The organism is Brevundimonas sp. 357, from assembly GCF_003938605.1.
In the GTDB taxonomy this organism is placed as follows: domain Bacteria; phylum Pseudomonadota; class Alphaproteobacteria; order Caulobacterales; family Caulobacteraceae; genus Brevundimonas.
On record NZ_RHWX01000002.1, the window covers coordinates 166809 to 222141 of the forward strand.

52 protein-coding genes (2 of these 52 only partly in view) are annotated in these 55333 nt (G+C 67.3%); 23 read left to right on the forward strand and 29 right to left on the reverse strand.

What is annotated here, in order from left to right; translation table 11 throughout:
* The 4 genes in view from mltG to EGK63_RS02545 are tightly spaced (at most 17 nt apart) and all read left to right on the forward strand, a layout consistent with a single transcriptional unit that may run on beyond the window.
* Positions 1 to 161, forward strand: partial view of an endolytic transglycosylase MltG gene (gene mltG, locus EGK63_RS02530; protein ID WP_125899768.1) — the 3' portion only. The gene continues 1036 nt to the left of window position 1, outside the view; only the last 161 of its 1197 coding nucleotides appear in the window; its start codon lies beyond the left edge, outside the window; it ends in the stop codon at positions 159 to 161.
* 17 nt (positions 162 to 178) lie between these two features.
* Entirely contained in the window at positions 179 to 1045 is an 867-nt protein-coding gene (locus tag EGK63_RS02535) for a YicC/YloC family endoribonuclease (RefSeq protein WP_125899914.1), read from the forward strand.
* The gene (gmk, locus tag EGK63_RS02540; RefSeq protein WP_040345659.1) at positions 1035 to 1676 is read left to right on the forward strand and encodes a guanylate kinase; all 642 of its coding nucleotides are present in this window, start codon (positions 1035 to 1037) and stop codon (positions 1674 to 1676) included. Before EGK63_RS02535 ends, gmk begins: the two co-directional genes overlap by 11 nt.
* Before the next feature lie 5 nt (positions 1677 to 1681).
* Positions 1682 to 2134, forward strand: a complete 453-nt coding sequence (locus tag EGK63_RS02545; protein ID WP_125899769.1) for a nucleoside deaminase — start codon at positions 1682 to 1684, stop codon at positions 2132 to 2134.
* On the opposite strand, the gene EGK63_RS02550 is transcribed toward EGK63_RS02545, so the two are convergent.
* The 8 genes from EGK63_RS02550 to EGK63_RS02585 form a co-directional block, all read right to left on the reverse strand.
* Complete coding sequence (locus tag EGK63_RS02550; RefSeq protein ID WP_125899770.1) at positions 2131 to 3171, reverse strand: L,D-transpeptidase; 1041 nt, start codon at positions 3169 to 3171, stop codon at positions 2131 to 2133. The two genes, EGK63_RS02545 and EGK63_RS02550, sit on opposite strands and share 4 nt — an antisense overlap.
* 36 nt (positions 3172 to 3207) lie before the next feature.
* Positions 3208 to 4365 carry a pyridoxal phosphate-dependent aminotransferase gene (locus tag EGK63_RS02555; RefSeq protein WP_125899771.1) on the reverse strand — a complete coding sequence of 386 codons (1158 nt, stop codon included), beginning with the start codon at positions 4363 to 4365 and terminating at the stop codon, positions 3208 to 3210.
* Complete coding sequence (rsmA, locus tag EGK63_RS02560) at positions 4362 to 5174, reverse strand: 16S rRNA (adenine(1518)-N(6)/adenine(1519)-N(6))-dimethyltransferase RsmA (RefSeq protein WP_207896326.1); 813 nt, start codon at positions 5172 to 5174, stop codon at positions 4362 to 4364. The genes EGK63_RS02555 and rsmA overlap by 4 nt, the downstream gene beginning before the upstream one ends.
* Before the next feature lie 8 nt (positions 5175 to 5182).
* A complete protein-coding gene (gene pdxA, locus EGK63_RS02565) occupies positions 5183 to 6202 on the reverse strand; it encodes a 4-hydroxythreonine-4-phosphate dehydrogenase PdxA (protein ID WP_125899772.1) in 1020 nt (339 codons plus the stop codon).
* On the reverse strand, positions 6199 to 7575 hold the full coding sequence (locus tag EGK63_RS02570; RefSeq protein WP_207896327.1) for a peptidylprolyl isomerase: 1377 nt from the start codon (positions 7573 to 7575) through the stop codon (positions 6199 to 6201). The genes pdxA and EGK63_RS02570 overlap by 4 nt, the downstream gene beginning before the upstream one ends.
* A gap of 102 nt (positions 7576 to 7677) precedes the next feature.
* Positions 7678 to 10152: an LPS-assembly protein LptD gene (locus EGK63_RS02575; protein WP_243637537.1), complete on the reverse strand. Its 2475-nt coding sequence runs from the start codon at positions 10150 to 10152 to the stop codon at positions 7678 to 7680.
* 56 nt (positions 10153 to 10208) lie between these two features.
* Entirely contained in the window at positions 10209 to 11312 is a 1104-nt protein-coding gene (gene lptG, locus EGK63_RS02580) for an LPS export ABC transporter permease LptG (protein ID WP_125899773.1), read from the reverse strand.
* Positions 11309 to 12442, reverse strand: a complete 1134-nt coding sequence (locus EGK63_RS02585) for an LptF/LptG family permease (RefSeq protein ID WP_125899774.1) — start codon at positions 12440 to 12442, stop codon at positions 11309 to 11311. Before EGK63_RS02585 ends, lptG begins: the two co-directional genes overlap by 4 nt.
* 157 nt (positions 12443 to 12599) lie before the next feature.
* Between EGK63_RS02585 and EGK63_RS02590 the strand changes: the two genes are divergently transcribed.
* From EGK63_RS02590 to EGK63_RS02605, 4 genes are read left to right on the forward strand one after another with little or no spacing between them, the layout of a single operon-like run.
* Complete coding sequence (locus EGK63_RS02590) at positions 12600 to 14075, forward strand: leucyl aminopeptidase (protein WP_125899775.1); 1476 nt, start codon at positions 12600 to 12602, stop codon at positions 14073 to 14075.
* 27 nt (positions 14076 to 14102) lie between these two features.
* Positions 14103 to 14564, forward strand: a complete 462-nt coding sequence (locus tag EGK63_RS02595) for a DNA polymerase III subunit chi (protein ID WP_125899776.1) — start codon at positions 14103 to 14105, stop codon at positions 14562 to 14564.
* 8 nt (positions 14565 to 14572) lie between these two features.
* Positions 14573 to 14902, forward strand: a complete 330-nt coding sequence (locus tag EGK63_RS16685) for a hypothetical protein (RefSeq protein WP_243637538.1) — start codon at positions 14573 to 14575, stop codon at positions 14900 to 14902.
* 17 nt (positions 14903 to 14919) lie between these two features.
* On the forward strand, positions 14920 to 15222 hold the full coding sequence (locus tag EGK63_RS02605) for a hemolysin (protein WP_125899777.1): 303 nt from the start codon (positions 14920 to 14922) through the stop codon (positions 15220 to 15222).
* 168 nt (positions 15223 to 15390) lie between these two features.
* On the opposite strand, the gene EGK63_RS02610 is transcribed toward EGK63_RS02605, so the two are convergent.
* Together EGK63_RS02610 and EGK63_RS02615 are read right to left on the reverse strand one after the other, a co-directional pair.
* The gene (locus tag EGK63_RS02610) at positions 15391 to 15633 is read right to left on the reverse strand and encodes a DUF2164 family protein (protein WP_003165418.1); all 243 of its coding nucleotides are present in this window, start codon (positions 15631 to 15633) and stop codon (positions 15391 to 15393) included.
* Positions 15633 to 17519 (reverse strand): ABC-F family ATP-binding cassette domain-containing protein, encoded by a 1887-nt coding sequence (locus EGK63_RS02615; RefSeq protein WP_125899778.1) that lies wholly within the window; start codon positions 17517 to 17519, stop codon positions 15633 to 15635. The genes EGK63_RS02610 and EGK63_RS02615 overlap by 1 nt, the downstream gene beginning before the upstream one ends.
* A gap of 103 nt (positions 17520 to 17622) precedes the next feature.
* Here EGK63_RS02615 and ndk point away from each other — a divergent pair, with 103 nt between their 5' ends.
* Together ndk and EGK63_RS02625 are read left to right on the forward strand one after the other, a co-directional pair.
* Positions 17623 to 18042 (forward strand): nucleoside-diphosphate kinase, encoded by a 420-nt coding sequence (gene ndk, locus EGK63_RS02620; protein ID WP_087139197.1) that lies wholly within the window; start codon positions 17623 to 17625, stop codon positions 18040 to 18042.
* Positions 18043 to 18158: 116 nt separating this feature from the next.
* Positions 18159 to 18380: a hypothetical protein gene (locus EGK63_RS02625; protein ID WP_371412898.1), complete on the forward strand. Its 222-nt coding sequence runs from the start codon at positions 18159 to 18161 to the stop codon at positions 18378 to 18380.
* An 83-nt stretch (positions 18381 to 18463) separates the two neighbouring features.
* Here EGK63_RS02625 and EGK63_RS02630 read toward each other — a convergent pair whose 3' ends face one another.
* Together EGK63_RS02630 and purN are read right to left on the reverse strand one after the other, a co-directional pair.
* Positions 18464 to 20521 carry a M13 family metallopeptidase gene (locus EGK63_RS02630; RefSeq protein ID WP_125899779.1) on the reverse strand — a complete coding sequence of 686 codons (2058 nt, stop codon included), beginning with the start codon at positions 20519 to 20521 and terminating at the stop codon, positions 18464 to 18466.
* Between the two features lie 115 nt (positions 20522 to 20636).
* Entirely contained in the window at positions 20637 to 21221 is a 585-nt protein-coding gene (purN, locus tag EGK63_RS02635) for a phosphoribosylglycinamide formyltransferase (protein ID WP_125899780.1), read from the reverse strand.
* Positions 21222 to 21426: 205 nt separating this feature from the next.
* Between purN and EGK63_RS02640 the strand changes: the two genes are divergently transcribed.
* On the forward strand, positions 21427 to 23019 hold the full coding sequence (locus tag EGK63_RS02640) for a S10 family peptidase (protein WP_125899781.1): 1593 nt from the start codon (positions 21427 to 21429) through the stop codon (positions 23017 to 23019).
* A gap of 182 nt (positions 23020 to 23201) precedes the next feature.
* Here the strand turns inward: EGK63_RS02640 and purM are convergent, their stop codons facing one another.
* Positions 23202 to 24239 carry a phosphoribosylformylglycinamidine cyclo-ligase gene (purM, locus tag EGK63_RS02645; RefSeq protein WP_125899782.1) on the reverse strand — a complete coding sequence of 346 codons (1038 nt, stop codon included), beginning with the start codon at positions 24237 to 24239 and terminating at the stop codon, positions 23202 to 23204.
* A gap of 81 nt (positions 24240 to 24320) precedes the next feature.
* Here purM and rnd point away from each other — a divergent pair, with 81 nt between their 5' ends.
* On the forward strand, positions 24321 to 25475 hold the full coding sequence (gene rnd / locus EGK63_RS02650; RefSeq protein ID WP_125899783.1) for a ribonuclease D: 1155 nt from the start codon (positions 24321 to 24323) through the stop codon (positions 25473 to 25475).
* 27 nt (positions 25476 to 25502) lie between these two features.
* Here the strand turns inward: rnd and EGK63_RS02655 are convergent, their stop codons facing one another.
* The 3 genes from EGK63_RS02655 to EGK63_RS02665 form a co-directional block, all read right to left on the reverse strand.
* On the reverse strand, positions 25503 to 26993 hold the full coding sequence (locus EGK63_RS02655; protein ID WP_125899784.1) for a Ppx/GppA phosphatase family protein: 1491 nt from the start codon (positions 26991 to 26993) through the stop codon (positions 25503 to 25505).
* Positions 26993 to 29224, reverse strand: coding sequence for an RNA degradosome polyphosphate kinase (locus tag EGK63_RS02660; protein ID WP_125899785.1), 2232 nt, complete (start codon positions 29222 to 29224; stop codon positions 26993 to 26995). The genes EGK63_RS02655 and EGK63_RS02660 overlap by 1 nt, the downstream gene beginning before the upstream one ends.
* Positions 29225 to 29354: 130 nt before the next feature.
* A complete protein-coding gene (locus EGK63_RS02665; protein ID WP_125899786.1) occupies positions 29355 to 30014 on the reverse strand; it encodes a DnaA ATPase domain-containing protein in 660 nt (219 codons plus the stop codon).
* 196 nt (positions 30015 to 30210) lie between these two features.
* Here EGK63_RS02665 and aspS point away from each other — a divergent pair, with 196 nt between their 5' ends.
* Positions 30211 to 32043 (forward strand): aspartate--tRNA ligase, encoded by a 1833-nt coding sequence (aspS, locus tag EGK63_RS02670; protein ID WP_125899787.1) that lies wholly within the window; start codon positions 30211 to 30213, stop codon positions 32041 to 32043.
* A gap of 64 nt (positions 32044 to 32107) precedes the next feature.
* On the opposite strand, the gene EGK63_RS02675 is transcribed toward aspS, so the two are convergent.
* The 3 genes from EGK63_RS02675 to EGK63_RS02685 all read right to left on the reverse strand — a co-directional run bounded on the left by EGK63_RS02675 (position 32108) and on the right by EGK63_RS02685 (position 36262).
* Entirely contained in the window at positions 32108 to 33007 is a 900-nt protein-coding gene (locus tag EGK63_RS02675; RefSeq protein ID WP_125899788.1) for a pentapeptide repeat-containing protein, read from the reverse strand.
* A 65-nt stretch (positions 33008 to 33072) separates the two neighbouring features.
* Entirely contained in the window at positions 33073 to 33567 is a 495-nt protein-coding gene (locus tag EGK63_RS02680; RefSeq protein WP_125899789.1) for a pentapeptide repeat-containing protein, read from the reverse strand.
* 85 nt (positions 33568 to 33652) lie between these two features.
* On the reverse strand, positions 33653 to 36262 hold the full coding sequence (locus EGK63_RS02685; protein ID WP_125899790.1) for a TSCPD domain-containing protein: 2610 nt from the start codon (positions 36260 to 36262) through the stop codon (positions 33653 to 33655).
* A gap of 207 nt (positions 36263 to 36469) precedes the next feature.
* Here EGK63_RS02685 and EGK63_RS02690 point away from each other — a divergent pair, with 207 nt between their 5' ends.
* From EGK63_RS02690 to EGK63_RS02700, 3 genes are all read left to right on the forward strand, one after another.
* Complete coding sequence (locus tag EGK63_RS02690) at positions 36470 to 36862, forward strand: NADH:ubiquinone oxidoreductase subunit NDUFA12 (protein WP_040346802.1); 393 nt, start codon at positions 36470 to 36472, stop codon at positions 36860 to 36862.
* Complete coding sequence (locus EGK63_RS02695) at positions 36859 to 37557, forward strand: DUF2155 domain-containing protein (RefSeq protein WP_125899792.1); 699 nt, start codon at positions 36859 to 36861, stop codon at positions 37555 to 37557. Before EGK63_RS02690 ends, EGK63_RS02695 begins: the two co-directional genes overlap by 4 nt.
* A gap of 110 nt (positions 37558 to 37667) precedes the next feature.
* Positions 37668 to 37892, forward strand: a complete 225-nt coding sequence (locus tag EGK63_RS02700; protein ID WP_371412900.1) for an EF-hand domain-containing protein — start codon at positions 37668 to 37670, stop codon at positions 37890 to 37892.
* A 121-nt stretch (positions 37893 to 38013) separates the two neighbouring features.
* Here the strand turns inward: EGK63_RS02700 and lepB are convergent, their stop codons facing one another.
* The 5 genes from lepB to aroQ are packed head-to-tail and all read right to left on the reverse strand — an operon-like array spanning position 38014 to position 41876.
* Positions 38014 to 38781 carry a signal peptidase I gene (gene lepB / locus EGK63_RS02705; protein ID WP_125899794.1) on the reverse strand — a complete coding sequence of 256 codons (768 nt, stop codon included), beginning with the start codon at positions 38779 to 38781 and terminating at the stop codon, positions 38014 to 38016.
* Between the two features lie 19 nt (positions 38782 to 38800).
* Positions 38801 to 39526, reverse strand: a complete 726-nt coding sequence (gene aat, locus EGK63_RS02710; RefSeq protein WP_125899795.1) for a leucyl/phenylalanyl-tRNA--protein transferase — start codon at positions 39524 to 39526, stop codon at positions 38801 to 38803.
* 7 nt (positions 39527 to 39533) lie between these two features.
* Positions 39534 to 40886 carry an acetyl-CoA carboxylase biotin carboxylase subunit gene (gene accC, locus EGK63_RS02715; RefSeq protein WP_125899796.1) on the reverse strand — a complete coding sequence of 451 codons (1353 nt, stop codon included), beginning with the start codon at positions 40884 to 40886 and terminating at the stop codon, positions 39534 to 39536.
* A gap of 5 nt (positions 40887 to 40891) precedes the next feature.
* Complete coding sequence (gene accB, locus EGK63_RS02720; protein ID WP_125899797.1) at positions 40892 to 41380, reverse strand: acetyl-CoA carboxylase biotin carboxyl carrier protein; 489 nt, start codon at positions 41378 to 41380, stop codon at positions 40892 to 40894.
* 40 nt (positions 41381 to 41420) lie between these two features.
* Positions 41421 to 41876: a type II 3-dehydroquinate dehydratase gene (gene aroQ / locus EGK63_RS02725; protein WP_125899798.1), complete on the reverse strand. Its 456-nt coding sequence runs from the start codon at positions 41874 to 41876 to the stop codon at positions 41421 to 41423.
* A 188-nt stretch (positions 41877 to 42064) separates the two neighbouring features.
* Between aroQ and EGK63_RS02730 the strand changes: the two genes are divergently transcribed.
* The 3 genes from EGK63_RS02730 (at position 42065) to EGK63_RS02740 (ending at position 43985) form a co-directional block, all read left to right on the forward strand.
* On the forward strand, positions 42065 to 42637 hold the full coding sequence (locus tag EGK63_RS02730; RefSeq protein ID WP_125899799.1) for a hypothetical protein: 573 nt from the start codon (positions 42065 to 42067) through the stop codon (positions 42635 to 42637).
* A 127-nt stretch (positions 42638 to 42764) separates the two neighbouring features.
* Complete coding sequence (gene thiS / locus EGK63_RS02735; RefSeq protein WP_003165397.1) at positions 42765 to 42962, forward strand: sulfur carrier protein ThiS; 198 nt, start codon at positions 42765 to 42767, stop codon at positions 42960 to 42962.
* Positions 42963 to 43196: 234 nt separating this feature from the next.
* Complete coding sequence (locus EGK63_RS02740) at positions 43197 to 43985, forward strand: thiazole synthase (RefSeq protein ID WP_125899800.1); 789 nt, start codon at positions 43197 to 43199, stop codon at positions 43983 to 43985.
* Positions 43986 to 44010: 25 nt separating this feature from the next.
* On the opposite strand, the gene EGK63_RS02745 is transcribed toward EGK63_RS02740, so the two are convergent.
* The 3 genes from EGK63_RS02745 to EGK63_RS02755 are packed head-to-tail and all read right to left on the reverse strand — an operon-like array spanning position 44011 to position 49003.
* The gene (locus EGK63_RS02745; RefSeq protein ID WP_125899801.1) at positions 44011 to 44808 is read right to left on the reverse strand and encodes a DsbA family protein; all 798 of its coding nucleotides are present in this window, start codon (positions 44806 to 44808) and stop codon (positions 44011 to 44013) included.
* A gap of 43 nt (positions 44809 to 44851) precedes the next feature.
* The gene (locus EGK63_RS02750; RefSeq protein ID WP_125899802.1) at positions 44852 to 46276 is read right to left on the reverse strand and encodes a M48 family metalloprotease; all 1425 of its coding nucleotides are present in this window, start codon (positions 46274 to 46276) and stop codon (positions 44852 to 44854) included.
* Between the two features lie 54 nt (positions 46277 to 46330).
* Positions 46331 to 49003 carry a ribonuclease E/G gene (locus tag EGK63_RS02755; RefSeq protein WP_125899803.1) on the reverse strand — a complete coding sequence of 891 codons (2673 nt, stop codon included), beginning with the start codon at positions 49001 to 49003 and terminating at the stop codon, positions 46331 to 46333.
* 449 nt (positions 49004 to 49452) lie between these two features.
* Between EGK63_RS02755 and EGK63_RS02760 the strand changes: the two genes are divergently transcribed.
* Positions 49453 to 50664: an N-acetylmuramoyl-L-alanine amidase gene (locus EGK63_RS02760; RefSeq protein WP_125899804.1), complete on the forward strand. Its 1212-nt coding sequence runs from the start codon at positions 49453 to 49455 to the stop codon at positions 50662 to 50664.
* 136 nt (positions 50665 to 50800) lie between these two features.
* Here EGK63_RS02760 and EGK63_RS02765 read toward each other — a convergent pair whose 3' ends face one another.
* Both EGK63_RS02765 and EGK63_RS02770 read right to left on the reverse strand, forming a co-directional pair.
* A complete protein-coding gene (locus EGK63_RS02765; protein WP_125899805.1) occupies positions 50801 to 51445 on the reverse strand; it encodes a uracil-DNA glycosylase in 645 nt (214 codons plus the stop codon).
* Positions 51442 to 52023 carry an NYN domain-containing protein gene (locus tag EGK63_RS02770; RefSeq protein ID WP_125899806.1) on the reverse strand — a complete coding sequence of 194 codons (582 nt, stop codon included), beginning with the start codon at positions 52021 to 52023 and terminating at the stop codon, positions 51442 to 51444. Before EGK63_RS02770 ends, EGK63_RS02765 begins: the two co-directional genes overlap by 4 nt.
* A gap of 35 nt (positions 52024 to 52058) precedes the next feature.
* Here EGK63_RS02770 and folK point away from each other — a divergent pair, with 35 nt between their 5' ends.
* From folK to EGK63_RS02785, 3 genes are all read left to right on the forward strand, one after another.
* Positions 52059 to 52601, forward strand: coding sequence for a 2-amino-4-hydroxy-6-hydroxymethyldihydropteridine diphosphokinase (folK, locus tag EGK63_RS02775; protein WP_243637540.1), 543 nt, complete (start codon positions 52059 to 52061; stop codon positions 52599 to 52601).
* A gap of 128 nt (positions 52602 to 52729) precedes the next feature.
* The gene (gene rpoZ / locus EGK63_RS02780) at positions 52730 to 53089 is read left to right on the forward strand and encodes a DNA-directed RNA polymerase subunit omega (RefSeq protein WP_125899808.1); all 360 of its coding nucleotides are present in this window, start codon (positions 52730 to 52732) and stop codon (positions 53087 to 53089) included.
* A gap of 167 nt (positions 53090 to 53256) precedes the next feature.
* Positions 53257 to 55333: the 5' portion of a bifunctional (p)ppGpp synthetase/guanosine-3',5'-bis(diphosphate) 3'-pyrophosphohydrolase gene (locus tag EGK63_RS02785; protein WP_165906512.1), read on the forward strand. Its footprint extends 77 nt past the window's final position; the window shows 2077 of its 2154 coding nt (coding positions 1-2077); it begins with the start codon at positions 53257 to 53259; its stop codon lies beyond the right edge, outside the window.

The following is a 55333-nucleotide window of genomic DNA, read 5'->3' on the forward strand; positions in this document are numbered from 1 at the left end:
CCCGCTGGCGCGAGATCGAGCGCCGCAAGGCCGGTCTGGCGGCGGGGGAGACCGCGCCGGAGACCTCGCCTGCGCCGATGACGGACGAGGCCGCCGGCCCGGCCATCGCCATCCCGCCGGGCGCCAAGGTCATTCGCGTGCCGACGGAGGCCGGACGGTGAGCAACTTGATTTCAGGCATGACCGGCTTCGGCCGGGCGGACGGTGCGCTGGGCGGCTGGACTTGGACGGTCGAGGCGCGCTCGGTCAACGGGCGGTCGCTGGAGACGCGCTATCGCGGCCCGCACGGTTTCGACAATCTGGAACGGCTGGCCAAGGCGGCGGCTCAGGCGCGGCTGAACCGGGGGCAGGTGACGCTTGGCCTGCAGGCCAAGCGCGCCGAGGGGAGCGAGCCCGCGCCGCGCGTCAATGAGGCGGTGCTGGCGACCTATCTGCGGCTGGCGAACCAGTTGGCGGAGGAGGGGGCGACCCCGCCCTCGGCCGACGGCCTGCTGGCCCTGCGCGGCGTCATTGAAGTGGCGGAAGAGGACGAGGACGCCGAGGCCCGCGCCGCGCTGGAGGCCGCCATGGCCGCCACGGTCGAACAGGCGCTGGATGCGCTGAAGGCCTCACGTCAGTGCGAAGGCGAGCAGCTGACGCCGGTCATCCACGACTTTGTCGGGACCATTGAAGCTCTGGTCGCTCGCGCTGAGCTTGAGGCGTCGGCGCAGGTCGAGGCCATCCGCGAGCGCTTCACCCGCCGCATCAGCGAACTGGCGCCCGACGCGCCGGGTCTGGACGAGCGCGTCTTCCTGGAGGCCGCCGCCCTGGCGACCAAGGCCGACGTGCGCGAGGAGCTGGACCGGCTGACGGCCCACGTCGCCTCGGCCCGCGCACTGTTGCAGCAACCCCCCGCCGGTCGAAAACTCGACTTCCTGATGCAGGAATTCATGCGCGAGGCGAACACCCTCTGCTCGAAATCCGCTACGACCGCGCTCATCGGAATCGGCCTGGAGTTGAAGGCCGTCATCGAGCAGCTTCGAGAACAAGTTCAGAATGTCGAATAACCGCACCCCCCGCCGTGGCGTCCTGCTGATCGTGGCCAGTCCGTCGGGGGCCGGAAAGACCTCGCTGTGTCGCCGCCTGATGGCCGACCACAAGGGGTTGGAGCTGTCGGTCTCCATGACCACCCGCGATATCCGTCCGGGCGAGGTGGACGGCCGCGACTACAACTTCGTCAGCAAGGAGCAATTCCAGCGCCTGGTCGATGCCGACGCCTTCCTGGAATGGGCCGATGTGCACGGCAACCGTTACGGCAGTCCGGCCGCACCGGTCGAGCGCGCGCTGGCGGAAGGCCGCGACGTCCTGTTCGACATCGACTGGCAGGGCGCCCGCGACGTGGCCGCCAAATGCCCCGGCGACGCCGTGCGGGTCTTCATCCTGCCGCCCAGCCTTGAGGAACTGCGCCGCCGTCTGGTGACGCGCTCTCAGGACGCAGAGGACGTGATCGAGCGCCGCGTCGCCAACGCCAAGGGCGAGATCGAGCACTGCGACGACTTCGACTATGTGCTGGTCAACGAGGACTTCGACCGGTCCTACGCCGAACTGGCCCACATCTATCACGCCGAGCGCAGCCGCCGTCACCGCAACCTGTGGGTCGACGGCTACAAGCAGGCGCTGCTGAAGGAAGTGGTCTGACGCCCATGACCGAGGCCGAACACCGCCGCTGGCTGGCGCGCGCCGTCGATCTGGCGCTGGAGAACGTCAGGGCGGGCGGTCGGCCGTTCGGGGCGGTGCTGGTCAAGGACGGCGCCCTGGTCGCCAGCGGCGTCAACCGGATGCTGGCGACCAACGATCCCAGCTCTCACGCCGAGATGGAGGCCCTGCGTCAGGCCGGGCCGGCGCTGGGCGGCGTCGATCTGTCGGGCGCGATCCTCTACGCCAGCGGCCACCCGTGTCCCATGTGCTTGGCGGCGGCGGTGATGACGCGGGTCAGCGCCGTCTACTACGCCTTCAGCAATGCGGACGCAGAGCCTTACGGCTTCTCCAGCGCGGCGACCTATCAGGCCCTGGGCGTGACGCTGGACCCGCCGCCGCTGCCGCTGACGCAATTGGACGCGCCCGGTCGGACGGCGGCGGAGTTGTATGGCGGCTAGCGGAAGGTCACGCGCACGCCCGGCTTGACCTTGGACGCCAACTGTTCGGCGTCCCAGTTGGTCAGGCGCACGCAGCCGCTGGAGAAGGTCTTGCCGACCTTGGACGGGTCCGGCGTGCCGTGGATGCCGTAGGTGTCGCGCGATAGGTCGATCCATACCGAGCCGACTGGATTGTTCGGCCCCGGCGGCACGACGACCTTGCGGTCGCCTCGGTCATAGCTGACCCGGTCCGGGTCGTAGGTGTAGTTCGGCTCGGGCGCGACGCCGACGACGGTCAGATCGCCCGAAGGCGCCGGGCGCGCCGAACTGCCGATGGTGGCCGGATAGAAGGCCAGAAGCCTGTCCGCCGCGTCATAGACCCGCACCGACCGCTCGGCCTTGTCGACGACGATATGGGCCACGTCGCCCGTCAGCTCGGTCTGGGCCACGGCGGCGACGGCGATGCTCTGGCCCGCCTTGCCGAAGTCGATGCCGGGGTTGAGCGCTTGCAGCAGGCCCTCGGTCATGTGGAATTTCTCGGCCAGCATCTCCAGCGGCGTGGCGTAGCCGACGGTCTGGAGCTTGGCCATGTCGGCCAGATCGGCCGGAACCTGGCCGATGAAGGGACCGGCCAGGTCAGCGGCGGTGATCGTATAGTCGGTCAGGACACGGCCGTCGTCGCCGGCGGTCAGGCGGCGGAAGACCTCGGCGTCCAGCACCCCGTCCTGGGGCAGGCCGGCGGCCTTTTCGAAGGCGGCGATCGCCTGGCGGGTGTTGTCGCCGCCCAGGCCGTCGATCACGCCGGGCGAGAAGTTGGCGCGGTCCAGCAGGATTTGGGCGCGCGCCGTCGCCGCGTCGGGCCGCGCGGGTTGACCCTCGACGGGGGTGACGACGGTCTCGAATACGGCCGCCTCGACCGCCTGTCGGGTCAGGGGTGCGGCGGCGCCTTGGACGGCCGGGGGCTGTTCGGGCCTCGGCGTCTCGGCAGGCGATCCGCAGGCCGTGAGGACGGCCGCGACGAAGGGCAGGGCAGAGACGGCGAGGCGCGATTTCGACATGAAAGCTCCGAAGGTTCCGGGGCTTGTCGAACGCTTCTAGGCTGTCCGCTGTTCCTGTGCTTCCTCGGTGCGGGCGGCGAAGAAGGGCTTCAGACGGCTGAGGGCGTCCTCGATCTCGGGCGTCGAGACGGCGAAGCTGAAGCGGATGAAGCGGTGGCCGTTTACTGGATCGAAGTCGACGCCCGGCGCCGTCGCCACGCCGGTTTCGCGCACCAGCTTCTCACAGAAGGCCATGCTGTCGTTGGTCAGGTGGCCGATGTCCGCATAGATGTAGAAGGCGCCGTCCGGCGGGGCGATCGAGCGCAGGCCCATGGCGGGCAGGGCTTCAAGCATCAGCTCGCGGTTGGCGCGATAGACGTCGATGTTGGCTTCCAGCTCTTCTTCGCAGTCCATGGCGGCCAGGCCGGCGAACTGGCTGAGCGTCGGCGGCGTCAGGAACATGTTGCCCATGCGCGCGCGGGCCTGCTGGATTTCTTCTTCCGGCAGGATCAGCCAGCCCAGGCGCCAGCCCGCCATGCTCCAGTATTTGGAGAAGCTGTTCACCACCATGGCCTTGTCGTCGAACTGCAGCATGCAAGGCGTGTCGTGGCCGTAGGTGATGCCGTGATAGATCTCGTCCGAGATGATGCTGATGTTGCGCTCGCGGCAGACCTCGACGATGGCCTTCAGCTCATCCTCGGCGATGACGGTGCCGGTCGGGTTGGCGGGGCTGGCGATGATGACGCCTTGAGGCGCGGGGTCCAGTTCGCGCAGGGCCTTGGCCGTCAACTGGAAGCGTACGTCGGGGCCGCAGTCGATCTCCTGCGGGACGATGTGCAGGGCCTTCATCGTGTTGCGATAGGCGACATAGCCGGGGCGGGCGATAGCTACGCGGTCGCCGGGGGCGAATCGCATGTTCAGCGCCACCACCAGGGCGGGCGAGGCGCCCGCCGTCATGATGACGCGCTCGGGGTCGATGACGACGCCGTAGCGGTCCTTGTACAGCTTGGCCACGCGGGCGCGCAGGTTGGGGCTTTCCCAATAGCCGCCCGCCTCGGCGTCGACCACGCGGTGGGCCTCGGCGATGGCGCGGCTGGGGGCGCCGGTCGAGGGCTGGCCGAACTCCATATGGATGACCGTCTGGCCCTGCGCCTTCATCTCATGGGCGATGCGGCTGATGGCGATGGCGCGGAAGGGTTCGATTTCTACTGTCATGTCAAAGCGTCGGCCAATCTGAGGAAGCCCGCCACGTCGATGGTCTCGGCGCGGGCGTCGGGTTCGATTCCAGCGGCTTCGCACAGGGCGGCGCCGCCAAGTTGTTTCAGGCTGGAGCGCAGCATCTTGCGACGCTGGCCGAAGGCGGCCGCCGTGACCCGTTCCAGCCGCTTCAGGCGGTCGGGGGCGGGGCGCTCGGCGAAGGGTATCAGATGCACCACGGCCGAGGCCACCTTCGGCGGCGGGGTGAAGGCGGCTGCGGGCAGGTGCATGACGATGCGCGCCTCGGCCACGGCCTGACTGATGACGGCCAGACGGCCATAGGCGTCCTCGCCCGGCTGGGCCACCACGCGCTCGGCGACTTCCTTCTGGAACATCAGGGTCAGGGCGCACGGCGTCCACGGCCCCGTCAGCCACTTGATCAGCAGCGGCGTGCCGACGTTGTAGGGCAGGTTGGAGACCAGGTGCGCCGGTCCCTCGACCAGATCGGCTTCCTTCACCTTCAGGGCGTCGGCCTCGACGATGGTCAGGCGGCCCGAACCGTCGTCCAGTTCGGACAGCAGGGGGATGAAGCGCGGATCCTTCTCGACCAGCACCACCTTGCCCGCGTCACTCTCCAGCAGAGCGCGGGTCAGGCCGCCGGGGCCGGGACCGACCTCGATGACGGCGCGGCCGTCGAAGGGTCCGGCGTAGCGGACGATCTTCCGCGTGAGGTTGAGGTCCAGCAGGAAGTGCTGGCCGAAGCTCTTCTTGGCCGACAGGCCGTGGGCGTCGAGCGTTTCACGCAGGGAGGGCAGATGATCGTTCACGAGGCCTGTTAGCGCGCCGCGCGGGCGGACGCCATCTCGGAAGCCAGGCGGACGGCGGCGATGAAGCTGTCGGCGCGGGCGAGGCCCTTGCCGGCGATGTCGAAGCCGGTGCCGTGGTCGGGCGAGGTGCGGACGATGGGCAGGCCGAGCGTGGCGTTGACCCCGCCCCAGAAGTCCAGCGTCTTCACCGGGATCAGCGCCTGATCGTGATAGAGGCAGACCACGGCGTCGTAGCGCGCCCGCGCCTCTTCGTGGAACAGGGTGTCTGCGGGCAGGGGATCGGTGATGTTCAGCCCCTCGGCGCGCAGGGCCTCGGCGGCGGGACGCAGCACCGTCACCTCCTGCAGGCCGATGGCGCCGCCTTCGCCTGCGTGGGGGTTGAGGGCGGCCATGGCCAGGCGCGGAGCGCTGATGCCGAAATCGCGCTTCATCGATTCGTGGACGACGCGGGCGACGCGAGCGACGCGCTCGCCGGTCACCAGCTCGGGCAGCTGGTCGATCGGCACATGGATGGTGACGAGGCAGGCGCGCAGGTTCTGCGCCGTCAGCATCATCACCGGGCCGCGCGTGCCGCTGAACGGGACGTCGGCGGTCAGTTCGGCGATGAACTCGGTGTGGCCGGGAAAGCGGAAGCCCGAGGCGTACATGGGCGCCTTGGCGATAGGCGCCGTCACCAGACCGCAGCCTTCGCCCGACAGTACCAGATCGACGCCACGCTCGATCCAATCGGCCACGGCGACGGCGTTGGCGGGCTCAGGCTGGCCCGCCGTCACGGGCGCGGGCGCCGGATGGTGCAGGACAGGGATGGCGCGGCCGAAGACACTGGCCGCATCGGCAGGGCTGATGACGGCTTCCACCGGCGGGCCCTGCGCCTTCAGCACCTCAGCGTCGCCGACCACGACGAAGGGCACGACCGGCGGTAAAGGGCCAGGCGCGGAGCCCAGCACCGACCAGGCGCGCGCGATGATTTCCGGCCCCACGCCGGCGGGGTCGCCCATCGTGACGATGAGCGGCCGGACCATCGTCATTGCTTGATTTCGATCAGGGCGTCTTCGCGCAGATCGCGCAGATAACGCCGGCCCAGCATGGCGTAGTTCTGATTCTGCAGACGCGCCTCGACCTGTTGCGACGAAGGGGCTTCCGGACCCCCCAGGCGACGGTCGCAGACGGCCAGCAGGTGGACGCCCAGCGGGGTGCGGACGGGCGTGCTGATCGAGCCGAGTTCGGCAGAGCGGGCGACCTGTTGGAACTGCGGCGCCAGGTCATCGACGTCGCTTTCGCCCAGGTCCGCGCCCAGCAGGCCGGTTTCCGAACGGGCGCGGTCCAGAATGTTGTCGCAGGTCAGTTGGCCGCGCAGGGCCTCCAGGCGCTGGGTGGCGGCGGCTACCTGGGCGTCGTCAGCATTTTCCGGCACTTCGACCATGATCTGCTTCATCTTGACCATACTGGTCGAAGCGCCCGAACGCTTGTCGCGCATGTACAGGATGTAGACGCCGCCATCGACCGGGATGGGGTTCGACAGCTGGCCGACTTCCAGCGTGTCCATGACGGTTTGCAGCGCAGGCTGAACCGTGCCTTGAACCACCCAACCGGCGTCGCCGCCACGCGCGGCGGAAGGAGCCGCGGAGAATTGACGGGCGACGGCCATGAAGGGCGCGCCCTGGATCATCTGCTGCACCAGTTGGCGCGCGCCGTTCACGGCTTCCTGCATGCCGCCGACGCGAGCGGCCTCGATATAAATCTCACCAACCAGGTATTGGGGCTTGGTGGCGGATTCCGTCAGCTGACGCATGGCCTGATCGACCTGGCTCTTGCTGACCCGCGCGCGGTCGCGGAAACGGCCGCCGACCAGATCGCGCCAGCCGACCTCGGTGCGAATCTGTTCGCGGAAGGCCGGAATGGCGATGCCGCCTTGCTGAAGGAAGGAGACGAAGGCGTCGGGGCTGGCGCCGGTCTGGCGCGCCATGTCCGCGATTTCGCGGTCGACTTCTTCGTCAGTGATCTTCAGTTGATCGAATTTGGCGATTTCCTGGGCCTGCAGATGCTGCTCGATCAGATCGTTGAGCGCCTGCTGCTGGATGGCGGCGATGTTCTCTTCGGTCGGCTGCATCTGCGACATGGCCATGACGACCAGCATCCGCTGACGCAGGTCGAAGCCGGTGATGATGCGGTCATTGACCGTGGCGATGATGCCATCGGCCATGCGGAACTGAGGCGCGGCGGTCGCGCGCTGTGGCGCTTCTTCCGCCGCTGGGTTCAGGGCGCCTGCGGCCGGTTGCGCCTGGGCGCCTTGCTGTTGAGGCGCGGGTGTCGAGGTCGCCTGAGCCCATGAAGGCTCCACGGCCGCAACGACCATCAGGGCGGCCAGTGCGGCTCCCGTAGAGTAACGCTTCAAACGCATCGTCAGTCCTGATTCCCTAAAGCGGTCCCAACCCGATGTGCGACGCCGTCAGCGCCGCCACGCCAGGGCGCACGTCCCCGTAAGCCGCAATGCACGCCATGCCTACCGCATATTGTTGCGATCATAGCCTGAACCTCCAAAAGTGGCGAGGTTAAGACGAATATAGACGCCCTCGGTGGGGCCGGTGGGGCGCACCCGAGTGTTGTCGCGACGCCAGCCCAGTTCGATTCGGAAGCAGTCGTCATCGAACAGAAGTCCGACTTCCGAACGAGTGATGATGTCTCGCTCCAGATCGGCGATGCCGGTCACCGCCACGCCCCAGTTGCCATAGACGAACTGGTGTCCCGAGAGCTGAACAAACTCGTAGTTGCGGTTCTCCGGACCGTTCAGCGGGTTGGAGTTGTCCACGATATAGCTCAGACTGGCCAGGTTGCGACGACCCCAGCGGCCATCGACCGTCGCCTCGGCGCGACGAATCTCTCCGTTGCCGTCGATCGTGGCGTGGAACCAGCCGCGCATGCGATCCGAGGGATTGAACGTGCCTTGCACCACCCAGTCCGACGTCCGTCCGGCCAGGCCAGAGGGGTCGTAGAGACGCGTCGGATCGTCAGGAATGGGCGTCAGATATTCGTCCTGGTCATCGGCGCGCATGCTGCGGCCGATGAAGAAGCTGGCCGAACGCACATCGTCCCAGCGCAAGGTCGCGCGGGCGCCCGCCGTAAAGCGCAGACCGCCTTCCAGCAGATCGTAACCAGGGAAGCGGTCCATGCGGAAAAGGGACAGGTGATCCAGTTCCGTGATCTGACTGTCTTCGTTCGGAATGCGCGGATCCAGGTCGGCCTTGTTGGAGATCGACATCTGGGCCATCGGCTCCAGAATCAGGTCGGACGAGGCGCTGAGACGACGGTACAGGGGATAGCTGATATCGACACCGGCGCTCGCCCGGGCGCGAGTGTAGGTCTCGGTTCCCACGCCCATGGCGGGCGGCAGGTCACTCACTGAGTAGAAGTCGGTACGCAGGTCGACGAAGGGCTCCCAACGCACGCCGATGGGGGAAATCATCGTCCGGCGCCATTCCGCCTGGCCGGTGACGCGACGGCTGTCGACGCCGGGCAGGCCGTCGGTGGGGCCGCCGGGAATCAACTCGGGCGCCAGGGTCGGGAAGCCGACATAGGCATCGCGAGTCAACGCCACGGCTGAGCCGCGCAGGCGCAGACGGCCGCCGAAGACGGGGCCGTCCGGTTCCCACCGGGCCTCGATCAGAGGCGCCACCAGCGGCAGAGTGTTGTCGTCCTCGAACACCAGATAGCCGTCGGCGTCACGGAAATCCGTGTCGGCATAGGACGGATCAAGCCGTAAGCTCTGCATGGAGAAGGCGGCGACCGACAGATAGGATCGTTCGGTCTGACGCTCTGCGTAGATCTGGCTGATCAGACGTCGGCTGTCGCCATAGTAAAGGCCGTTGTCCTGATAGGCGTTGCGCACGTCGTAACGGTCGAACAGCGTCTTGTCCGACACGCGCTCGGCCGTGAAGCCCCAGCGCCAGGGGCCTGCGGGATCGAACGCGCCGTGGGCCAGCAGATAGCTGCGGCTGGTCTTGTCGCCGAAGCGGACGTTGCTCTCGGCGTCGCCGTCGCCATCCAGATCAAAGTCGCCGAAGCTGCGGCCATAGGTATAGCCGCCGCGGGCCACGATCATGCCGTCGGCGAATCGCTTGCGCCATTGCAGGTTCAGCAGCGGCGCGACTTTGGTGTTGAATTGCGGGCTGAACAGCACGTCCTCGGATGGGGAAATGACGTGCAGATAGGGAATCTCCAGCGAGACCCCCCGACCTGCCTGGTAATCGCCCCAGGGGACCAGGAAGCCCGAGGCGCGATCAACGGTCGGGTCCGGGTGAGAGAAGGCCGGCAGGTAGAAGATCGGCACCCCGCCCACGCGGAACACCACGTCGCGATACAGGATCGCGCGCAGTTCTTCGTTCTGGACCGCCTTGGAGGCCTGGATGGAGACGCTGGGCGTCTTGCCGCCATCCGCCGCGCAGACGGGACAGGGCGTGAAGATAACCCGGTTTAACTCGCTGACGGTTTCAGAGCGCCGTACGGCGGTCGCCGCCATCAGGCTGGAGCCGTCGGCGAGGCGGGTCGCCAGATCGACGGCCACGCCGGCCTTGAGGTCGGAATCAAGCTCGATGCGCTCGGCGTGCACGACCGATCCGTCAGGCGCGGTCAGTTCGGCGTCGCCGGACGCCGTGGCGATACGGCTTTTCAGGTCGTAGGTGACGTCCTGGGCGCGCAGGCTGTGATCCTGAAAGCGCGCCAGCACGCGATCCTCGGCTGACCCCTGGGCGGAGACGACTTCGCCTTCACGCTGGGTTGCATCCGCGTCGACATAGACGGCTTCAGGCGTCAGGCCGTCGGCGTTGCGGGTCTGCGAAGGCGTCGCCGACATCTGCGACGGGGCCTGAGCTTGCTGGGCTAAAACCGGGCTTGCGGCCAAGGGCGCGCCTATGACCAACGCCGCCCCGGTCAGCAACCGAAGGCGCAGGGCTCCCATGCGGGGGAGGCGGCGGTTGATCATGCACTATCCACTCTGTTGCCGGCTACTGTCATGCGAGGGCGGGCGAAACCGCTCGATTAGCCGTCTTCGGTATAGAACAGCAAGGTGAAGGCGGCGAGGGCCGTCAATACAGGCGGCAGCCAGGCGGCGATGATAGGCGGCACCACCTCAGCCGACCCCATGGCCGACGAGAACTGGTTCAGGAAGAAGAAGGCGAAGCCCAGCACCACGGCCGCGACCGTCATGCGCGCCAGATCGCCCAGGCGCATCAGTCGCAAGGAAAAAGCGGCGGCCAGGATCGACATGGCGCCGAACACCAGCGGCGTGGCCAGAAGTTGCTGCAGCCGCAGCCGATAGGCGGTGGAGGCGAACCCGGCGTCCTCGATCCGGCGAATCTGGTTGGGCAGGGACCAGAACGGCGTGGATTGCGGTCGGGCGAATCGCTGGAAGGCTTCCTTGTCGGCCAGGTTGGAGGGCAGATCCAGGGTGGCGTAGCGCACGGCCCGCTGTCCGGTCTGGGCGCCCCTGGCGTCGGTCAGGCGCCAGCGTCCGGCGTTCAGGGCGGCGGTGGCGGCGTCGATCCGTTCCGTGAAGACGCGCCGTCCCCCGGACGTCGTGGTGTAGATGAAGAAGGTCGCGTCCAGCAGACGGCCGGTGGCCTGTTCCTGGCGGCCGCCGCGAATGATCATCTGCCGGTTCTCGTCTCCTTCGCGAAGCCAGACCGACTCAGCGGTTTCTCCTCCGGGAACGGAACCGGAGATCCGACCGCGTTCGCGCTGCCAGATGCCGTCTCCGGCTGCGGCCATCGGGCCCAGAACCGTCACTGTGAGCGCGCCCATCAGCACGGCTGCGCCTGCCGCCGGAAGCACGAAGCGCCAGGCCGAGACGCCCGCCGCCCGCATGGCGATCAGCTCGCTGCGCCGGTTCAGGCTGACGAAGGCGCCCAGGGTGCCGAACAGGAAGACGAAGGGCAGAAGCTGGAGGATGACGGATGGTGATTTGACCAGCACCAGGCCGAGGATCCGCGCGCTGGACAACTCGCCGGAAGAGTTCAGCCCGCGCGAGACCTCGACGAAGTCGATCAACATGACCAGGGCGGCGATGACGGCCAGGGCCACGCCCAGCGACTTCATCTGTTGGATCAGCACATAGCGTTCGATGCGCCCGAGACGAAGCTTCATGCGGTCCTCGCCTTCACGCGGGCCAGCGGCGACAAGGCGCGGCGACGGCGCGGTTTGAGCGCGCGGAACAGGATGCGCAGGGCCAGGGCCGTGGCGGCCAAGGGCACGACGTATTGCAGGATGTTCAGTGCGCCGTTCCACGCGCTGGCCGCGACCAGGCCGTAGCCGATGACGCGCAGGATCAGGAAGGCGCCCGCCGCCTTGGCGATTCGCCCTGTGTAGCCGGTCCGGCTGAAGGCGCCGCCCAGGATGGCCGCCAGCGCAAAGGCCATGGCCGCCAGGGCGTAGAGCGGCGAGGCCAGGCGTGAATGCCCCTCGGCCGCCAGTTCGCCGCGCGTTCCTGCAGTCTCAAGCAGGGCGGGGGTGGGGTCGAACAGGTCCGTCAGCCACAGGTCCGACGGCTTGAAGCGGATTCTTTCGTTTGTCTGGGCATAGGGCGACAGGTCGAAAACCTGCTGGTCGAACGACAGCTGGTTCAGCACCTCGCGCGAGGAATAGCGCTGCATCGACCCGTTCTGCATGGTCAGCACCGGCAGGCCGTCGACGCGGCCGAAGCGGGCGGTCTCGGCGTCCCAGGTCGTGACCGTCTTGCCGTTGTCCAGGTAGACGAAGAGGTTCTTCATCAGACCGTTCTGCTCGATCTGCTGGACGTAGACGGTCAGGCCGTCCGGCCCCTGGACGAAGCGGCCTTCCTCGACCAGCAGGGCGGCCAGGTCGGTGCGGATGGCGAAGGCCTGGCGACGGCCCTCGCGCTGGGCCCAGGGCTGGACGAAGACGTTCACGAGCAGGGCGATGACCGTGACGATCAGGGCGATCTGCAGGGCGGGCCGGATCAGGGCCCAGCGGCTGACCCCGGCGGCATAGGCGGCGGTCAGCTCCTGCTCGCGCTGCAGCCGCGTCAGGGCGATCAGGGCGCCGACAAACAGGCCAATGGGCAGGATGACGGCGATCAGCTGCGGTAGGGCCAGCAGGGTCAATTTGACCATGACCCAGACGCTTTGGCCGCGCTCGACGATGACCTCCAATTGGTCAAGGCTCTGACTCAGCAGGCCTATCCCGGCCAGCGCCGCGACCGCCGCCACGATGGGCAGGCCGATCTGGCGGAAAAGATACCTCTGAATCAGGGTCATGCGGCGGGTAAGGTCGTATAATCGGCTGCGAACGTGTTGCAGCCCAGGGCGATGCGAGCCATGTAATACACATCCGGCCGCCCCGACGAAACCGTCGCCGCGACCATGGCAAATTCAAGCGTCACCGGGGCATGATTTCTCGGTCTGGAGTCAGTTTATGAAAATCGAATTCGTCGCTTCGTCGGGCGCAGCCGAAATTCTCGCCGTGCTGGCGCACGAAGGACGAGCCCTCGCGGGCGCCGGTTCGGCGCTGGATCAGGCCGCCTCGGGCGCCCTGGCCAAGGCGATGAAGAACAGCCGCTTCACCGGCGCGGCCAACAGCACCCTGAACGTGGCGGCTCCGGCTGGGATCGATGCGAACGCCGTCCTGCTGGTCGGTGCGGGCGCGGCGGACAAGCTGGACGATTTGGCGGTCGAAACCGCCGCGGCCGCCGCCTATCAGGCGACCAAGCTGTCGGGCGCCGAAGTCCTGACCATCGAGGCGTCGCACCTGTCGCCGGAACTGGCCGCCCGCGCCGGTTTCGCCGTGCGCCTGGCCGCCTATCGCTTCGCCAAATACCTGACCAAGCAGAAGGCCGATAAGATTCCGTCGGTGACGACCGTGCGCGTCGTGACCTCGGACGTGAAGGCCGCCGAGGCCGCCTTCCAGCCGCTGTCGGCCGTGGCCGACGCCGTGCTGTTCTCGCGCGATCTGGTGTCGGAGCCCGCCAACATCCTGTACCCGGCCGAGTTCGCGCGCCGCGTGAAGGAGCTGGAGGCCCTGGGCGCCAAGGTCGAGATCCTGGGCGAGGCCGAGATGCACAAGCTGGGCATGGGCTCGCTGCTCGGCGTCGGGCAGGGCTCGGTGCGTGAAAGCCAGCTGGCCGTCATCCAGTGGAACGGCGGCAAGGAAGGCGAGGCCCCCATCGCCTTCGTCGGCAAGGGCGTCTGCTTCGACACCGGCGGCATCAGCCTGAAGCCCGCCGACGGCATGGAAGAGATGAAGTGGGACATGGGCGGCGCCGCCGCCGTGGCCGGCCTCATGCACGCCCTGGTCGGCCGCAAGGCCAAGGTCAACGTCGTCGGCGTTCTGGGCCTGGTCGAGAACATGCCGGACGGAAACGCCCAGCGTCCGGGCGACGTCGTCACCTCCATGTCGGGTCAGACCATCGAGGTGCTGAACACCGACGCCGAGGGCCGCCTCGTGCTGGCCGACGCGCTCTGGTACACGCAGGATCGCTTCAAGCCGAAGTTCATGATCGACCTGGCCACCCTGACGGGCGCCATCATCATCTCACTGGGCCTGGAATATGCGGGCGTCTTCACCAACAGCGACGAACTGGCCGCCAACATCGCCGACGCCGGTCCGAAGGTGGGCGAGAAGTCCTGGCGGATGCCGATCCCGGCTGAATACGACCGCCACATCGACAGCCCGATCGCCGATGTGAAGAACATGGGCAACGGCCGGGCGGGGGGCTCGATCACCGCCGCCCTGTTCCTGCAACGCTTCACCAACGGCGTGCCGTGGGCGCACATCGATATCGCCTCGACCGCCTGGGTGAAGGACTCCAAGAACCCGACCGTGCCGGACGGCGCCGTGGGCTATGGCGTGCGTCTGCTGGACCGCATGGTCGCCGACCACTACGAAGGCTGAAACACGTCTTTGAAGGGGTAGGGCCGGGTGTCTGACGCCAAGCCGGAAATCTGGTTCTACCACCTGGAGCGCTCGACGCTGGATCAGGTGCTGCCGACCCTGCTGGAGCGCACGCTTCAGCGGGGCTGGCGCGCCTTGATCCGGGGCGCGACCTCGCACCGGCTCGACGACATCGACGAGCTGTTGTGGACTTACCGCGACGACAGCTTCCTGCCTCACGGACGGGCCGATGGCGACCATGCCGCGCGCCAGCCTGTGCTTCTGTCCGAATCGGGCGAGAATCTGAATGGCGCTCAGGCGCTGTTCATCGTCGATGATTCAGAGCTTGGGGCCACGCAGGAGTTCGCACGTTGCTTCATCATCTTCGACGGTCGGGACGAGCAGGCGCTGCACCATGCGCGCGGGCGCTGGCGGACGCTGAAGGCGGACGGCGCCGACCTGGCCTACTGGAAACAATCGGACGAGGGCCGCTGGGAAAAGGCGGCCTGATCCTGGGCGTGGGCCTGGTCGCCCTGTCGGCCTGCGCTTCGCCGCCCGCCCGGCCCGCCGGCCAGCCGACCGCGCCCGTCCGGACGCCGGTCTCCTCGACCGAGCGGCCCTATCTTTCCGAACCGGGCGTTCGCACCATCGACGGCGATATGTGCAAGGCCGGCGAGCTTCAGTGGCTGGTCGGGAAACCGCGCAGCCAGATTCCCGTTCCGGTGGATGTGGTGAACCGTCGCGTCGCTTGCACGACCTGTCCCGTAACCGAAGACTATTCGCCTTACCGCTTGAATATTTTCTATAATCAGCAGACGGGCCTGGTCGAGCAGGTTCGCTGCGGCTGATCGAAAAGGACGCCGCCATGAAGACGATTCTGACCCTGAGCGCCGCTGTGAGTTTCCTCGCCCTGGCTGCCTGCGCCCCGACCCAGGGCGGCGGCGCGACGCCGACGCCGGGCGGCGAGGCGACCCCCGTCGCCTGCAAGGCCAGCGACTATCAGGAGTATGTGGGCCGCAATCGCTCGACCATTCCGACCGCGCCGGAAGGCCGCATCTTCCGCGTCCTGTGCAGCAGCTGCGCGGCGACCATGGACTATCGCGAGAACCGCGTGACCTTCACCTATGACGACAAGACCAACGTCGTGACGCGCGTCAGCTGCGGCTGAGTTTGAGTGCTGAACCCATGATATTTTCCGTCATTCTCGGGCTTGTCCCGAGAATCCATAATCACGCCGCCGGGTATCAGGCGTGCGGTGTATGACGGGTTCGACCCGTGTGTCTGGATCCCCGGGACAAGCCCGGGGATGACGGATTAACGGGCCGGGTTGCTCTGCTCAGCGCTCCAGGCCGTAGAGGGCGTCGGCGACGTCCTCTACCTTCTGGCGCACCACGGTCTCCGCGTCGCGCAGGCCGCGGTTGTAGAACAGGCGGCCGATGTCGCGGCCGATGAACTCCACCAGCATCTCGGCGGGCAACTGGCCGACCTCCACCTCCATCTCGTCGCGCAGGTAGGCGCGCAGACGGGCGGACGCCTCCTGCATCTCGTCCTTGGTCAGCAGGGGCGGCGTCTTGCTCATCAGGAGACCTCGGCCAGGGCTTCTTCGGCGGCGATCCAGTCGATCTCGGCCTGATCCAGATCGGTCTGGGTCTTGGCCCGCGAGCGGGTTAGGCCTTCCAGCTTCTTCGGATCATTGACGGCGGCGTTGGCCAGATCGTCGTCCAGACGCGCCAGGTCGGCGGTCAACTGGGCCATCTTCTCTTCCGCCTTCTTCACCGCATGGCGCAGGGTCGAGGGCGAGGGGCCCTTCTTCTTCTCAGCCTTGGGGGCGGCGGCGGGCGCGGACGCCTCGGCCGCGACCTTCTCGTGCTTGACCTGGCTGGGCTTCATCCCCGCCTGTTTGGCGCGGTCTAGAACGAACTTCTGATAGTCGTCCATGTCGCCTTCGAACGGCTTCACCGAGCCGTCGGCGGCCAGCCACAGGCGGTCGGCCACCAGCTCCATCAGCGAGCGGTCGTGGGTGATCAGGATGACCGCGCCCGTATATTCGTTCAGCGCGTCCAGCAGGGCGCGGCGGCTGTCGATGTCCAGGTGGTTGGTCGGTTCGTCCAGGATCAGGATGTGCGGCGCATCCATCGCCACCAGATTCAGCAGCAGGCGCGCTCGCTCGCCGCCCGACAGGGACGCTACGGTGGTCTCCTGCTTCTCGAACGGCAGGCCGAACTGGGCCAGGCGGCTGCGGCGGCTGCTCTCCGAGGCGTCCGGCATGGCGCGGCGGATGATCTCCAGCGGCGTGTCGGTCGGGTCCATCGCCTCGATCTGGTGCTGGTGGAACCAGCCTACGCGCATCTTGCCGTCGCGATGGAACTCGCCCGTCTCGACGGTCAGGGCCTTGGCGATCAGCTTGGCGAAGGTCGACTTGCCCGCGCCGTTGACGCCCAGCAGGCCGATGCGGTCGTCCAGGTCCATCCGCAGGTTGAGGTTCTTCAGGATCGGCTTGCCCGGCTCATAGCCGACGTTGGCCTTCTCCAGCCGGATCAGCGGCGGGGGCAGGGGCCGTTCGGGCGAGGGCAGGGTGAAGGGGGCGACGCGCTCTTCGGGCGGCAGTTCGATGCGCTGCATCTTCTCCAGCCGCTTGACGCGCGACTGGGCCTGCGTCGCCTTCGACGCCTTGGCCTTGAAGCGGTCGATGAATTTCTGCAGGTGGGCGCGCTCGGCGTCTTGCTTGGCCTGGGTCGACGCCATCAGGCGCAGTTTTTCGGCCCGCGTCTTTTCGAAGGTGTCGTAGTTGCCGGTGTAGAGGTCCAGCTTGCGGTTCGACAGTTGCAGGATGTGGGTGCAGACGCCGTTCAGCAGTTCGCGGTCGTGGCTGATGATAAGGGCCGTGTGCGGATAGCGTTTCAGCCGCTGCTCCAGCCACAGGGCGCCTTCCAGGTCGAGGTAGTTGGTCGGTTCGTCCAGCAGCAGCATGTCCGGCTCGGCGAACAGGGCGGCGGCCAGGGCGACGCGCATCCGCCAGCCGCCCGAGAACTCGGCCATCGGGCGCAGGATGTCTTCGTGGCTGAAGCCGAGACCGGCCAGGATTTCGGACGCACGCGCAGGGGCGCTGTCGGCGTCGATCTCGATCAGACGGCCCCAGATCTCGCCCATCTCTTCCGGTTCGGCGGTTTCCAGCCGGGTCAGCAGGTCGTGACGCTCGACGTCGGCTTCCAGAATGGTGTCCAGCACGCTGACGGGCGTGGCCGGGTGTTCCTGATCGACCGAGCCGATGCGCGCGGTCTTGGGCAGGGAGATTTCGTCGCCGTTGGCGGCCAGTTCGCCCAGGATCAGCTTGAACAGGGTCGACTTGCCGATGCCGTTGCGGCCGACCAGGCCGACCTTGGCGCCCGGCGGCAGGCTGACGGAGGCGTCGTCCAGGAACTCGCGGCCCCAGGCGTTGTAGGTCAGGTTTTTGATCTGCAGCATGGGAACCGGAAAGAAAAAGGCTTACGCGCGGGGATATTGGAAAGATGTGCGGCGCTCGCTATAAGCCGCCGACCCTCAAACTCCCAAACAAGAAGTCACTCCCATGACCGAACGTACGTTCTCGATCATCAAGCCGGACGCCACCCGCCGCAACCTGACGGGCGCCATCAACGCCGTCATCGAAGGCGCTGGCCTGCGTATCGTGGCTCAACGCCGCGTCAAGCTGACCGAAGCCCAAGCCAAGAAATTCTACGAAGTGCACGCCGAGCGTCCCTTCTACGGCGAACTGGTCTCGCAGATGATCGCCGAGCCGGTCGTCGTCCAGGTGCTGGAAGCCGAAGGCGCCGTCGCCAAGTACCGCGAAGTCATGGGCGCCACCAACCCGAACGACGCCGCTGAAGGCACCATCCGCAAGCTGTTCGCCCTGTCGATCGGCGAAAACTCGGTCCACGGTTCGGACTCGCTGGAGAACGCCGGCATCGAGATCGCCCAGTTCTTCACGGACGCCGACATCGTCGGCTAAGGGTTGAGACAGGCCTCTCTGTGAGGTCTGACACAGCGATAAAGCGGCTCGCTCCCGGAACCGGGGGCGGGCCGTTTCGTTTTCATGGTCACGCTGTCTCTCGAAGAAGAACAAGGATGACCGCCATGAAGATGATGCTGAAACTCGCCCCGGTGATCGGCCTGACGGCCCTGCTGGCCGCCTGCGGCACCACGACGGAACAACGCGCCGCCACGGGCGCCCTGGGCGGCGCGGTCGCCGGTCAGGCGATCGGCGGCAATACCGGCGCGACGGTCGCCGGCGGCGTCATCGGCGCCGTCGCAGGCGCCGCCACCACGCCGAAGAAGCCCCACGAGTAAGGCTTTCTCCGCAAGGCGAAACAAAAGGGGCGTCGGCCGCGAAGCCGACGCCCTTTCCCTTGGTCCGTCGCCGGACGCGCCGCTTACCAGATGCGGGCGCGCTTTTCGGGGGCGATGTATTCCGCCTGATCCGGGGTGACGCCGAAGGCGGCGTACCAGGCGTCGATGTTGCGCGGCGGGGTGGCGGCGCGCGCCATGCCGGGCGAGTGCGGGTCGGTGGTCAGCTGCTCTTTCAGAGCCTCTTCACGCGACTTCTCGCGCCACACCTGGGCCCAGCCCAGGAAGACGCGCTGTTCGCCGGTCAGGCCGTCGATCACCGGGGCCGGCTGGCCGTTCAGGCTGCGCTTATAGGCGTCCAGCGCCATCAGCAGGCCGCCCAGGTCGGCGATGTTCTCCCCCATGGTCAGCTCGCCGTTGATGTGCGTGCCGGGGACCGGCTCCTGGGCGGCGTAGATGGCGCCCAGGGTCTTGGCGCGCTCCTCGAAGCGGGCGGCGTCCTCCGGCGTCCACCAGTCGCGCAGCACGCCGTTGGCGTCGGTCTTGCGGCCCTGATCGTCGAAGCCGTGGGTGATCTCGTGGCCGATCACGGCGCCGATGCCGCCGTAGTTGACCGCCGGATCGGCGTTCGGGTCGAAGAAGGGCGCCTGCAGGATGGCGGCCGGGAAGACGATCTCGTTGCGCGGCGGGTTGTAATAGGCGTTCACCGTCTGGGGCGTCATGCCCCATTCCAGCGGATCGACCGGCTGGCCGATCTTGCTGCGGTTCCAGGCCCAGTCGAAGGCGGAGGCGCGCTCGACGTTGCCGTAGAGGTCGCCCGCCGTCAGCTCCAGCCCGTCATAGCTGCGCCACTTCTCGGGATAGCCGATCTTCACGCCGAACTTGGACATCTTCAGCAGGGCCTGCTCGCGGGTGGCGTCGCTCATCCAGTCCAGGGCCTTCAGGCGCTCGGTCATGGCGGCGCTGAGATTGGCGACCAACTGCTCCATCTGCGTCTTGGACGAAGCCGGGAAGTGCAGGCGCACGTATTCCTGGCCCAGAACCTCGCCCAGCTGGCCGTCGACCAGGGCGACGCCGCGGTTCCAGCGCGGACGGTTCTCGGGCTGGCCGCGCAGGGTCTTGCCGCGGAACTCGAAGCGCGAGTCGACGAAGGCGTCGGACAGGTAGGGGCTGGCCTGATCGACGGTCTGGAAGGCCTGCCAGGCCTTCAGCGTCTCGATCGGGGTGTCGGCGAACACCTGGGCGATGCCGGGGATGGCGGTGTTTTCCATCAGCACCAGGGTCGGCACGCTTTCGACCTTGGAGGCCTGCAGGAAGGCGGACCAGTCGAAGCCGGGAGCGAAGGTCGCCAGCTGCGCGGCCGGGGTCGGGTTGTAGATCTTGTCGATCTGGCGGCGCTCGACCGTGGTCCAGTGCTTCTCGGCCACCTTGGTCTCGAAGGCCAGAATGTCGGCGGCTGCCTGGGCCGGGTTGCTCCACCCGGCGGCGGTCAGGGCGCGCGTGACATAGCCGACATAGGCTTCGCGCTGCGTGGCGAAGTCAGGCTTCAGATAATAGTCGCGGTCCGGCAGACCCAGGCCGCCCTGGCCCAGATAGGCCGAGTTGACGTTGGGGTCTTGCAAATCCTCGAACACGGCCACCCCGAACAGGGAGCCGCCGAAGCCTTCGTGGCTGGCGCCCATCAGGCGGGCCATGTCGCTGTGGCTCGCCACGGCGCGGATGGCGGCCAGGTCGGCGGCCAGGGGCTGGGCGCCCAGCTGGTTCACGCGGGCCTCGTCCATGAAGCTGGCGTACAGGGCGCCGACCTTGCGGGCGTTGTCGTTGACCGGGTTGGCTGCGCTGGCCTCGATGATGGCGCGAAGCTGGGCCTGCGAGTTCTCATACAGGACGTCGAACGGGCCGAAGCGGGCCTTGTCGGCCGGAATTTCGGTGTCGCGCAGATAGACGCCGTTGGCGTAGGCGTTGAAGTCGTCGCCCGGCTTCACCGTCAGATCGCGACCGTCCAGGTCGAAGCCCCAGGGCTTGATCTCGGGCGCGGTCGAGGCTGTGGCCGAAGCGTGGGCGTGTTGGGCCAAGGTCGGTTGAGCTGTGAAGGCGAGGGCGAGGGCCATGGCGGCGGCGCCCATCAGGCGAGTTTTCATCATCGGGTCTTTCCCAGTGGTGCAGACGTGCGCGATTGCGCCATTGGGACGGCGCATCCGTGCTTGCGGGCAACCTGCGCGGGCTGCGACCGGCTGTCGCATTAAAAATCGTTAAGGGTCAGGCGCGGCGGACGAAATCGGCGAGCGCCTGGGGATAAAGGCCCTGCTCCGCCGCCTTGACCCGTTCGGCCAGGATGTCGGGCGTGTCGCCGGGCTGGATCGGCACGCGCGCCTGGCCCAAGATCGGGCCTTCATCGACGCCCTCGGTGACGATGTGGACGGTGCAGCCCGCCTCAAGGTCGCCGGCCTCGATGGCGCGGGCGTGGGTGTTCAGGCCGGGATAGAGGGGCAGCAGCGACGGGTGGATGTTCAGCATCCGATCCGCCCATTTCCCGACCAGCCACGGGGTCAGCAGGCGCATGTATCCGGCCAGGGCCACGACCTCGACGCCGCGCTCGACCAGCAGGGCGTCGAGGGCGCGCTCGTGCGCCTCGCGGTCCTTGCCGAAGGGCTTGTGCTCGACGGTCAACGCCTCGACGCCCGCCGCCTCGGCCTTGGTCAGGCCGCCTGCGCCCGCGATGTTGGAGATGACGACCACGACTTCATAGGGCGCGTCCGCCGTCTGACCCGCCGCGATCAGGCTGGCCATGTTCGAGCCGGTTCCCGAGATCAGGACGGCGACGCGGGTTTTGGCGACGGACATGGGCGGCTCGTGCGTTGGAAAAGGCGCGACTGCCATGCGGCCCCGACGGCGACTTAGCAAGAGGGATAGCAGGGCCAAGGGGAGGGTGCGTCGCCGCCGAACCATCGTCGATGAACCGGCGCAAACTCCGTTGCTTCTTCGGAAACGGCGGCGCTAGCGTCGATCCGCCGGAGAGTCCGGCATCCTAAGGGGGGGAGTATCCTATATGCGTCGTCTGTTGACCGCCGCCTGCGCTGCGGCCCTGTTGGCCGCGCCGGCCGTTTCCATGGCTCAGGAAGCCGCGTCCAGCGGCGGTTCGGGGCCGGTCCGCTCGGCGGCCGAACGTCTGCGCAACGCCAACGCCGAACAGATCGAGAAGAACTGGGCCCGCGCCAGCGCCGATGAGCAGACGGTGACGACCAGCCACTCGATCACCGCCCACGGCCGCGCCATGCGCTACAAGGCCACGGCGGGCACCCTGACGGTCCGCAACGACGCGGGCATGCCGACGGCCAGCCTCTTCTATGTGGCCTATACGCTGGACGGCCAGCCGGTCGGTCGTCGCCCGATCACCTATATGTTCAACGGCGGGCCGGGTTCGCCGACGGTGTGGCTGCACATGGGCGCCTTCGGCCCGATGCGGGTCCAGACCGACGCTCCGGTGGTCGAGCGACCGGGGCCGTTCAACCTGGCGCCCAACGACATGACCCTGCTGGACAAGACCGACCTGGTCTTCATCGACATGGTCGGCGCCGGCTATTCGCGTCCGCTGGGCGAGACGCCGGGTTCGGCCTTCTGGGGCGTGGATCAGGACGCGGACACCTTCGCCCGCGCCATCATGCGCTACACGACCAAGTTCGACCGCTGGTCCAGCCCGAAATACGTGCTGGGCGAAAGCTACGGCACCCTGCGCGCCGGCGCTCTGGTGCATCAGCTGGAAAGCCGCGGCATGTCGCTGAACGGCGTGGTGCTGCTGTCGTCGATCATGAACTACGGCGTGCGCCAGCCGGGCTATCCGCAGAACTTCGTGACCCTGCTGCCGACCTATGCGGCGACGGCCTGGTATCACAACAAGATCCCGAACAAGCCCAGCCTGGAGGAACACGTCCAGCGCGCCCGTGAATTCGCCATCGGCCCGTACTCGGCCGCCCTGTCGAAGGGGCATCTGATCTCGGACGCCGAGCGCGCCCAGATCGCCCAGCAGATGAGCGCCCTGATCGGCATTTCGCCGGAGGTTCTGGATCAGGCCAATCTGCGCCTTGAGCTGAGCCCCTTCCGCAAGGAGCTGCTGCGCGATCGTCGCCAGACGGTCGGCCGTCTGGACACCCGCTACCTGGGCATCGACGCCAATGCGGTCGGCGGCTCGCCTGAGGAAGACCCCTCCAGCAGCGCCATCACCGGCGCCTATTTCAGCATCTTCCGCGACTATGTGGCCACGACGCTGAACTACCGCACCGACATGGACTATCGCCAGTCGGCGCGCGGCCTGCCGGGCTTCGACTGGGACTGGAGCCACCGCCCGCCGGTCGGCGGCCCGCAGACGACGCCGAACACGGCGGTCGACCTGGCCACGACCATCCGCCGCAATCCGCACCTGAAGGTGCTGGCGTTGAACGGCTACTACGACGCCGCCACGCCCTTCTTCAGCACGGAGTACGACCTGGCCCAGATGATGCTGGAGCCGCACCTGCGCGGGAACCTGGAGTTCACCTACTATGAAGGCGGCCACATGATGTACACGGCCCGCCCGGCGCTGGAGCAGCTCTACACCGACATGGCCAAGTTCTACGACGAGACGCAGAACGGCGGCCTGCGCTAAGGATACTTCTCTCCGCTCATCCCGGCGGACGCCGGGATCCAGTCCTTTGGCCTTAGGCTCGGCGCTTGAGGTTCTCACTGGGCCCCGGCGTCCGCCGGGGTGAGCGGTAGAGAAATGCGGGCGCAGAAAAAAAGGCCCCAGTCGCTGACCGGGGCCTTTGTCTTATCCGAAGCGGCGCCGCCTTACGCCGCCTGCAGTTGTCCGCAGACAAACGCCGTCTCGCCCGCGTTCAGCAGGGCGGCCAGCACCGGCTCGACGTTCTCCGGCGCGACGATCAGGATGAAGCCCACGCCGCAGTTGAAGGTGCGGCGCATCTCGTGGTCTGAAATGCCGCCCGTCTCGCCCAGCCACTGGAAGACGGCGGGCATCGGCCAGGAGTCCCAGTCGAAGCTGGCTTCCAGACCCTCGGCGATGCAGCGCGGCGGGTTTTCGATCAGGCCGCCGCCCGTGATGTGGGCCGCGCCCTTGATCAGGTCGGCCTTCATCAGCGGCAGGACCGGCTTCACATAGATGCGGGTCGGCTCCATCAGGGCCTGGGCCAGGGTCTGGTCCTTGGCGAAGGGGGCGTCGTCGCCCCAGGCCAGGCCGGACTTCTCGACCACCTTGCGGATCAGGGAATAGCCGTTCGAGTGCGGACCCGAGGAAGCCAGGCCGATGATGACGTCGCCCGACTTCTGCTGGTCCAGATAGGGCAGCACCTTGCCGCGCTCGACGGCGCCGACCGAGAAGCCGGCCAGGTCGTAGTCGCCGCCCGAATACATGCCCGGCATTTCGGCCGTCTCGCCGCCGACCAGGGCGCTGCCCGACTGGCGGCAGCCCTCGGCGATGCCCGCCACCACGCGGCGCGCGGCGTCCACGTCCAGCTTGCCCGTGGCGTAGTAGTCCAGGAACATCAGCGGCTCGGCGCCCTGGGCCAGCAGGTCGTTGACGCACATGGCGACCAGATCGACGCCCACGCCGTCATGGCGGCCGGTCTCGATGGCGATCTTCAGCTTGGTGCCGACGCCGTCCGTGGTGGTGACGATCAGCGGGTCTTCAAAACCGGCGGCCTTCAGGTCGAACAAGGCGCCGAAACCGCCCAGAGAGGCCTCTGCGCCGGGGCGGCGCGTGGACTTGGCCAGGGGCTTGATCGCGTCGACCAGCTGTTCTCCGGCGTCGATATCCACGCCTGCGTCGGCGTAGGTCAGACCGTTTTTCAGGGCCTCAGGGGTGTCGCTCATCGGTCACGGCTCGAAATCGGGGGCGAAAATATGTCGCGGCGCTCTTGCCACGACGGCGTCGCGCGGGGCTATAGCATCGGAATGACGCCAATCACCACCAATGACGCGCTGATCGCCTTCTGCGATCGTTTGGCCAAGGCCCCGTACATCACCGTTGATACGGAATTCATGCGGGAAACGACCTACTGGCCCAAGCTGTGCCTGATTCAGGCTGCGGCTTCGCCTACGGACGCCGCCATCATCGATCCGATGGCGGAGGGGCTGGATATGACGCCCTTCCTCGACATCCTGCGGGACGAATCGATTCTGAAGGTCTTCCACGCCGCCCGACAGGACGTGGAGATCTTCAACAAGCTGGGCGCCATGCCGCGCCCGCTGTTCGACACCCAGGTCGCCGCCATGGCCGCCGGCTTCGGCGATCAGGTCAGCTATGAAGCGCTGGTCCGCCAGATGCTGCGCCAGGAGCTGGACAAGGGCAGCCGCTTCACCGACTGGGCGCGCCGTCCGCTGTCGGATGCGCAGCTGACCTATGCGCTGGGCGACGTGACGCATTTGTCGGCCCTCTATCCCAAGCTGCGCGATCGGCTGCAGAAGGAAGGCCGTCTGGACTGGGTCATGTCCGAAATGAGCGCGGTCACGGACCCGGCGCTCTACGACACCTCGCCTGAGAACGCCTGGAAGCGGCTGAAGCCGAAGAAGTTCAACGCCAAATATCTGGCCGCCTTCGTCGCTGTCGCCGTCTGGCGCGAGCGCGCGGCCCAGGAGCGCGACCAGCCGCGCGGCCGCATCCTGAAAGACGAGGCCATCGACGAGATCGCCGTCCAGGCGCCGACCGACCCGGACGCCTTCAACCGCCTGCGCTCGGTGCCCAAGGGCTTCGGCGGGTCGCGTCTGGGGCTGGAGCTGGCGGCGGAGCTGAAGCGCGTCCTAGCCGACCCGGAAGCCCATGCGCCCAAGCTGGAGCGTCCGGCCAACAACCAGCCCGCGCCGCCTTCGGTGGTGGAGCTGCTGAAGGTGCTGCTGAAGGCCAAGAGCGACAACGCGGGCGTGGCGGCCAAGCTGATCGCCACCGTCTCTGATCTGGAGAAGATCGCGCTGAACGACAACGCCGACGTCGAGGCCATGAAGGGCTGGCGCCGCCAGCTGTTCGGCGAGGACGCGCTGAAGCTCAAGAAGGGCGAGATCGCCCTGGTGCTGAACGGCGCCCGCGTCGAAGTGGTCGAGATCGAGGGCTGATCAACCCTCTCCCATCGGGAGAGGGTTTTAGATTTTCAACGCCAGGTCCATCGCTTCGGCCAGGGCCTTGGCCCGGCGTTTCGTCTGTTCGCCCAGCAGCATGTCGGCGTAGCCGTTGGCGGCGGTGACGCGCAGGGCGCCTTTCTCGACCGTGGCCGTGGCGTTGGCCAGAAGCTGCGGCGAGCGGCCGGACAGATCGCAGGCCAGCCGCATGGCCAGGCCCAGGGCGCGGGCGCGCTTCTGGCCTTTTTCCGACAGCAGGCGGTTGACCGTGTTCGGCGCGGGCGTGCGCGCTTCGCCGCCATAGCGGGCGTTCATCGCCACGGCCATGAAGGCGCGTTCGGCGTGGGTCTGGCCCGGAATGGGCGACCACAGCACCTGATCGAACACCAGGTTGGTGCGGTGGTCCGGGTGCAGCCGCGCGCCCAGATCGGCCAGACGGCACACTGAGGACGTCAGCAGGGCGTCGCGTTCCTCGCCGAACACCTCGGGCAGGGCCGAGGCGACCGACTGAAGCCAGCCGTCCAGGGCGCGGGGCAGCGCGGGATCCACGCCCTGGCGGCCGCCCCAGGCCGAACATCCGGCCAGCAGGGGATCGACGGCCCGCATGGCGGGCTCCATGCCGTCATACAGCAGCCCCTCGCGCACGCCCCAGGCCGAGAAGATGATGGAGCCAAGCCCCAGCCGGTCGATCAGCCCCTCCAGCACCAGGGCGGCGTAGGGCAGGGTCTCGGCGCGGCGCTTGGACAGGCCGGGCAGCTTCTCCAGCGAGGCGCGGGACTGACGCGCGACCAGCCGGGCCATATCGTGGGCGTCGGCGGCGTTCAGGACGTATTGGTGGACGATGCGGATCGGGTGCTCGACCATGGCCATATGCATCTGGGCCAGGCTGCGCCATGCGCCGCCGACGGCGTAGAGCGTCGAGGTCGCATAGTCGTCCTGGATCGGCTCCAGCCGTTTGGCGATGCGGCCGCGCAGGCGATCGGCGTCGAAGCCCTTGGCGTCCAGCAGGGCGAAGGGGCCCAGGGGCAGGGTCACGCCCTTGCCCCGCGGACCGTCGCCGATGCGCGTCAGCTCCAGACTGGCGCCGCCCATGTCTGCGGCCACGCCGCGCGCGCCCGGATCGCCCGCCAGCACGCCCAGCGCCGAATATTTCGCCTCTTCCTCGCCGCTCAGGACGCGGATGCGTAGCCCCGTCTCAGCGGCCACGCGCTCGCAGAACAGGGGGCCGTCCTCGGCCTCGCGCACGGCGGCGGTGGCGGCGACCAGCACCTGATCCGGCTGGACGCCCTCGATCACGGCGGCGAAGCGGCGCAGCGCCGTCATGGCCATGACCACGCCCGATTCTGACAAGCGTCGGGTGGCGGCCAGGTCACGCCCCAGACCGGCCAGCACCTTTTCGTTGAACATGGTCCAGACCGCCCGACCTTCCAGCCGGTACAGCACCAGGCGCACCGAGTTGGAGCCGATGTCGATGACGGCGATCTGTTTCGACTCGTGTTCGCGCTCGGGGCTCATCAGCGGCGCTTCCGCGGCTTGAGGCCTGGATAGGACAGGGCGCCGGGCAGGGTCTTCACCTTGCGGCCGCGCCCGGACAGGCTGGGGTTGGTCATGAAGTATTTGTGCGCCGAGAAGGGCCGCTCCGACCCACTGGGGATCACCCGCCGATACGAGCCGTCGGAGGCCAGAACCCAGCTCTGGGCGTCGTCCTTCAGATTGGCGACCATGATCTGGTCCAGCACCTGATCGTGGACGGTGGCGTTCAGGATCGGCGTCATCACCTCGACCCGGCGGTCCAGGTTGCGCGGCATCCAGTCGGCCGAGGAGATGTAGAGCCGCGCCCGGTTGCTGGGCAGGTCGTGGCCGTTGGCGAAGGCGACGATGCGGCTGTGCTCCAGGAAGCGGCCGACGATCGACTTGACCCGGATGTTCTCCGACAGGCCGGTCACGCCGGGACGCAGGCAGCAGATGCCCCGGATGACCAGTTCGATGCGCACGCCCTGCTGGCTGGCGCGATACAGGGCGTCGATGATCTCCGGGTCGACCAGGGCGTTCATCTTGGCCCAGATGGCGGCGGGTTTGCCCTTGGCGGCGGCGGCCATCTCCTTGCCGATCATCTCGATCAGGCTGGTCTTCATGTTCAGCGGCGAGACGACCAGGGCTTCCAGCTCGTCCGGCTCAGCGTAGCCGGTGATGTAGTTGAACACCCGCGTCGCGTCGCGGCCCAGCGCCTGGTCGCAGGTGAACAGGCTCAGGTCCGTGTATATCTTGGCCGTGACCGGGTGGTAGTTGCCGGTGCCGAAGTGGCAGTAGGTCCGAAGGCTGTCTCCCTCGCGCCGGACGACGACGCTCATCTTGGCGTGGGTCTTGTACTCGACGAAGCCGAAGACGACGTGGACGCCCGCCCGCTCCATCTGGCGCGCCCAGCGCAGGTTGGCCTCTTCGTCGAAGCGCGCCTTCAGTTCGACCAGGGCGGTGACGTTCTTGCCGTTCTCGGCCGCCTCGATCAGGGCGGCGACGATGGGGCTGTCCTTGGAGGTGCGATAGAGCGTCTGCTTGATGGCGATGACGTGCGGGTCGCGCGCCGCCTGACGCAGGAACTGGACCACCACGTCGAAGCTCTCGAACGGGTGGTGGATCAGCATGTCCTTTTCACGCACCGCTGCGAAGATGTCGCCGCCGTTGTCGCGCACCCGCTCGGGGTAACGCGGCTCATAGCCCTTGAACTTCAGATCCGGGTGGCCGCCGGGGATCAGTTCGGACAGCTGGGCCAGGCCCAGCATCCCGTCGACCAGCACCACGTCCTGCGGCTGGGCGTGAAGTTGGGCGATGATGAAGTCGCGCAGGTCGTCGGGCATGTCCGCCTGGATCTTGATGCGGACGACCGAGCCCATGCGGCGCTGTTTCAGCGCTTCCTCGAACTCCATGACCAGGTCTTCGGCTTCTTCCTCGATCTCGATGTCGGAGTCGCGGATCAGGCGGAACAGGCCCTTTTCCAGGATCTCGCAACCCGGGAACATGTGGTCGATGAACAGCAGCAGCAGGTTTTCCAGCGAGACATAGCGCGTGCGTCCCGGCGTCGAACGCCCGTCTGTCGCCAGCGCCCAGAAGCGCCGCACCTGCGTCGGCACCGGCACCAGGGCGTAGAGGACGCGGTTGTCGCTGTTGCGCCGCAGCTTCAGCGCCAGCGAGAAGCCCAGGTTCGGTAGGAAGGGGAAGGGGTGCGCCGGGTCGATGGCCATCGGCGTCAGGACGGCGAACAACTGGTTCAGGAACTCCGGCTCCAGCCGCTCGCGCTCGGTCTTGGTGATGCGGGCGCGCTCGACGATCTCGATGCCGGCCGCGGCCATCTCCTTGCGCAGGACGCGCCACTGACGCTGCTGTTCGGCCATCAGGCCGCCCGCCGCCGCATTGACCTGTTCCAGCTGTTCGGCGGGGGTCAGGCCGTCGGGCGAGACGACGCGAACGCGTTCGCGCACCTGGCCCTTCAGGCCGGCGACGCGAGTCATGAAGAACTCGTCCAGGTTGTTGGCCGAGATGGAGAGGAAGCGCACGCGCTCCAGTAGGGGGTGCCCCTCGTTCGCGGCCTCTTCCAGCACCCGGCCGTTGAAGGCCAGCCAGGACAGCTCGCGGTTGATGAACCGCTCGGGCGAGGCCATCAGCGCCTCGGACAGCTCCAGCTGCGGGGCGCGCGAGGAAGGGACTTCCTCGCCGGTGGTGTCGACGGCGATAGGCGCGAGATCAGTCATGATTCCGTTGTCGCTCGCGCCTGTGACGGCTGCAACCGCGATTGTGTCGCGGCGGGCGGGACTTTGGAACGCCAGGTATAATTCCGCTCATCCCGGCGTACGCCGGGATGAGCGGGTAGGTAAAGGGCGATTACTCCCCGTCCAGCACCTGACGGGCCAGCACGCGCGTCACCGGGCGGTGCAGGGCGTCCAGGCGGTCGACCACGGCCTCGGCGGCGTCTGCCGAGCGGTCGATGCGGCGGACCAGATAGTCGATCAGTTCGTCGGCCGGGGTGATGTTCCGGCTGGCGAAGGCGCGGCGCAGCATGGCGGCGAAGACCACGTCGTCGGGCGCCTCTATCCCCACGGTGCGGATGGCGTTCAGGCGCGAGCGCAGGTCTGGAAGGTCCGTGGCCCATGATGCGGGCGGATCGCGCGACACCAGCAGCAGGGCGCCGCCGCCTGACTGGGTCAGGTTGATCAGGTGGAACAGGCTCTCGTCGTCCGCGTCCTGGGCCCGGTCCAGTAGGACGGGGCGGCCCTCAAGCTCCAGCGGGTCGACCAGGGCGGCCTCGGCGCCGTGCAGGGCGATGGCGCCGGTGCGTTCGACCCAGGCGGCGGCCAGGTGGCTCTTGCCGCAGCCCGCCGGGCCGAACAGCGCCAGGATGGCGCCCGGCGCTTCCGGCCAGGCGGTCAGGGCGGCCACACCCGCGGCGTTCGCTTCCGAGATCGCCAGGTCGGAGGCGCGTTGCGGCGTCTCCTGCTGCAGCGGCAGGCGCAGTTGACGGATTTCGGCGGCCGAGGCGTTCATGAGGACGGACCCTAGCCGGGCCGAGCCGTGGGCGTCTCTGTTGATAGGGCGGGATCACGGGGACAACCTGTCCGCCGCTGTGGATGGCGCGTCGTGGGCGATTCAGCCGCCAGCCTTGACTTTCGGGGGCGATGATGGGCCTTTCCCCGCTCCTAATTCACGCTGTTCGACAGCCGTTTTCAGACGAAAATCCGATATGCACGCCTATCGCTCCCATACCTGCGGCGCCCTCCGTTCGACGGATGCGGGCGCGAATGTTCGTCTGTCGGGCTGGATTCACCGCAAGCGCGACCACGGCGGCCTGCTGTTCATCGACTTGCGCGACCACTACGGCCTAACCCAGCTGGTCCTGCACCCCGAAACGCCGGGCTTTGAAGTGGTCGAGCGCCTGCGCGCCGAAAGCGTCATCAAGATCGACGGCGAAGTGGTCCTGCGCGAAGGCTCGACCGTCAACGCCAACCTGCCGACCGGCGAGGTCGAGGTGCGCGTCCTGTCGGTGGAGGTGCTGTCGGAAGCCGCCGAACTGCCGTTGCCGGTCTTCGGCGAGCCGGAATACCCCGAAGAGATTCGCCTCAAGAACCGCTTCCTGGACCTGCGTCGCGAGACGCTGCACCGGAACATCGTCCTGCGTTCGCGCGTGATCCAGTCGATCCGCAACCGCATGTGCGCCCAGGGCTTCCTCGAGTACCAGACCCCGATCCTGACGGCCTCGTCGCCGGAAGGCGCGCGCGACTTCCTAGTGCCGTCGCGGATGCACCCCGGCAAGTTCTACGCCCTGCCGCAGGCCCCGCAGCAGTTCAAGCAACTGCTGATGGTGTCGGGCTTCGACCGCTACTTCCAGATCGCGCCCTGCTTCCGCGATGAAGACCTACGCGCCGACCGTTCGCTGGAATTCTACCAGCTCGACGTGGAAATGAGCTTCGTCACGCAGGAAGACGTCTTCCAGGCGATCGAGCCGCTGATGCACGGCCTGTTCACCGAGTTCGGTGAAGGCAAGCCGGTGTCGCCGATCGACGGCGTGCAGACCTTCACCAACGACTTCGGCCAGACGATGGAGCACAAGGGCTTCGAGCGTCTGACGTTCGAACAGTCGATGAAGTGGTACGGTTCGGACAAGCCGGACCTGCGCAACCCGATCAAGATGCAGGACGTGTCGGAGCACTTCCGCGACGGCGGTTTCGGCCTGTTCGCCAAGATTCTGGGCGCGGACGAGAAGAACGCCGTCTGGGCCATCCCGGCGCCGACGGGTGGTTCGCGCGCCTTCTGCGACCGCATGAACTCCTGGGCGCAGGGCGAGGGCCAGCCGGGCCTGGGCTACATCTTCTGGTCGGACGACCAGCAGTCGTGGGGCGGCCCGATCGCCAAGAACCTGGGTCAGGAGCCGACGCAGGCCCTGATGACCTCGCTGGGCCTGGGCAAGGGCGACGCGGCCTTCTTCACCGCCGGCCTGCCGTCGGTCTTCGCCAAGTTCGCCGGTCTGGCCCGCACCCGTGTCGGCACGGAGCTGAAGCTGGTCGACGAGGACCAGTTCAAGTTCTGCTGGATCGTCGACTTCCCGATGTTCGAATGGTCGGAAGAAGAGAAGAAGGTCGACTTCAGCCACAACCCCTTCTCGATGCCGCAGGGCGGCATGGAGGCGCTGGAGACGCAGGATCCGCTGACCATCCGCGCCTATCAGTACGACATCGTCTGCAACGGCTATGAGCTGTGCTCGGGCGCGATCCGGAACCACAAGGCCGAGATCATGTTGAAGGCCTTCGAGATCGCCGGCTATGACGCTTCGGTGGTTGAAGAGCAGTTCGGCGGCATGCTGAACGCCTTCCGCTACGGCGCGCCGCCGCACGGCGGTCTGGCGCCGGGCATCGACCGCATCGTCATGCTGCTGGCCGGCGAGCCGGCTATCCGCGAGGTCATCGCCTTCCCGCTGAACCAGCAGGGCCAGGATCTGCTGATGAGCGCCCCGGCCGAGGCCGAGGAACGTCAGCTGAAGGAGCTGTCGATCCGCACCCAGCTGCCGATCAAGATCTGATCGCGGCGACAGCGATGAATTGGAAAAGGGAGGGGGCGACCCCTCCCTTTTTTGCGTCCGGGTCTTAGTTGCCCGAGGTGATGACCAGGTTGCGCTGGCGCGGAGGAATGGGCGGAACAGGCGGCGCGGGCGGCGTGCGGATGACGCGGACGCCGCCGCGGCAGTTTCGGGCCGTCAGGCCGCCCGGAAGGCGGGTCGAGGCGTCGCCGCAGGCCTCTTCGACCTGATCGGCCGTCAAGCCGCGCGCGCGGGAGAGATCCAGGCCGCGAATGTCGGTGCGGCGCAGGGAGGCGTCGCGGAAATCGGTGCGATTGAAGCTGCCGCCGGACAGGCGTGCGCTGTCCAGGTCGGCGTCGCGGAAGGTGGCGTTGTCGAAGTTTCCGCCCGACAGGTTGGACGCCTTGATGTCGGCGCCGGTGAAGTCTGCGCCGCTGGCGTTCACATTGGCCAGGGTGGCGCCGAAGATCTCCGCATCGTTCAGGCGGGCGCGGACCAGGACGGCGCTGTTCATGTTGACGCCCTGAAGCTCGGCGCCGGTCAGATTGGCGCCGGTCAGATTGGCCCGGATCAGGACGGCGCCGGTCGCCTCTGCGCCCATCAGTTGGGCGCCGGTCATATTGGCGGTGGTGAAGGTCGAACCGACCATCTCGATCCCGCGCATGTCGGCCCGGCTGAAGTCGGCGCCGACGAAGTTCGAACCGACCAGTTCGGCGCCGCGCAGATTGGCCCCGACCAGGGTGGCGTTGGCGAAGTTGGCGCCGGTCAGGGTGGCGCCGGACAGGTCGCGGCCCGACAGTTCGCAACGGACGCAACTGCCGCCCAGGGACACCATGCGGGCGACGTCGCGATCCTGGGACGAGGTCATGTCCACAGCGCCGGCCAGGACGGGGGCGGCCGTCGTCAATCCCACAAGGGCTGAGGCGGCGAGGGCCAGACGGCGCAGGGGTGAAATCGAGCGTTTCATCACCCCTCTTGAATGCGCCTTAGTCCGTAAAAACCCTACTTAAATCGCGGTAACGAAGGCGACGCTCAACAGGCGGGAATGCGTAGTCCCGAAGGCAGAACCGTGTTCTGGTCGCCGCAGGCCTGATTGAGCTGCGACTGGGTCAGGCCGCGCGCGCGCGACATCTCGGCGCCCGACAGATTGGTCCCGTTCAGCTTGGCCCCGGCGAAGGCGGCGCCTTCCAGATAGGTTCCGACGAAGCTGGCGTTGGTCAGGTCCGCCCCGGTGAAGTTCGAGCTGGACAGGACGGCGCCGTAGGCCTCGACGTCGCGCAGGTCGGCGCGGCTGAAATTGGTGCGGTTCATCACCGACAGGCTGATATCCGCCTGACGGACGCGGGCGCCCGCCAGGTTCATGCCCGTGCGCTCCAGGCCCGAGAAGTCGCCCTGGAACAGGTTGCAGCCGGGGCAGGAGGCGCCGCGACGCACCTGGCTGATCTGAGAGGCGTTCTGCGCCGAGGCGGGCAGGGCCGTCAGCGTCAGGCCGACGGCGGCGAGAAGGGCGATTGCGGGACGGATCATGCGGATGGCTCCAGGCTTTGCCGCCTCGCAGCAAGAAGCGGGCCGCCGTTTCGGGACAGTGCGTCCCGCTTTGGCCGCTTGACGGTCAGCCCTGAACCTTGGGCGCCGCGCCGCAGGCGCTGCAGACCGGCGTCCCGTTCCGGTCCGACAGCATCAGGTCGCCGCACTCGGGACAGGGGCCGGCCTGCGCCTGCGGCGTGGTGCGCGGCGACGGCTCCTTCCGGCCGAAGGGGGCGACGATCAGATTGTCGGGCGCCGCGCCCCGCGCAAAGCCCTTGGAGATGAAGCGGGCGGCGGGCACGGGTTGGGGCGCGTCGGTCGGGGCGCCGTCCATACCGTCCAGATTGGCGGCCTCGGGCGTGACCTGGGCCAGTTCGCGCCGATCCAGATAGGAGACGCCCAGCTCGCGGAACACATAGTCGAGGATGGAGGTCGCCGAGCGGATCGAGTCATTGCCCGTGACGCGCCCCGACGGCTCGAAACGGGTGAAGACGAAGGCGTCCACGAACTCGTCCAGCGGCACGCCGTATTGCAGGCCGATGGAGATGGCGATGGCGAAGTTGTTCATCATCGAGCGGAAGGCGGCGCCTTCCTTGTGCATGTCGATGAAGATCTCTCCCAGTTCGCCGTCTTCGTATTCGCCGGTGTGGATATAGACCTTGTGGCCGCCGACCGAGGCTTTCTGGATATAGCCTTTTCGGCGGTCGGGCAGGCGGCGGCGGGTGCGGTCGCGCTCGACCACCTTCTCGACCACGCGCTCGACGGTCTGGGGCGCGGCTTGCGGCGGCGTCTCGGCGCGGCGGGGGGCCTCCACCTCGGGAAGGGTCAGGCGGAAGCTGAGCGGGGCTTCCGCGCGACGCAGGGCCACGGCGCGGCGATTGTCACGCGCGCCGTCGGCGATGGCGCGGCTGATCTGCATGGCGTCGGAGCGCCAGTCCAGCAGGCGGGGGCGGGCGTCGGGCGCGTCGCTGAACGGCTCGATCGCCTGGCGCAGAACCGCCTCCAGATCGGCGCGCGGCGTCGCCAACAGGGCCGTTAGCGACGGCGGCGCCTGATCCCAGTCCGACAGGTCCGGTCGGCCGAAGACATAGGCGGTCGCGGCTTCGATCTCTTCGGCCGTGAAGCCCAGGCGGGGCAGCAGGGCGCCTTCGTCCGGCGTCAGCCCCAGCACGTCGCCGATGAAGCCTGCGTCCAGCACCGGCGGAGCGAAGGCGGGCCCGAAGTCTTCGACCAGAGCCAGGGCGCGCTCGATGGCCTCCAACTCCAGATCGGTGAACCCCAGTTCGCGCAGGCGTCCGTGGCTCACGCCCGGCGCCTCGGCCAGGGTGCGGCGGCCGAACAGATGGCGTTCCGCCGTCTCGACATCGCCGCCCGCCGTGACAATGGCGGCGGCCAGGGCGGGCCTCAGGCGTCGGGCGATTTCGTCGTCGGCGGTCTGGAACACATCCGTCGCGCCGAACGGCGACAGGCCTAGCCGCAGGTCCAGCTCGGCCTCGTCGACGAACAGGCCGATCACGGCGTTGCGGCGCCCGTTCGGCTCCAACGCGGCGGCGTCGCGCCCTTGCGCCTGAAGCACGGCGATGACGTCATCCTTGGCGGTCGCCCATTCGGGGCAGGGCGCCAGTCGGGCCGCCAGCTCGCCGGAGGTTTGGGACGCCATGTCAGCGACGCGCCGCCCGAGGGCGGACGCCTGCGCGGCGGGGTCGGTTCCGTCCTGGCCGACCGCCCAATCCGCTAGGCCGCCGAGACCCAGGGCGATAGGCCGCGCGGCCTGCGTCTCGGCCTGGCCTGCCTGGTCCAGTTCGATATCCAGCGCCGTGGTCCACAGGGCGACCAGCGCGTCCAGGGATGCGTCGAAGTCCGCCCCCGCCAGCGCCGCCAGCGCAGGCAGGTTCAGGATCGCGCGCGCGCCCGTCTGGGCGGCGGCCATGGCCTCGGCGTCGGCGGGCGAGAAGACGACCACGACCGGGCCTTCCTGTGCCGCCTCGGCCACGGCGGCGGTTCGGGGATCCCCCGAGGCGGTCGTGTCGCGCGCCGCCAGCACGGGCAGGGCGGCGGGCTGTTCGGCGGCTTCGATCGTGAGATCGGCGGGCTCGCCCTGAATGGCGCGCAGGATGTCGGCGTCGCCGGCGCCGCAGCGGCGCGCCGCCACGGCCGCGCGGGCCAGGGCCGGGTTGGCGGCGGGATCGGCGCAGGCCTCGCGCGGGCCTTCGCAACGGGAGACGGCGTCGGCGACCTCGCCCAGCGCCTTGGCCAGGGCTTCGGTCGCGCACGAGGACAGGCGACGCCCGCGCCAGGCGGCGGCCTGGGCCGACAGGGCCTGCGTCGCATCCGGCTCGGACAGGTCGATCAGCGGCCGGAAACCGTTCGTCGTCGGCAGGGCGGGCGCGGCGAGGCCCAGCAGCACGGACGCTGCGAGTTCAGCGGCGAATCGCTCGGCCTCGGCGGCGGTGGCCAGGGCGCCGTTTTCGCGCCCATCAGATGCGAGTCGCGCGGCCCAGCCGTGGATGGCGTCGTCGAGGGCATGGGAGGGCGACGGCGCCTGGCTTTCAGCCCAGTCCAGCCAGGCTTCGACGCGAACGTCAGTCCACCCGGTGGGCGCTATGACCGGCGTCAGGGCGCGGCCGCGCTCGATCTCGCGGGGCTCGAAAGCGAGCGTCGCGGCGAGAGGAGCAAAGCGAGCCTTGAAGCGCATTCCACGTCTCCACGCATGTCGTCTGAACCAGCTTACCGACAGATCTGACGGGCGTTCAACGTATGTTGTGGTTTGCGCGGGGGTTGCCCACAAGATGTTGAGGCGCTTCCCTTGCGCTCCATGCTGGACGTAGGGCGTCGCGGTTTCTATGATCGCGCCGCGCCGCCGGACCTTCCCTGGGCGGTGGATTCGAGTGAGTTCGACGACGTGCTGAGCAAGATCTTCACCTGGTGGAACGGCGCCACGATCGGCACCCTGTTCACCGTCGGCAAACGCGGCCAACTGGTCGGCACGGACGAGTTCGGCAACCGCTATTACGAATCCCGCGACGCCGTCAGCTATGACGGCCGCAAGCGCCGCTGGGTCATCTATGACGGCTACGCCGAGGCGACCAAGGTGCCGCCGGAATGGCAGGGCTGGCTGCGCTACACCTATGACGAGACCCCGGCCGAGCGCCCGCTGCCGCGCCAGGCGTGGGAAAAGGATCACCTGCCGAACCTGACGGGCACGCCGATGGCGCGCCGTCCGCAAGGCTCGCTGGCCGCCCTGGGCCAACGCCCGGCCGCCACCGGCGACTATCAGGCCTGGAGCCCGGAATGACCCTTCGCCATGTCCTGCTGGCCGGGGTGGTCGTCGCGGGACTGGCGATCTCGGGCGTCGGCGTGGCCAGCGCCCTGATGGACCTGCCGCAGGACGCGGCGCCGGCCCCGGCCGATCCGATCGGCGACCTGCTGCGCGACACCGGCCGCACGCCGCTGCAACCGACCCAGCCGCAGACTCCGCCCGCCAACGGCGGCCAGTCCCCGGCGACGAACCCGGCGGCGCCGACCGCGCCCGCGCAACCGGGCGTCCCGACCGTCGCAGTCCAGGGACAGGAAGTCGCCGTTCAGGAAGAAGTGCCGGAAGACCTGACCGCCGAAGAGGAAGAGGCCGCGCCCGCGCCCGCCGCTCCGACCACGCCGCCGGGCGTGCGCCAGCGCCGTCGCGTCGCCGTCATCCAGGCGGTCGACAAGACCACGGCCGAGACCATGCGGTTCGAGGTCGAGGTGGGCGGTCGCCCGGTGCGTTTCGGCAAGACCCTGATTTTCAAGGCTCGCGCCTGCGAAGTCTCCGCTTCGGATGAAATGACCGAGGACGCCATCGCCTATATGGAGGTCGGGGTTCAGCCGCGCGGCCTGGCGGCGCCGACCGAGGCCCGTCAGGTCTTCAAGGGCTGGATGTTCGCCTCGTCGCCCAGCGTCAGCGGGCTGCAACATCCGATCTACGATGCCTGGGTGGTCGGCTGTAAGGGCTAAAGGGCGCGCGAATGACGCATCGGAAATCCCCCAAGAAAACGGAAACCGTCGAAATTCGGCTTTCGCACGCCGCCAAGACCGCCTTCATGGCGCGATGCCGGGCCCAGGGCATGACGGCCAGCGAGGCGATCCGACGTTTCATTGATGCTGATCGGGCGGATGTTCGCGTTGCGCCGTGGCGCCAGATATGGATCGCAGCGGTCGCCGGGTTGGCGTTGGGTGCGGTTGCCGCGCCGTCGCTGGCTCAGAGCCTCTCGCCGTCGCGCGCCGCATTCGATCGTCTGGACCGTGACCGGAACGGCGTCGTCACCTTTGAAGAGTTTCGCGCTCGCTAGAGCGAAATCGGTTCAGATGCGATTGCATCTGAACTCAGATACTCGCTCCAGCATCAATGCTGGAGCCTGATTCACGGCATCAGCGGAATTGCGAAGCGATTCCGCCTCAACCGATCAGACTCTAGCGGATGGGTTTCAAAAACCGGTCGGTCTGAAGGTTCAGCCACGTCCCGGGTCTGGTCAGGCCGGCGCCCGGTTCCCATGACGCAAGCACGATCTCCGCTCGGCCGATGATGTTCTCGGCCGGCAGCAGGCCGACGCCGACCTCGGCGGGCCATCGGCTGTCCAGCGAGTTGTCGCGATTATCGCCCATCACGAAATACCGGCCCGCCGGCACGCGATAGACGTCGGTGTCGTCGCCGGGCTGAGAAGGGCCGCCATCGTAGGTGACATAATCTCGACCGTCGCCCAGCGTTTCGCGCACGGCCAGCACCTGTCGCTCGGGCGCGTCGTGATCCTGGGTCAGACCCAGGGGCGTGCGTTTGACGGCGTGTCCGTTGATGAAAACCTGGCCGCTTCGAACCTGAACCGTATCGCCTGGCAGGCCCACGACGCGCTTGACCCAGGCGGTTGACGGGTCGTTGGGCCGACGAAAGACGACCACATCGCCCCTGGCCGGCGAACGCGCCAGAAGCCGCCTCGGCTTTATGGGCGGGTTGAACGGCAGCGACGCCGTGCTCCAGCCGTAGCTGTACTTCGACACGACGATGTAGTCGCCGGTGACAAGGCCCGGCTCCATCGACGAGGAGGGGATGGTGAACGGCTGGAACAGCACGGTCCTGACGACGAGGACGAGCAGCAGGGCGTAGGCCAGGGTTCGAGCGATATCGACGGCTTCACGGCGCCAGGCGGACGGTGCGGCGACAGGGGCGTTGGTGAAATGGGTCATGACGCCATGGCGCGCCGGGTCAGTCGGGAAGACCAGCCTTATCGTGTCCCGACAGTTGCAAAACCTGTCCGGACACGGCCGCCGCCACGGCTTCGACGCCTGTCAGCGGCACGAACAGAGTGGTGGGGTCCGGTACGACCTTCAGGGCCGGAGCCAGCATCCGCAGATAGGCTTCCTGCGGCGTCTCCACGGCGCCGAACTGGCTGAGGTGCTCGGTCAGGAATTGCGCGTCCAGCAGGCGCCAGCCGCCCTTTCTCAGTCGCGCGACCAGATGGACCAGGGCGACCTTGGAGGCGTCCGTGGCCCGGCTGAACATGCTCTCGCCGAAGAAGGCGCCGCCCAGCGTCACGCCGTAAAGGCCGCCGACCAGCGTCTCGTCGCGCCAGCACTCGATGCTGTGGGCGAAGCCGCGCTGATGCAGTTCGACGTAGAGGCGGCGGATCGGGGCGTTGATCCAGGTGTCCTCGCGTCCCGGCGCGGGCGCGGCGCAGGCGTCCAGCACGGCGGCGAAGGCCGTGTTCACCCGCACCTGAAACGGCTCGCCCCGCACGGTGCGGCGCAGGCGTGACGGAATGTGGAAGCGATCCAGCGGTATGACGCCCCGCTGGTCCGGCTCGACCAGGAAGACGCGCGGATCATCGTGCGCCTCGGCCATGGGGAAGACCCCCCGCGCGTAGCAGGCGAGCAGCGCTTCCGGTCCGAAGACATCGGAAGGGCCGCTCGCGCTGAAGCCCGGCTCGTCCAAAGGGCGCTTAGGCCTTGGCCTTGCGCGCCGCCGCCCACTTCTCCAGCCAGTGGATGTCGTAGTCGCCCGACAGGATGTCCGGCTCCTGCAACAGCTTCTGGAACAGGGGGATGGTGGTGTCGACGCCGCTGATGACCGTCTCGCCCAGCGAACGCTTCAGGCGGGCCAGCGCCTCTTCGCGGTCGCGGCCGTGGACGATCAGCTTGCCGATCAGGCTGTCGTAATAGGGCGGGATCGAATAGCCGGCGTAGATGGCGCTATCCAGACGCACGCCCAGGCCGCCCGGCGCGTGGAACTCGGTGATCGTGCCCGGGGACGGGGTGAAGGTCTCCGAGTTCTCGGCGTTGATCCGCACCTCGATGGCGTGGCCCTTGAACTCGATATCGTCCTGCGTGAACGACAGCGGCAGACCCGCGGCGATGCGGATCTGTTCGCGTACCAGATCGACGCCCGTGATCATCTCCGTAACCGGGTGTTCGACCTGCAGGCGGGTGTTCATCTCGATGAAGAAGAACTCGCCGTCTTCCCACAGGAACTCGATGGTTCCGGCGCCCAGGTAGCCGATGGCGGCGATGGCCTTGTTGACCGTCTCGCCGATCTTGGCGCGGCCCTCGGCCGACAGGGCGGGCGAGGGGGCCTCTTCCAGCACCTTCTGGTGACGGCGTTGCAGCGAGCAGTCGCGTTCGCCCAGGTGGACGACGTTGCCGTGGCTGTCGGCGATGACCTGGATCTCGATGTGGCGCGGCTTCTGGAGGTAGCGCTCCATGTAGACGGCGCCGTTGCCGAAGGCGGCCAGGGCCTCGGTCTGGGCCGTCTGGACGGCCTCGACCAGGTCGTCAGCCGTCATCGCCACCTTCATGCCGCGCCCGCCGCCGCCGGCGGCCGCCTTGACGATCAGGGGGAAGCCGATGGTCTTGGACGCTTCGATGGCCTGTTCGACCGTTTCGACCTCGCCGTCAGAGCCGGGGACGACGGGGATGCCTGCGTCCTTGACCGTCTGCTTGGCGGTGATCTTGTCGCCCATGACCCGGATATGCTCGGGCTTGGGGCCGATGAAGGCCAGGCCGTGGGCTTCGACGATCTCGGCGAAGCGGGCGTTTTCCGACAGGAAGCCGTAGCCGGGGTGGATTGCCTGGGCGCCGGTGATTTCCGCCGCCGCGATGATCGAGGGGATGTTCAGATAGGACTTGGCCGCCGGCGCGGGGCCGATGCAGACGCTCTCGTCGGCCAGGCGCACCCACATGGCGCCCCGGTCGGCTTCCGAGTGCACGGCGACGGTGGAGATGCCCATCTCCTTGCACGCGCGGTGGATGCGAAGCGCGATCTCGCCGCGGTTGGCGATCAAAACCTTGGTGAACATGGGGCTCAGGCTTCCAGCACGACCAGGGCTTCGCCGAACTCGACCGGCTGGGCGTCGCCCACCAGGATTTCGGCCACCACGCCGTCGCGCGGCGCCTGGATCGGGTTCATGGTCTTCATGGCCTCGACGATCAGCAGGGTCTGGCCCTTCTTGACCTTGTCGCCGGCCTTGACGAAGGGGTCCGACCCCGGCGCGGGCTGCAGATAGGCGGTGCCGACCATCGGCGACTTCACCTCTTCACCGGCGCGGGCGACGATGGTGGCCGGGTCCGACGGCATGGAGAGCGGCGCGGCGGCGGCCGGCGCGGCGTGGGCGACCGGGGCCGGTGCGGCGGCGTACTGGATCGGGGCGGCGGCGACGGTGACTTCGCGCTTCACCTTGATCTTCAGATCGCCGCGCTCGACTTCGATCTCGGTCAGGTCGGTGTCGTTGAGGATGTCGGCCAGGCTGCGGACCAGGTCGGCGTCGATGTTCTTGTTCTTGTCGTCGGACATGGGGGTCTCTTCTACTTGATCTTCAGACGGCGCGCGGCGGTCAGCCCTTGGCCCCGGCGCGGCGCGCCAGGTCCAGAGCGGCCCGGACGGCCAATTCATAGCTGCGGGGGCCGAAGCCGGCGATGACGCCGGTCGCGGCCAGGGAGACATAGGAGTGATGCCGGAACGCCTCGCGCGCGGCGGGGTTCGACAGGTGGCACTCGACCACGGGGATGCTCAGCGTCTTCAGCGCGTCCAGCAGGGCCACCGAGGTATGGGTGAAGGCGGCCGGATTGATGACCAGGGCGTCGGCCCCAGTCCTGGCTTCTTGAATCCAATCGACCAGCTGGCCTTCATGATTCGACTGATGGAAGATCACGCGGGCGCCCTCGGCCGCCGCCTCGCACATGGCCTGAACGTCGGCCAGCGTCTCGCGGCCATAGATATCCGGCTCCCGAACCCCCAGCAGGTTCAGGTTCGGCCCGTTCAGGACATACAGGGTGAGAGTTTCGGGCATTCGCTCGCAAAACAGGCGCGCCGCCGCGCGGAATCGAGCGCGCGTTGTAGCCCAGGTGGCGCGTGGCGCAAAGCGGGCGGGGAAAAAGGGTGACGCAGGGGGAGGTTGGGCGGCGGTGAGCGGGCCTTCTCAAGCGCCGTTAGGGATGGGAAGCGGACATACAGGCGCTCGCCTGCTACGCTCACAAAATGTCATTCGAAAATGCTTGGACGAAGTATCACGCTGGGCAACGGCCAGTCGGCTGGATGCTGCGAGAAGGCGGGGCGAAAAACTGGTTGCGCTTTCATTCGCTGCCCGCCTCGAAACGCTATGCTGACACCAACGGCGAGCGTGCAATTCTATTGGCTCGTCAAAACGCGCTCGCTGAGGAAGTGCTTGGCGCGGACCCATGCTGGCTTGTTCAGACCCATTGGACGACGCACGCCAATGAGAGCGACGCAGCAGATCAATACGATCCTTTCCGGGCCACCCGCGAGTTGGGGTTGGATTTTGTCTCAACGTTTCTCGTAGATGACGACGAAGAAGATCGTCCGTGGCGGGTGTATGCAACCCAAACCAATTGGTCGCCTGGTCGGTTTGACGATTTGCTTCTTGCAGTGGCGGACGAGAAGGCCGGGCCGACGCTTTGGATGGCTGCGAATGGTGCGATCTTCGCTCCTTATGACGGCGGCGTTGATCTCTTTCTGCCCGACGTTGCGCAAGTCCAGCGAATGGCAGAACGACACAAGGATTGGCTCTCGCCGCATCTTCTAGGGCTATAGACGGGATGTCTGCTCAGGGTCGAAAACGGTTTTAGACCGTGGATTTGATGTCCCGCACGAGAACCCCCATTATCAGACGTCTCCGGGAGGCTCTGCCTCTTCCCCTTCATTCCCTGGAGCGAACAGTTTGCGTATCGAAGTCAACGGCGAGGCGCGGGACACCGCCGCCACGACCATTCTGGGTCTGGTTCAGGAGTTGTCGCTGGACCCCAAGAAGGTGGCGGTCGAGCGCAATCTGGAGATCGTGCCGCGCTCGCTGCACGGCGAGACGGCGCTGGCCGAGGGCGACAAGATCGAACTGGTGCAGTTCGTGGGCGGGGGCTGACGCCGCCCTTTCCGCCGTCATCCTCGGCCTTGTGCCGAGGATCCAGAAGCGTGCCGGGCAAAAGGTTTTGCGCCGCGCTTTAAACATCCGGCGTTGAGTCTATGGATCCTCGGCGCAAGGCCGAGGATGACGAGCGTGGGTGTGGGATGAGCGGGAAGGGGGCGCAAGCGCAAGCCGATCAAATCCCGCAACGGCGCTTCCCCCCGGCGGCGGGCGGCGCTAGGTCACTAAACCATGACTGACACCGCTCCCCGCACCGACAGCTGGACCGTCGCCGGCCGCACCTTCAACTCGCGCCTGATCGTGGGCACCGGCAAGTATCGCGACTACGTCCAGAACGCGGCGGCGGCCGAGGCTTCGGGCGCCGAAATGGTCACCGTGGCCGTGCGCCGGGTGAACCTGACCGATCCCAACCAGCCGGTGCTGACGGACTTCATCGACCCGAAGAAATATACCTATCTGCCCAATACGGCGGGCTGCTTCACCGGCGAGGACGCCGTGCGGACCCTGCGTCTGGCGCGCGAGGCGGGCGGCTGGACCCTGGTGAAGCTGGAGGTTCTGGCGGACCCCAAGACCCTGTTCCCCGACATGGAAGAGACGCTGCGGTCGCTGAAGTTGCTGACCGCCGAGGGCTTTGAGGTCATGGTCTATTGCACCGACGACCCCGTCTATGCGCGCAAGCTGGAGGACGCGGGCGCCGTGGCGATCATGCCGCTGGGCGCGCCGATCGGCTCGGGGCTGGGGGTGCAGAACCCGATCAACATCCGCCTGATCGTCGAGCAGTCCAAGGTGCCGGTGCTGGTCGACGCAGGGGTCGGCACGGCCTCCGACGCCGCCATCGCCATGGAGCTGGGCTGCGACGGCGTCTTGATGAACACGGCCATCGCCGAGGCGCGCGATCCCCTGCTGATGGCCAGCGCCATGAAGCACGCGGTCATCGCCGGGCGTGAATCTTATCTCGCGGGGCGGATGAAGAAGCGGTTCTACGCCGACCCGTCCTCGCCGTTGGCGGGGCTGATCTGAGAAGGCTCAGGGGCTGACCGCAAGGTCAGCCCTTTTTCTTGGCCGCTTCGATCAGGGCGCCGACTTCGCGCGGGTCGATGCCGGGGCTGGCGACGCCGTTGATGAAGAAGGTCGGCGTGCCCTGCAGGCCGAGTGCAGCGGCGGCGGCATGAATGTCGGTGACGTGGCGCGTCATTTCGGGGGCCGAGATGGCGGCGTTCGCCCTGGCCATGTCGACGCCGTTGTCGGACAGGATGCGGTCGATGGCGACGCGGTCCAGCGCGCGTTCCGCCATCAGGGCGTCATAGACGGCCAGGTATTTGCCCTGCTGATGCGCGGCCAGGGCGGCGCGGGCGGCGTATTGGGACGTCACGTCCTCGCCGCGGTCCAGAATCGGCCAGTCCTTGAAGACGAAGCGCACGTCCGGGTGAGCCGCCATCAGGTCGCGGTAATCGTGGGCCACGGCCTTGCAGCCGGGGCAGCGGAAGTCGAAGAACTCGATCACCGTCACCTTGGCGTTGGCCGGGCCGAAGGCCGGATCGCGCGCATCGGCGGCCAGCAGGGCCGGGTTGGCGGCGGCGGCGGCATTGATGGTCTGGACGCGCGACTGGGATTCCGCCGTCTCGCGCGCCGCCAGGACTTCATCCAGCACTTGCGGGTTCTGGATCAGATAGGCCCGCACCCGTTCGCCGAATCCGCCGGTCAGGTAAGGCGCGGCCGACAGGACCAGGGCGACGGCTGACATCCCTGCGGCGGCCCAGCCCAGCGTCGCGCCCGACAGGCCTAGGCGCGCCTTTCTCGGCGTAGCAGTCGGGGTGGGATCGTGGCGTGCGTCGTCGGTCATCAGTCTCTCGTCTTACTCAGTAAAGCTGTGGGGCGGGGCGGAATCAGCCGCCTCCTGGCGGGATAACGCCGGATCGGCTGCGCTGCTCATTGCGACGCTCGGCGTCCTGGATATCTTTCTCAGTCGCACCGGTCGCCAGTACGATGTCCGTCGCGCGGCGCCATTCGATCGAGCTGCGGTCCAGCATGTCGCGGGCGCGCATGGCGAACTGGGCGGCCTGGTCCGGACGGCGCAGAGCGAACCAGTATTCGGCCGAGGCCAGGCGCGCCTCGCCCTCCTTTCCCTGGCTGGAATAGGCCTGAGACAGCAGGCGCCAGGCCAGGTTGTTGTCGCCTTCCAGAGCCACGGCGCGCTTCAGCTGGTTTTCCGCTTCGGCCAGCTTGGTCGTATCGTTCGTCTCGATAAGGGCATGGGCCAGGTTGATGCGCAGAAGCGGAGCGTCGGGCTTGAGCTGCACAGAGCGTTCATGGGCGCCGATGGCTTCGGTCGGGCGGCCTTCTTCGAACAAAATCTGGCCCTTGAGTTCCCAGAAATAGGGGTTCTCGGGCTGTTCGGTCAGAAGCAGATCGACGGCGTCCAGCGCCTTCTGCGTCTGGCCGTCGCGGTACCAGGCGATGGCGCGAGCATAGCGGGCGGGCAGGGTGACGTTGCTGGACGGATAGTCGCGCAAGGTCGAATTGGGCGAGTCCATGAAGGCGCGGATCTTGGCCACGACCAGGGCGTGTTGAGCCATACGCTCGGCGCTATCGCGCTTGTTGTAGTTGGAGGCGGCTTCGACCGGCGGTCGCAGGGCCTCGATGCGTTGCGACGATAGGGGGTGGCTGCGGAAATAGGGGTAGCGGCGCTGGTCCGAGAATATTTCCTGCGAGCGGAAGTTCTCGAAGAACTCGACCATGCCGCGTCCGGATTCCCCGGCGCGCTCCAGAGCGCGGGCGCCGGTGATGTCGGCCTCGCCCTCCTGGCTCTGCATGTAGCGCAGGGCGCCCAGAGTGCCGAAGTACTGGCTGGAGGCCAGCAGGGCCGCGCCCGCGTCCGGCGCGCCCGCGATCGCGGCCAGGGCGCCCAGCGCCATGGTCATGATCATCGGCTGCATCCCGGCGTTCTGGGCGCCGTCGCGCAGGGTGTGCCGGTTCTTGATGTGGCCGGCCTCGTGGGCGATCACGCCCAGGAGCTGATTGGGGCTCTTGGTCCGCAGGATCAGGCCGGTGTTCAACCCCATGATCCGCCCGCGCGTGGCGAAGGCGTTCAGGTCGTTGTCGTTGACCAGCAGGATCTCGACCTCGCTCGGGTCCAGCCCCATGGCGTCGAGCACGGGCTCGGACCACTCGTGGATGATGCCCTCGATCTCGGTGTCCCGGATCAGGCTCTGGGCCTGGGCCGCGGCGGATGAAGCCAGCACCGCGAGGGCGCCGACGCCGGCGGCCAGATAGCGCCGAAAGCGGGTTGCGGCGGGGGGCGTCCTGGTCATGACGAACTCCAGAGCGATAGTCTCCCCCGCAGCTTCCAGCTTAATCGTGTCCGATCAACGGCGCCACCAGCCCCGCTTGGGCTTGGCGGGCGCTTCGCCGATCTGGTTCGGATCGTCGGCGATGATGGCCGCGATGTCGACCTCTGCGGCAGGCGTCGGTGTCGGTTTGGTCAGGACCACGGCTTGGGCCTGGTCTTTGACCATGACGTCTTCGATCACGACGTCTTCGGCCAGGGCCTCTTCGATCCCCTGCTCAATGCGGGCGGCGACGGCCGGGGGTACGTCCAGGTCGGCCTCGACCGGTTGATGTTCCGGCTCGACCGGCGCTGCATCCTCGCCGGTCGTTTCCACGACAGGCTCAGCGGCGGTTTCAGACGCGACCTTGCGGCGAACGCGACGACGCTTGGGGGGCTCGATGGTTTCCACGACGTGGGGGACGTCGGCGGAGGTTTCCCCCACGGAGTCACCATCGATCATCACGGCGATGGGCGTGTCCGGCGAACCGACGGGCGGCAGGCCTTCATTAAGGGCGCGATCCTCGACCTTGGCGTCGTGCGTCACTTCGCCACGACCGCGGCCGCGACCGCGACGACGACGCGAACGGCCGTTGCGGCCTTCGCCATCGTTCGCCTGTTCGACGGAGACTTCACGGATGTCCCCGTTCTCCGCCTCATCCCTTGCAGGGCGTTCGGCGATGATAGGCGCGGGATTGATCGGATCGAACCAGACGTAAGGATACTGCAGCGAGGGCGTGCGGCCCCGCACCCAGGTGAAGACGTCGCGTTCGCCTTCCTCGCGCACGCGGCGACCGCCGCGACGGCCCCGACGGCGACGACCGCCGCGCCCGTCGTCATCGTCCTCGACAACAACGGCTTCGGCTTCTTCTTCACGACGACCGCCGCGACGGCGACGACGGCGACGACCGCCGCGACCGTCGTCGTCCTGTTCCAGGCGAGCGCGGGCTTCGTCGTCGTCTTCGTCTTCACGGTCCAGGTCAGCGTCGTCTTCATCGTCGCCGCCGAGGTCTTCGTCCTCGTCGACGTCCTCATCCTCATCAGCGAAGGCGCTGTCGTCGAAGCCGTCGTCGAGGTCAGCCAGGTCGATGTGGCTTTCCGGCGCGACGAAATCCTCGTTGGTTTCTGTGCGCTCGATCGAGTGCTCGCCCTGGGCCAGGCTGTCGTCGATCTGGATGACGACGTTCACGCCGCGCTGCTCCAGCAGGAACTGCAGATAGTCGCGCTTGTGGTTCAGAATGTAGAGGGCGACCGTCGTCGAGACGCGCAGGTTCACCGAACCCGCGCCGTTCTTGCCGGCTTCGATGTCGACGGCGCGCAGGGTGGTCAGCGCCGCGGATTCAGCCGAGCGGATACGTCCGGCGCCCTGGCAGCATTCACAGACCTCGGTCGCCCCTTCGATCACGCCCAGGCGGCGGCGTTGACGGCTGATCTCCATCAGGCCGAAGCCCGAGATGCGGCCCATCTGGATGCGGGCGCGGTCCTTGGCCAGGGCGTCCTTGAGGGCCTTCTCGACCGCGCGGTTGTTCTTGCCCTCGTCCATGTCGATGAAGTCGATGACGATCAGACCGGCCAGGTCGCGCAGGCGCAGCTGGCGGGCGGCCTCGACGGCGGCTTCCAGGTTGGTCTTGGTGGCCGTGGCCTCGACGTTGCGTTCCTTGGTGGCGCGGCCAGAGTTCACATCGATGGCGACAAGGGCTTCGGTCTGGTTGATCACCAGATAGCCGCCCGACTTCAGCGGCACGACCGGCTGGTGAATCTGGGTCAGAATTTCTTCGATGCCGTTCGCCGCGAACAACGGACGCGAGCCCTGGTAGAGATGAATCTTCTTGGCCTGGGAAGGCATCAGCACGCGCATGAAGTCACGGGCCTGCTTGAAGCCTTCGACGCCCTCGACCTGAATGCCGTCGAATTCCTTGTCGTACATGTCACGCACGGCGCGACGGACCAGGTTTTCTTCTTCGTAGATCATCGCCGGAGCGTTGGAGCTCAGCGTCGTCTCACGGATCGTCGACCACAGGCGCAGCAGGTATTCATAGTCGCGCTTGATCTCGGCCTTGGTGCGTTTGGCTCCGGCCGTACGGATGATCAGACCCATCCCCTGCGGCACCTTCAGCGACGAGGCGGCGGCCTTGAGGCGGCGGCGGTCCGAAGTGTTGGTGATCTTACGCGAAATGCCGCCGCCCTTGCCGGTGTTCGGCATCAGCACGCAGTAGCGGCCGGCCAGCGACAGCCAGGTGGTCAGGGCCGCGCCCTTGGCTCCGCGCTCATCCTTGACGACCTGCACCAGCAGGATCTGACGGCGCTTGATGACGTCTTGGATCTTGTAGCGACGCATCAGCCGACGCTTCAGGCGCTCTTCGTCGGCCAGACCGCCTTCGGATTCGTCGTCGCCTTCACGGCCTAGATCATCGTGATCGTCATCGTCCGACTGCGCTTCGGCCATGATGGCTTCGCGATCGGCGACCGGGATCTGATAATAGTCTGGGTGGATTTCGTTGAAGGCCAGGAAGCCGTGGCGGTTGCCGCCGTATTCGACGAAGGCGGCCTGCAGGCTGGGCTCTACGCGGGTGACCTTGGCGAGATAGATGTTCCCGCGAAGCTGACGACGCGCGCGGGATTCGAAATCGAATTCCTCAACCTGGCGGCCGTCCACGATCGCGACGCGCGTTTCTTCCGCGTGCGCCGCGTCTATCAACATGGTTTTTGACATTGAAGGTCTCTCTCAGGCGCGCCAGGCCGTGCGCCGCGATTTCAATCGCGGGAAGGGGGGCGGCTCGCCGAATGGAAATGGGGGCCAGGGCGCGCGTCATCCCCTCGCAGAAAGCGAGAGCGGCATGGTCTTGCCGGTGGGGATCGCAGGCGGGTCGGCCCATAAGGTTGTCGGTCCTGGGTCCGAACGCGCCGATCAAGGCCGCGTCCTGAACCCGTTCTTCGGATCGTCGGCCAGGCCGGGCAATCCTCGGAATAGGTGAAAAGTCAGCGCCGCGAGGAGGGCGCGGCCGATCCCGCAGGACTGCGGGCGGCGCGATCAGTCGCGTACGAAGTTCATAATAGGCATATGCGACGGAAAATAAAAGAACCGCGACGGTAAGAGGTCTTAACGAAATCCTTAATCCGCCGGGGCATCCTAGCGATGAAACTACAGGGTAACTTCGGTTCATGGCCGGTCGGTGGCGTGACAATCTGGCCCGTTGGGGCGTACGCGAATGGGCGATGACGGCCTTGGCCTTCATCGTCGTTTGCGGCGTCGTGCTGGCGGCTGGGCGCGGTCTCGCCTTTGGATCGGATGGCGAGGTCATGCGCATCCGTTTCGGCGGGGACGCTCAGCGGACCCGCATCGTGGTCGACTTGGGCCGGGCTACGCGGGGTCAGGTGGTCGAGGATGGAACGTCCGGGCGCGTCATTGTCGCCCTGTCGGGCGTTCAGCCGGCGCGGGGGTTGGACGGTGCGGGATCGGGACTGGTGCGCGGCTATGACGTGTCCGCTTCCGGTTCTTCGTCTCGGCTGCGGTTGGATCTGGCGCGAGGCGCGGAGATTGAGCGTCGTTTCCTGCTGCCGCCCGGCGATGGGGTTCAACACTATCGCTATGTGATCGACCTGAAGGCGACGGGCGCCGCCGCGGTGACGCCGGTCGCCGCCGCGCGCCGCGCGCCGGCGCGCGCTGAAAAGCCACTGATCGTCATCGATGCCGGTCATGGCGGTCGCGATCCGGGCGCTCAGGGCCAGCATGTTCAGGAAAAGGCCGTCACCCTGGCGGCCGCCCGCGAGTTGAAGACGGCGCTGGAACGGACCGGCCGCTATCGCGTGCGTCTGACCCGGGACGGCGACGTCTATGTGGTGCACGGCCGTCGAGTGCAGATCGCCCGCGACGCCGGAGCGGATCTGTTCATCTCGCTGCATGCCGACGCCGGTTCGGACCCGGCCCTGCGCGGCGCCAGCGTCTATACCTTGTCCGAACAAGGCGCCGGACGCGCCGTGCGTGAGTTCACCAAGGGCGACGACTGGCAGCGCGACCTGCGCCTGCCGGGGCGCGACCCTTCGGTCGACCGCATCCTCCTGGACATGACCCAGCGCGCCACCCAGAACCGCTCGGCCCAGTTCGCGCGCGTCCTGCTGACCCACATCGAGGGCGACAATCATCCCCTGCTGCGGCGCAGCCACCGCGACGCGGGTCTGGCCGTACTGCTGGCGCCCGACGTGCCGGCGGTTCTGCTGGAGATGGGCTTCATCACCAATCCGGAGGATGAGCGCGTTTTGACCGATGAGCGCGCTCGCCGTCGTCTGATGCGCTCGGTCGCCGATGGCATTGACCGCTACTTCCGCGAACCGGCGGCTCCCGTCATGGTCGCGGGCGAAGTCGCCGGGGGTTGATTTCCTCCCTATGCAACGGGGAGGTGGATCGACGGCGAAGGCGACGAGACGGAGGAGCCGCTTGGTTTGGCTGTCGGCAGCCCTCCACTACTGCTTGGTCCCTCCCTCTATAGGAATGGGGAGAGGGTGTTCGTTGCTATTCTTCCAGGGCGGCCCTTGCGCGAACGAAGATGTCTTCGAACATCTCGGCCGTCAGACGCCCCGTGTTCGTGTTCAGTCGCGAGCAGTGATAGCTGTTGATCAGGATGTAGCGGCCGGCCTTGCCTTCAACCCCATGTCCGGCGGGAATGGCCGAACCCGGATAGCCGAGCGTGCGCAGTATGCTGCGGCGTGACACGTCGCCCAACGTCACGATCACCTTCAGTCGGGGAAGGGCGGTCAGCCGGTCGACGAGGAAGGGACGGCACGTGTTCTCTTCCGCCGCCGTCGGCTTGTTCTGAGGCGGAGCGCAACGCACGGCGTTCGTGATCATGCAGTCGATCAGCGTCAGATCATCCTTGCCGTCAGGATCGTAGCGGCCTGTCGCGAAGCCGGTCTTCTTCAGCGTGTCGTAAAGCAGCCAGCCTGCATGATCGCCGGTGAAGGGGCGTCCGGTCCTGTTGGCTCCGGTGCGGCCGGGCGCCAGGCCTGCGACCAGCAGACGCGCGTTCGGATCGCCGAACGACGGCGCAGGACCGTTCCACCAGTCCGGGTTCTGACGTGCGTTCTCCGCGCGGTACTCGACCAGACGGGGGCACAAGGGGCAGTCGCGGGCAGGTTCAGGGTTCAGCCCGACCTTCACGCGCGCTCGCTCCGATCCAGGGTGCGGGTCACGCCCTGATTCATCGGCGCCTTGGGCTTGCCTATCTCGTTGATGATGTCGGCCAGATCGATGAAGGCGTCAGCCTGGCGGCGCAGGTCGTCGGCGATCTGCGGCGGCTGGCTCTTCACCGTCGAGACAACGGTGACGCGCACGCCTTTGGCCTGCATCGCTTGCGCCAGGCGGCGGAAATCGCCGTCACCCGAGAACAGCACCACGTGATCCAAGCGCGGCGCGAGTTCCAACATGTCCACTGCGATCTCGATGTCCATATTGCCCTTGGTGCGGCTATGGCCCTGAGCGTCGACGTAGCGTTTGACGGGTTTCGTCACTACGGTGAAGCCGTTGTAGTCGAGCCAGTCGACCAGCGGCCGGATCGGTGAGAATTCCTCGCCCTCGACCACGGCCGTATAATAGTATGCGCGGACCAGCCGGCTTTCGCCGGTGAAACGTTCCGTCAGCTTCTTGAAGTCCAGATCGCAGTTCAGGGCGCGGGCCGCCGAGTACAGATTGGCGCCGTCGATGAACAGGGCGATGCGGTCGTCGGGATGGTTGGTCATGAGCGAAAAATGAGTCCGTCGGTATGGTCGAGAAAATGAAGACCCAAAGCGAAACGGCCGATAGCGCGCTCGATCTGGATGGCGCAGTCATCGTCGCACTTGGCTGTAATGACAAGGGCGATTGGTCATCGTGCGCCGAGGCGCTGGAGGCGGCGCTGGCGCGTTTTCGCGCGGAGGGCGTGGATGTGCTGGCCCGGTCGTCCTGGTGGGCGTCTCAGGCCTGGCCTGATCCGGGCGACCCGCCCTTCCTGAACGGGGTGGTGATCGTCAGCACGACACAGGACGCGCCGACCTTGATGCGGACCCTGGGGCGAATCGAGGATCTGTTCGGGCGTGTACGGACGGCGCGCAACGCACCGCGTACGCTGGACCTGGATCTGATCGCCTACGGACGACTCAGCGGCGATCTGGACGGGTTGATTCTGCCTCATCCGCGCGCGGCGGATCGGTTGTTCGTCATGGGCCCCCTGGCCGAGATCGCGCCGAACTGGCCACATCCGGTCTGTGGCGCACGAGCAGGGGATCTGGCCTTGCGCGCCGAGGTCGGCGACGATGCGAGGCCTGTTCCCAAGGCTTGACGTGGAGCGGGTCTCGGGCGAGGGAGGCGCAACTCACGCCGATCCGCCCCAATGCCGCCTTCGCGGCGTTGCACAATCGGCTTTTAACCTATATTTTGTGCGGTTCTCCCTGCCGCCAGAGGATTTTCATGGCCCGCGTCACTGTCGAAGACTGCATCGAGAAGGTGCCGAACCGCTTTGGTCTGGTTCTGCTGGCCGGTCACCGCGCCCGTAACATCGCCAACGGCGCGCCGCTGACGCTGGACCGCGACAACGACAAGAACCCGGTCGTCGCTCTGCGCGAACTGGCCGAGGACACCGTCACCCCGGAAGAACTGCGCGAGAACATCATCACCACGCTGCAGCGCGTCGACGAGCGCACCGAGGCTGAGGATGAAGCCGAAGTCGTGGCCCTGCTGGCCGAGCCGCAGCACATGAACATGGCTGAGGCCGAACTGATCCGCGCGCTGCAAAGCGATCGCGACGGGGGCCAGGAGGAACGCTACTGACGGCGCAGCCGGTCACTGGCGTCACTCCCCCAACGGCGCGGCCCCTGGCGGACACGCCGATGGACCAACCCGCGAATCTGCAAGACAAGTCGGCGTCGCCCCCTGCTGGGGCGGCGCCGAAGTCGTCTGAAGGCCCTGTATTGTCTGAACCCAAACGCGCACCGATCATGCGCCAGTTCGAATTGATCGAGGCGGTCAAGGCCTATGACCCGACCGCCGATGAGGCGCTGCTGAACCGCGCCTATGTCTATGCGATGAAGATGCACGGCTCGCAGTTGCGGGCCTCGGGCGATCCCTATTTCGCCCACCCGATCCAGGTCGCGGGCATCCTGACCGACTATCGGCTGGATACGGCGACCATCGTCACCGCCCTGCTGCACGATGTGGTCGAGGACACCTCGGCCACGCGCGAGGACATCGCCGAGATGTTCGGCGAAGAGGTCGCGGTCCTGGTCGAGGGCGTGACCAAGCTGTCGCGGTTGGAGCTTCAGGCCGAGCACACACGCCAGGCCGAGAACCTGCGGAAGTTCATACTCGCCATCTCGCGCGACGTGCGGGTGCTGCTGGTCAAGCTGGCCGACCGCCTGCACAACATGCGCACCCTTCACTTCGTGAAGCCGGAGAAGCGCGAGCGCATCAGCCGCGAGACGCTGGAAGTTTACGCTCCCCTGGGCCGGTCGATCGGCATCCACTCCATCGCCGCCGAACTGGAGGAACTGGCGTTCGAGCATCTGAACGCTACGGCGCGCGTCGCCATCCAGCGCCGTCTGGAGGCGCTGAAGCTGGAGAACGGCAGCGCCATCGAGGCCGTCTCGCCCGAGATCGAGCGGGTGCTGTCCGAGGCGGGTCTAACCGCGCGGGTCAAGGGCCGAGAGAAGACGCCCTATTCCATCTGGCGCAAGCTGCAGCGCAAGACAGTCGGCTTTTCGTCCCTGTCGGACATCTACGGCTTCCGCGTCATCGTCGAGAGCGAGGACGACTGTTACCGCGCCCTGGGCGTCATTCACCGCGCCTGGCCGATGGTGCCGGAGCGGTTCAAGGATTTCATCTCGACGCCCAAGTCGAACAACTACCGCTCGCTGCACACCACGGTCGTCGGGCCGGGCGGTCTGCGCATCGAGATGCAGATCCGCACCGAGATCATGGACCGCGTGGCCGAGGACGGGGTGGCGGCGCACTGGGCCTATAAGAACCAGTCCTACGGCTTCGACCGCGAGGCCATGGAGGCCGACGGCGGCCGCGATCCTCTGCTGAACCTGCGCCATCTGGTTCAGGTGATCGAGCACGGGGAGGGGGGCGAGGACTGGGTCGAGCACGCCAAGCTCGAAATGTACCTGGATCAGGTCTTCGTCTTCACGCCCAAGGGGACGCTGATCACCCTGCCGCGCGGCGGGATGCCGCTGGACTTCGCCTACGCCGTCCACACCGAGGTCGGCGATACGGCCGTCGGGGTCAAGATCAACGGCGAGCTGAAGCCCATGCGTACCGCGCTTCAGAACGGCGACGTGGTCGAGATCATTCGCGGGACCAAGCGCGAGGTGCCGACTGACTGGCGCAGCCTGACCGTCACGGGCCGCGCCCGCTCGGCCATCCGTCGCCACATCCGCACGTCCGAGCGTGAAGAGTTCGTGCGCCTGGGCAAGACGACGCTGGAGCAGACGCTGGAGCGGGCGAGCAAGTCGCTGGCCGACGTCAAACTGACGGAGGTGTTGAAGACCTTCACCATGCCGTCCGAAGACGACATGTTCGACGCCATCGGCCGGGGCCGTCTGACCGCCACGCGCGTGGCCGAGACTCTGTTCCCGGCGCTGAAGGGCCAGCTGAAGGCCGGGCCCGAACGCAAGCGCATCGGCGCGGAATCGCCGCGCCTGTTCGTGCGCGGCAGCGGCCTGACGCCCGGCGTCAGCATCCACTTCGGCCAGTGTTGTTCCCCTGTTCCCGGCGACCGCATCGTCGGCATCCTTGAGCCGGACAAGGGGCTGACGGTCCACACCATCGACTGCCAGACCCTGGCCGACTTCGCCGACGACGATTCCGTCTGGCAGGATCTGCAATGGACGCCGCAGGCCGAGCGCAGCGCCGTAGGCGCGGTCAAGCTGCACGCCACCATGAAGAACGCCCCCGGCGTTCTGGGCCAGGTCGCCACCATCATCGGCGAGGCGGGCGGCAACATCCTCAACCTCAGCATGGCGCACCGGCAGCAGGACTTCTTCGACGTCGATATCGACGTGGAGGTTGAGGACG

Bases quoted from the DNA above. Each gene is read 5' to 3' on its own strand.
- aspS (WP_125899787.1), top strand. From the start codon at position 30,211: ATGCACGCCTATCGCTCCCATACCTGCGGCGCCCTCCGTTCGACGGAT.
- EGK63_RS02655 (WP_125899784.1), bottom strand. From the start codon at position 26,993: ATGAGCCCCGAGCGCGAACACGAGTCGAAACAGATCGCCGTCATCGAC.
- EGK63_RS02755 (WP_125899803.1), bottom strand. From the start codon at position 49,003: ATGTCAAAAACCATGTTGATAGACGCGGCGCACGCGGAAGAAACGCGC.
- EGK63_RS02665 (WP_125899786.1), bottom strand. From the start codon at position 30,014: ATGAACGCCTCGGCCGCCGAAATCCGTCAACTGCGCCTGCCGCTGCAG.
- purN (WP_125899780.1), bottom strand. From the start codon at position 21,221: ATGTCCGTCGCCAAAACCCGCGTCGCCGTCCTGATCTCGGGAACCGGC.
- EGK63_RS02555 (WP_125899771.1), bottom strand. From the start codon at position 4,365: ATGACAGTAGAAATCGAACCCTTCCGCGCCATCGCCATCAGCCGCATC.
- lepB (WP_125899794.1), bottom strand. From the start codon at position 38,781: ATGACCCATTTCACCAACGCCCCTGTCGCCGCACCGTCCGCCTGGCGC.
- EGK63_RS02640 (WP_125899781.1), top strand. From the start codon at position 21,427: ATGCGTCGTCTGTTGACCGCCGCCTGCGCTGCGGCCCTGTTGGCCGCG.
- EGK63_RS02630 (WP_125899779.1), bottom strand. From the start codon at position 20,521: ATGATGAAAACTCGCCTGATGGGCGCCGCCGCCATGGCCCTCGCCCTC.
- EGK63_RS02750 (WP_125899802.1), bottom strand. From the start codon at position 46,276: ATGACCAGGACGCCCCCCGCCGCAACCCGCTTTCGGCGCTATCTGGCC.
- accC (WP_125899796.1), bottom strand. From the start codon at position 40,886: ATGTTCACCAAGGTTTTGATCGCCAACCGCGGCGAGATCGCGCTTCGC.
- pdxA (WP_125899772.1), bottom strand. From the start codon at position 6,202: ATGACGATGGTCCGGCCGCTCATCGTCACGATGGGCGACCCCGCCGGC.
- EGK63_RS02700 (WP_371412900.1), top strand. From the start codon at position 37,668: ATGACGGCCAGCGAGGCGATCCGACGTTTCATTGATGCTGATCGGGCG.
- lptG (WP_125899773.1), bottom strand. From the start codon at position 11,312: ATGAAGCTTCGTCTCGGGCGCATCGAACGCTATGTGCTGATCCAACAG.
- EGK63_RS02760 (WP_125899804.1), top strand. From the start codon at position 49,453: ATGGCCGGTCGGTGGCGTGACAATCTGGCCCGTTGGGGCGTACGCGAA.
- EGK63_RS02770 (WP_125899806.1), bottom strand. From the start codon at position 52,023: ATGACCAACCATCCCGACGACCGCATCGCCCTGTTCATCGACGGCGCC.
- EGK63_RS02745 (WP_125899801.1), bottom strand. From the start codon at position 44,808: ATGACCGACGACGCACGCCACGATCCCACCCCGACTGCTACGCCGAGA.
- purM (WP_125899782.1), bottom strand. From the start codon at position 24,239: ATGAGCGACACCCCTGAGGCCCTGAAAAACGGTCTGACCTACGCCGAC.
- EGK63_RS02685 (WP_125899790.1), bottom strand. From the start codon at position 36,262: ATGCGCTTCAAGGCTCGCTTTGCTCCTCTCGCCGCGACGCTCGCTTTC.
- EGK63_RS02545 (WP_125899769.1), top strand. From the start codon at position 1,682: ATGACCGAGGCCGAACACCGCCGCTGGCTGGCGCGCGCCGTCGATCTG.
- accB (WP_125899797.1), bottom strand. From the start codon at position 41,380: ATGTCCGACGACAAGAACAAGAACATCGACGCCGACCTGGTCCGCAGC.
- EGK63_RS02680 (WP_125899789.1), bottom strand. From the start codon at position 33,567: ATGATCCGTCCCGCAATCGCCCTTCTCGCCGCCGTCGGCCTGACGCTG.
- EGK63_RS02740 (WP_125899800.1), top strand. From the start codon at position 43,197: ATGACTGACACCGCTCCCCGCACCGACAGCTGGACCGTCGCCGGCCGC.
- EGK63_RS02575 (WP_243637537.1), bottom strand. From the start codon at position 10,152: ATGATCAACCGCCGCCTCCCCCGCATGGGAGCCCTGCGCCTTCGGTTG.
- rpoZ (WP_125899808.1), top strand. From the start codon at position 52,730: ATGGCCCGCGTCACTGTCGAAGACTGCATCGAGAAGGTGCCGAACCGC.
- EGK63_RS02605 (WP_125899777.1), top strand. From the start codon at position 14,920: ATGAAGACGATTCTGACCCTGAGCGCCGCTGTGAGTTTCCTCGCCCTG.
- rnd (WP_125899783.1), top strand. From the start codon at position 24,321: ATGACGCCAATCACCACCAATGACGCGCTGATCGCCTTCTGCGATCGT.
- EGK63_RS02660 (WP_125899785.1), bottom strand. From the start codon at position 29,224: ATGACTGATCTCGCGCCTATCGCCGTCGACACCACCGGCGAGGAAGTC.
- folK (WP_243637540.1), top strand. From the start codon at position 52,059: ATGAAGACCCAAAGCGAAACGGCCGATAGCGCGCTCGATCTGGATGGC.
- EGK63_RS02610 (WP_003165418.1), bottom strand. From the start codon at position 15,633: ATGAGCAAGACGCCGCCCCTGCTGACCAAGGACGAGATGCAGGAGGCG.
- EGK63_RS02535 (WP_125899914.1), top strand. From the start codon at position 179: ATGACCGGCTTCGGCCGGGCGGACGGTGCGCTGGGCGGCTGGACTTGG.
- EGK63_RS02550 (WP_125899770.1), bottom strand. From the start codon at position 3,171: ATGTCGAAATCGCGCCTCGCCGTCTCTGCCCTGCCCTTCGTCGCGGCC.
- EGK63_RS02585 (WP_125899774.1), bottom strand. From the start codon at position 12,442: ATGACCCTGATTCAGAGGTATCTTTTCCGCCAGATCGGCCTGCCCATC.
- EGK63_RS02675 (WP_125899788.1), bottom strand. From the start codon at position 33,007: ATGAAACGCTCGATTTCACCCCTGCGCCGTCTGGCCCTCGCCGCCTCA.
- ndk (WP_087139197.1), top strand. From the start codon at position 17,623: ATGACCGAACGTACGTTCTCGATCATCAAGCCGGACGCCACCCGCCGC.
- EGK63_RS02570 (WP_207896327.1), bottom strand. From the start codon at position 7,575: ATGCGTTTGAAGCGTTACTCTACGGGAGCCGCACTGGCCGCCCTGATG.
- EGK63_RS02590 (WP_125899775.1), top strand. From the start codon at position 12,600: ATGAAAATCGAATTCGTCGCTTCGTCGGGCGCAGCCGAAATTCTCGCC.
- EGK63_RS02695 (WP_125899792.1), top strand. From the start codon at position 36,859: ATGACCCTTCGCCATGTCCTGCTGGCCGGGGTGGTCGTCGCGGGACTG.
- aroQ (WP_125899798.1), bottom strand. From the start codon at position 41,876: ATGCCCGAAACTCTCACCCTGTATGTCCTGAACGGGCCGAACCTGAAC.
- EGK63_RS02625 (WP_371412898.1), top strand. From the start codon at position 18,159: ATGACCGCCATGAAGATGATGCTGAAACTCGCCCCGGTGATCGGCCTG.
- gmk (WP_040345659.1), top strand. From the start codon at position 1,035: ATGTCGAATAACCGCACCCCCCGCCGTGGCGTCCTGCTGATCGTGGCC.
- EGK63_RS02615 (WP_125899778.1), bottom strand. From the start codon at position 17,519: ATGCTGCAGATCAAAAACCTGACCTACAACGCCTGGGGCCGCGAGTTC.
- EGK63_RS02730 (WP_125899799.1), top strand. From the start codon at position 42,065: ATGTCATTCGAAAATGCTTGGACGAAGTATCACGCTGGGCAACGGCCA.